This window comes from Streptomyces humicola (assembly GCF_024436035.1).
Taxonomy (GTDB): Bacteria; Actinomycetota; Actinomycetes; order Streptomycetales; family Streptomycetaceae; genus Streptantibioticus_B; species Streptantibioticus_B humicola.
The window spans coordinates 1-55,808 of record NZ_JANFNG010000015.1 but is presented as its reverse complement, the minus strand read 5'-3'; the positions used below and the strand labels follow the sequence as shown (position 1 = coordinate 55,808).

54 protein-coding genes are annotated in these 55,808 nt (G+C 70.6%); 15 read left to right on the top strand and 39 right to left on the bottom strand.

The window, feature by feature from the left end; all coding sequences use genetic code 11:
* Positions 1 to 276 precede the first annotated feature (276 nt).
* Positions 277 to 1,137, top strand: coding sequence for a 3-hydroxybutyryl-CoA dehydrogenase (locus tag NGB36_RS19410; protein ID WP_255921605.1), 861 nt, complete (start codon positions 277 to 279; stop codon positions 1,135 to 1,137).
* A gap of 95 nt (positions 1,138 to 1,232) precedes the next feature.
* On the opposite strand, the gene NGB36_RS19405 is transcribed toward NGB36_RS19410, so the two are convergent.
* Complete coding sequence (locus NGB36_RS19405; protein ID WP_372509478.1) at positions 1,233 to 1,796, bottom strand: hypothetical protein; 564 nt, start codon at positions 1,794 to 1,796, stop codon at positions 1,233 to 1,235.
* A gap of 334 nt (positions 1,797 to 2,130) precedes the next feature.
* Between NGB36_RS19405 and NGB36_RS19400 the strand changes: the two genes are divergently transcribed.
* A complete protein-coding gene (locus tag NGB36_RS19400; protein WP_255921603.1) occupies positions 2,131 to 3,324 on the top strand; it encodes an IS110 family RNA-guided transposase in 1,194 nt (397 codons plus the stop codon).
* 95 nt (positions 3,325 to 3,419) lie between these two features.
* Positions 3,420 to 3,881, top strand: a complete 462-nt coding sequence (locus NGB36_RS19395) for a GNAT family N-acetyltransferase (protein ID WP_255921602.1) — start codon at positions 3,420 to 3,422, stop codon at positions 3,879 to 3,881.
* A gap of 97 nt (positions 3,882 to 3,978) precedes the next feature.
* Here NGB36_RS19395 and NGB36_RS19390 read toward each other — a convergent pair whose 3' ends face one another.
* The 9 genes from NGB36_RS19390 to infC form a co-directional block, all read right to left on the bottom strand.
* Positions 3,979 to 4,452, bottom strand: a complete 474-nt coding sequence (locus NGB36_RS19390; RefSeq protein WP_255921601.1) for a hypothetical protein — start codon at positions 4,450 to 4,452, stop codon at positions 3,979 to 3,981.
* A 158-nt stretch (positions 4,453 to 4,610) separates the two neighbouring features.
* Entirely contained in the window at positions 4,611 to 4,919 is a 309-nt protein-coding gene (locus NGB36_RS19385; protein ID WP_255921600.1) for an ATP-binding cassette domain-containing protein, read from the bottom strand.
* A 154-nt stretch (positions 4,920 to 5,073) separates the two neighbouring features.
* Positions 5,074 to 7,629, bottom strand: a complete 2,556-nt coding sequence (gene pheT, locus NGB36_RS19380) for a phenylalanine--tRNA ligase subunit beta (protein WP_255921599.1) — start codon at positions 7,627 to 7,629, stop codon at positions 5,074 to 5,076.
* Positions 7,629 to 8,783, bottom strand: a complete 1,155-nt coding sequence (pheS, locus tag NGB36_RS19375) for a phenylalanine--tRNA ligase subunit alpha (protein ID WP_255921598.1) — start codon at positions 8,781 to 8,783, stop codon at positions 7,629 to 7,631. The genes pheT and pheS overlap by 1 nt, the downstream gene beginning before the upstream one ends.
* A 159-nt stretch (positions 8,784 to 8,942) precedes the next feature.
* The gene (locus NGB36_RS19370; protein ID WP_255921597.1) at positions 8,943 to 10,091 is read right to left on the bottom strand and encodes a sensor histidine kinase; all 1,149 of its coding nucleotides are present in this window, start codon (positions 10,089 to 10,091) and stop codon (positions 8,943 to 8,945) included.
* Positions 10,092 to 10,127: 36 nt separating this feature from the next.
* Positions 10,128 to 10,982, bottom strand: a complete 855-nt coding sequence (locus tag NGB36_RS19365; RefSeq protein WP_255921596.1) for a TrmH family RNA methyltransferase — start codon at positions 10,980 to 10,982, stop codon at positions 10,128 to 10,130.
* Between the two features lie 104 nt (positions 10,983 to 11,086).
* On the bottom strand, positions 11,087 to 11,470 hold the full coding sequence (rplT, locus tag NGB36_RS19360) for a 50S ribosomal protein L20 (protein ID WP_255921595.1): 384 nt from the start codon (positions 11,468 to 11,470) through the stop codon (positions 11,087 to 11,089).
* Between the two features lie 95 nt (positions 11,471 to 11,565).
* Entirely contained in the window at positions 11,566 to 11,760 is a 195-nt protein-coding gene (gene rpmI, locus NGB36_RS19355) for a 50S ribosomal protein L35 (RefSeq protein ID WP_125499424.1), read from the bottom strand.
* A gap of 142 nt (positions 11,761 to 11,902) precedes the next feature.
* Complete coding sequence (gene infC / locus NGB36_RS19350; protein ID WP_255921690.1) at positions 11,903 to 12,526, bottom strand: translation initiation factor IF-3; 624 nt, start codon at positions 12,524 to 12,526, stop codon at positions 11,903 to 11,905.
* Positions 12,527 to 12,875: 349 nt separating this feature from the next.
* On the opposite strand from infC, the gene NGB36_RS19345 reads away from it, so the two are divergent.
* Entirely contained in the window at positions 12,876 to 13,244 is a 369-nt protein-coding gene (locus tag NGB36_RS19345) for a DUF1844 domain-containing protein (RefSeq protein WP_255921594.1), read from the top strand.
* Between the two features lie 5 nt (positions 13,245 to 13,249).
* Here the strand turns inward: NGB36_RS19345 and NGB36_RS19340 are convergent, their stop codons facing one another.
* The gene (locus tag NGB36_RS19340; protein ID WP_255921593.1) at positions 13,250 to 14,014 is read right to left on the bottom strand and encodes an SseB family protein; all 765 of its coding nucleotides are present in this window, start codon (positions 14,012 to 14,014) and stop codon (positions 13,250 to 13,252) included.
* 142 nt (positions 14,015 to 14,156) lie between these two features.
* Between NGB36_RS19340 and NGB36_RS19335 the strand changes: the two genes are divergently transcribed.
* Positions 14,157 to 15,041 carry a serine hydrolase gene (locus NGB36_RS19335; RefSeq protein WP_255921592.1) on the top strand — a complete coding sequence of 295 codons (885 nt, stop codon included), beginning with the start codon at positions 14,157 to 14,159 and terminating at the stop codon, positions 15,039 to 15,041.
* On the opposite strand, the gene mycP is transcribed toward NGB36_RS19335, so the two are convergent.
* Positions 15,031 to 16,314: a type VII secretion-associated serine protease mycosin gene (gene mycP / locus NGB36_RS19330; RefSeq protein ID WP_255921591.1), complete on the bottom strand. Its 1,284-nt coding sequence runs from the start codon at positions 16,312 to 16,314 to the stop codon at positions 15,031 to 15,033. The genes NGB36_RS19335 and mycP overlap by 11 nt on opposite strands.
* Positions 16,311 to 17,213, bottom strand: a complete 903-nt coding sequence (locus tag NGB36_RS19325) for a hypothetical protein (RefSeq protein ID WP_255921590.1) — start codon at positions 17,211 to 17,213, stop codon at positions 16,311 to 16,313. Before NGB36_RS19325 ends, mycP begins: the two co-directional genes overlap by 4 nt.
* 295 nt (positions 17,214 to 17,508) lie before the next feature.
* On the opposite strand from NGB36_RS19325, the gene NGB36_RS19320 reads away from it, so the two are divergent.
* Positions 17,509 to 18,711 carry an amino acid deaminase/aldolase gene (locus NGB36_RS19320; protein ID WP_255921589.1) on the top strand — a complete coding sequence of 401 codons (1,203 nt, stop codon included), beginning with the start codon at positions 17,509 to 17,511 and terminating at the stop codon, positions 18,709 to 18,711.
* Positions 18,712 to 18,724: 13 nt separating this feature from the next.
* Here NGB36_RS19320 and NGB36_RS19315 read toward each other — a convergent pair whose 3' ends face one another.
* Genes NGB36_RS19315 through NGB36_RS19305 form a run of 3 tightly spaced genes read right to left on the bottom strand, consistent with a single transcriptional unit; the run spans position 18,725 to position 22,284 of the window.
* Positions 18,725 to 19,516 carry a 3-oxoacyl-ACP reductase gene (locus tag NGB36_RS19315; RefSeq protein WP_255921588.1) on the bottom strand — a complete coding sequence of 264 codons (792 nt, stop codon included), beginning with the start codon at positions 19,514 to 19,516 and terminating at the stop codon, positions 18,725 to 18,727.
* 3 nt (positions 19,517 to 19,519) lie between these two features.
* On the bottom strand, positions 19,520 to 20,908 hold the full coding sequence (locus NGB36_RS19310; protein WP_255921587.1) for an aldehyde dehydrogenase family protein: 1,389 nt from the start codon (positions 20,906 to 20,908) through the stop codon (positions 19,520 to 19,522).
* 8 nt (positions 20,909 to 20,916) lie between these two features.
* Positions 20,917 to 22,284 (bottom strand): glutamine synthetase family protein, encoded by a 1,368-nt coding sequence (locus NGB36_RS19305; protein ID WP_255921586.1) that lies wholly within the window; start codon positions 22,282 to 22,284, stop codon positions 20,917 to 20,919.
* A 123-nt stretch (positions 22,285 to 22,407) separates the two neighbouring features.
* On the opposite strand from NGB36_RS19305, the gene NGB36_RS33185 reads away from it, so the two are divergent.
* A complete protein-coding gene (locus NGB36_RS33185) occupies positions 22,408 to 23,175 on the top strand; it encodes a FadR/GntR family transcriptional regulator (RefSeq protein WP_269470349.1) in 768 nt (255 codons plus the stop codon).
* Between the two features lie 121 nt (positions 23,176 to 23,296).
* The gene (locus NGB36_RS19285; protein WP_255921585.1) at positions 23,297 to 24,031 is read left to right on the top strand and encodes a gamma-glutamyl-gamma-aminobutyrate hydrolase family protein; all 735 of its coding nucleotides are present in this window, start codon (positions 23,297 to 23,299) and stop codon (positions 24,029 to 24,031) included.
* On the opposite strand, the gene NGB36_RS19280 is transcribed toward NGB36_RS19285, so the two are convergent.
* Complete coding sequence (locus NGB36_RS19280; protein WP_255921584.1) at positions 24,012 to 24,953, bottom strand: LysR family transcriptional regulator; 942 nt, start codon at positions 24,951 to 24,953, stop codon at positions 24,012 to 24,014. The two genes, NGB36_RS19285 and NGB36_RS19280, sit on opposite strands and share 20 nt — an antisense overlap.
* Positions 24,954 to 25,023: 70 nt before the next feature.
* Between NGB36_RS19280 and NGB36_RS19275 the strand changes: the two genes are divergently transcribed.
* Positions 25,024 to 26,148 carry a TDT family transporter gene (locus NGB36_RS19275; RefSeq protein ID WP_255921583.1) on the top strand — a complete coding sequence of 375 codons (1,125 nt, stop codon included), beginning with the start codon at positions 25,024 to 25,026 and terminating at the stop codon, positions 26,146 to 26,148.
* Here the strand turns inward: NGB36_RS19275 and NGB36_RS19270 are convergent.
* Both NGB36_RS19270 and NGB36_RS19265 read right to left on the bottom strand, forming a co-directional pair.
* On the bottom strand, positions 26,114 to 26,833 hold the full coding sequence (locus NGB36_RS19270) for a helical backbone metal receptor (RefSeq protein WP_255921582.1): 720 nt from the start codon (positions 26,831 to 26,833) through the stop codon (positions 26,114 to 26,116). The two genes, NGB36_RS19275 and NGB36_RS19270, sit on opposite strands and share 35 nt — an antisense overlap.
* Before the next feature lie 39 nt (positions 26,834 to 26,872).
* Complete coding sequence (locus NGB36_RS19265; protein ID WP_255921581.1) at positions 26,873 to 27,445, bottom strand: helix-turn-helix domain-containing protein; 573 nt, start codon at positions 27,443 to 27,445, stop codon at positions 26,873 to 26,875.
* A 165-nt stretch (positions 27,446 to 27,610) separates the two neighbouring features.
* On the opposite strand from NGB36_RS19265, the gene NGB36_RS19260 reads away from it, so the two are divergent.
* From NGB36_RS19260 to NGB36_RS19250, 3 genes are read left to right on the top strand one after another with little or no spacing between them, the layout of a single operon-like run.
* Complete coding sequence (locus NGB36_RS19260) at positions 27,611 to 28,738, top strand: arylsulfotransferase family protein (RefSeq protein WP_255921580.1); 1,128 nt, start codon at positions 27,611 to 27,613, stop codon at positions 28,736 to 28,738.
* A 49-nt stretch (positions 28,739 to 28,787) separates the two neighbouring features.
* Complete coding sequence (locus NGB36_RS19255) at positions 28,788 to 30,125, top strand: uracil-xanthine permease family protein (protein ID WP_255921579.1); 1,338 nt, start codon at positions 28,788 to 28,790, stop codon at positions 30,123 to 30,125.
* Positions 30,122 to 31,042 carry a 5'-3' exonuclease gene (locus tag NGB36_RS19250; RefSeq protein WP_255921578.1) on the top strand — a complete coding sequence of 307 codons (921 nt, stop codon included), beginning with the start codon at positions 30,122 to 30,124 and terminating at the stop codon, positions 31,040 to 31,042. Before NGB36_RS19255 ends, NGB36_RS19250 begins: the two co-directional genes overlap by 4 nt.
* Before the next feature lie 6 nt (positions 31,043 to 31,048).
* Here the strand turns inward: NGB36_RS19250 and NGB36_RS19245 are convergent, their stop codons facing one another.
* The 15 genes from NGB36_RS19245 to arc all read right to left on the bottom strand — a co-directional run bounded on the left by NGB36_RS19245 (position 31,049) and on the right by arc (position 47,554).
* Positions 31,049 to 33,892: a DEAD/DEAH box helicase gene (locus NGB36_RS19245; protein ID WP_255921577.1), complete on the bottom strand. Its 2,844-nt coding sequence runs from the start codon at positions 33,890 to 33,892 to the stop codon at positions 31,049 to 31,051.
* A gap of 92 nt (positions 33,893 to 33,984) precedes the next feature.
* A complete protein-coding gene (tatC, locus tag NGB36_RS19240) occupies positions 33,985 to 34,920 on the bottom strand; it encodes a twin-arginine translocase subunit TatC (protein ID WP_255921576.1) in 936 nt (311 codons plus the stop codon).
* 134 nt (positions 34,921 to 35,054) lie between these two features.
* Entirely contained in the window at positions 35,055 to 35,258 is a 204-nt protein-coding gene (locus NGB36_RS19235) for a hypothetical protein (RefSeq protein ID WP_255921575.1), read from the bottom strand.
* A gap of 60 nt (positions 35,259 to 35,318) precedes the next feature.
* The gene (locus NGB36_RS19230) at positions 35,319 to 35,540 is read right to left on the bottom strand and encodes a hypothetical protein (RefSeq protein ID WP_255921688.1); all 222 of its coding nucleotides are present in this window, start codon (positions 35,538 to 35,540) and stop codon (positions 35,319 to 35,321) included.
* Positions 35,541 to 35,551: 11 nt separating this feature from the next.
* Entirely contained in the window at positions 35,552 to 36,553 is a 1,002-nt protein-coding gene (locus NGB36_RS19225) for a helix-turn-helix transcriptional regulator (RefSeq protein WP_255921574.1), read from the bottom strand.
* A 15-nt stretch (positions 36,554 to 36,568) separates the two neighbouring features.
* On the bottom strand, positions 36,569 to 37,555 hold the full coding sequence (locus tag NGB36_RS19220) for a helix-turn-helix transcriptional regulator (RefSeq protein WP_255921573.1): 987 nt from the start codon (positions 37,553 to 37,555) through the stop codon (positions 36,569 to 36,571).
* A gap of 162 nt (positions 37,556 to 37,717) precedes the next feature.
* Entirely contained in the window at positions 37,718 to 38,089 is a 372-nt protein-coding gene (locus tag NGB36_RS19215) for an FKBP-type peptidyl-prolyl cis-trans isomerase (protein WP_255921572.1), read from the bottom strand.
* 40 nt (positions 38,090 to 38,129) lie between these two features.
* Entirely contained in the window at positions 38,130 to 39,059 is a 930-nt protein-coding gene (locus NGB36_RS19210) for an FKBP-type peptidyl-prolyl cis-trans isomerase (RefSeq protein WP_255921571.1), read from the bottom strand.
* 149 nt (positions 39,060 to 39,208) lie between these two features.
* Positions 39,209 to 40,570, bottom strand: coding sequence for a Pup--protein ligase (gene pafA / locus NGB36_RS19205; protein ID WP_255921570.1), 1,362 nt, complete (start codon positions 40,568 to 40,570; stop codon positions 39,209 to 39,211).
* A 9-nt stretch (positions 40,571 to 40,579) separates the two neighbouring features.
* Entirely contained in the window at positions 40,580 to 41,842 is a 1,263-nt protein-coding gene (locus NGB36_RS19200; protein ID WP_255921569.1) for an MFS transporter, read from the bottom strand.
* Between the two features lie 29 nt (positions 41,843 to 41,871).
* Positions 41,872 to 42,630, bottom strand: coding sequence for a proteasome subunit alpha (gene prcA, locus NGB36_RS19195; protein WP_255921568.1), 759 nt, complete (start codon positions 42,628 to 42,630; stop codon positions 41,872 to 41,874).
* 45 nt (positions 42,631 to 42,675) lie between these two features.
* Entirely contained in the window at positions 42,676 to 43,521 is an 846-nt protein-coding gene (gene prcB, locus NGB36_RS19190) for a proteasome subunit beta (RefSeq protein WP_255921567.1), read from the bottom strand.
* A gap of 153 nt (positions 43,522 to 43,674) precedes the next feature.
* Complete coding sequence (locus NGB36_RS19185) at positions 43,675 to 43,890, bottom strand: ubiquitin-like protein Pup (protein WP_255921566.1); 216 nt, start codon at positions 43,888 to 43,890, stop codon at positions 43,675 to 43,677.
* A gap of 141 nt (positions 43,891 to 44,031) precedes the next feature.
* Positions 44,032 to 45,543 carry a depupylase/deamidase Dop gene (gene dop / locus NGB36_RS19180; protein WP_372509477.1) on the bottom strand — a complete coding sequence of 504 codons (1,512 nt, stop codon included), beginning with the start codon at positions 45,541 to 45,543 and terminating at the stop codon, positions 44,032 to 44,034.
* 244 nt (positions 45,544 to 45,787) lie between these two features.
* Positions 45,788 to 47,554, bottom strand: a complete 1,767-nt coding sequence (arc, locus tag NGB36_RS19175) for a proteasome ATPase (RefSeq protein WP_255921565.1) — start codon at positions 47,552 to 47,554, stop codon at positions 45,788 to 45,790.
* A gap of 249 nt (positions 47,555 to 47,803) precedes the next feature.
* Between arc and NGB36_RS19170 the strand changes: the two genes are divergently transcribed.
* The gene (locus tag NGB36_RS19170) at positions 47,804 to 48,094 is read left to right on the top strand and encodes a ferredoxin (RefSeq protein WP_372509476.1); all 291 of its coding nucleotides are present in this window, start codon (positions 47,804 to 47,806) and stop codon (positions 48,092 to 48,094) included.
* Positions 48,095 to 48,107: 13 nt separating this feature from the next.
* Here the strand turns inward: NGB36_RS19170 and NGB36_RS19165 are convergent, their stop codons facing one another.
* From NGB36_RS19165 to NGB36_RS19155, 3 genes are all read right to left on the bottom strand, one after another.
* The gene (locus tag NGB36_RS19165) at positions 48,108 to 48,683 is read right to left on the bottom strand and encodes a hypothetical protein (protein WP_255921563.1); all 576 of its coding nucleotides are present in this window, start codon (positions 48,681 to 48,683) and stop codon (positions 48,108 to 48,110) included.
* 195 nt (positions 48,684 to 48,878) lie between these two features.
* Positions 48,879 to 49,814 carry a tRNA (adenine-N1)-methyltransferase gene (locus tag NGB36_RS19160; RefSeq protein ID WP_255921562.1) on the bottom strand — a complete coding sequence of 312 codons (936 nt, stop codon included), beginning with the start codon at positions 49,812 to 49,814 and terminating at the stop codon, positions 48,879 to 48,881.
* A 20-nt stretch (positions 49,815 to 49,834) separates the two neighbouring features.
* Positions 49,835 to 51,073 carry a site-2 protease family protein gene (locus NGB36_RS19155; protein WP_255921561.1) on the bottom strand — a complete coding sequence of 413 codons (1,239 nt, stop codon included), beginning with the start codon at positions 51,071 to 51,073 and terminating at the stop codon, positions 49,835 to 49,837.
* 76 nt (positions 51,074 to 51,149) lie between these two features.
* Here NGB36_RS19155 and NGB36_RS19150 point away from each other — a divergent pair, with 76 nt between their 5' ends.
* Together NGB36_RS19150 and NGB36_RS19145 are read left to right on the top strand one after the other, a co-directional pair.
* The gene (locus tag NGB36_RS19150; RefSeq protein ID WP_255921560.1) at positions 51,150 to 52,085 is read left to right on the top strand and encodes a RecB family exonuclease; all 936 of its coding nucleotides are present in this window, start codon (positions 51,150 to 51,152) and stop codon (positions 52,083 to 52,085) included.
* 51 nt (positions 52,086 to 52,136) lie between these two features.
* Complete coding sequence (locus tag NGB36_RS19145) at positions 52,137 to 52,808, top strand: response regulator (RefSeq protein WP_255921559.1); 672 nt, start codon at positions 52,137 to 52,139, stop codon at positions 52,806 to 52,808.
* Positions 52,809 to 52,838: 30 nt separating this feature from the next.
* On the opposite strand, the gene NGB36_RS19140 is transcribed toward NGB36_RS19145, so the two are convergent.
* Together NGB36_RS19140 and NGB36_RS19135 are read right to left on the bottom strand one after the other, a co-directional pair.
* The gene (locus NGB36_RS19140; protein ID WP_255921558.1) at positions 52,839 to 54,449 is read right to left on the bottom strand and encodes an ABC transporter substrate-binding protein; all 1,611 of its coding nucleotides are present in this window, start codon (positions 54,447 to 54,449) and stop codon (positions 52,839 to 52,841) included.
* A gap of 447 nt (positions 54,450 to 54,896) precedes the next feature.
* Positions 54,897 to 55,592 (bottom strand): HAD family hydrolase, encoded by a 696-nt coding sequence (locus NGB36_RS19135; RefSeq protein ID WP_255921557.1) that lies wholly within the window; start codon positions 55,590 to 55,592, stop codon positions 54,897 to 54,899.
* Positions 55,593 to 55,808: the final 216 nt, after the last annotated feature.

The following is a 55,808-nucleotide window of genomic DNA, read 5'->3' as shown; positions in this document are numbered from 1 at the left end:
TGCCCGTCATGTCCCGCCGATGATGCGGGAGATGACGGGCCGCGGGCAATGGGGCGCCGATCCTCGGCGCGCCGCGGTGCGCCGCGGTGCGCCGCGGACGCATGGAGCGGCAGGGGCATGCCAATGCCCGGGATCCACCCTCCGGGATCGCCCACCCCGGCCTCCTGGTGTGCAGTGTAGGGTCGCGAATGGCGCCGGGCGTCGCCGACGGGGTGGTCCGCCGCCTGCCGCCCTGTGATCCGGGGCAGCGACTGTGCAGAGGGAGAGGGAAGCGCGTTGAGCGACATCCGTTTCGTCGGGGTAGTGGGCTGCGGCCAGATGGGCTCGGGCATCGCCGAGGTCTGCGCCCGTTCCGGTCTTGACGTCAAGGTCGCCGAGACCACCGGTGAGGCGCTGGAGCTGGGCCGTACGCGGCTGACGAACTCCCTCGACCGCGCCGCAGAGCGCGGCAAGATCACCGAGCTGGAGCGGGACGAGACGCTGGCCCGCCTCACCTTCACCACCGACCTCGGGGAGTTCGCCGACCGCGATCTGGTGATCGAGGCGGTCGTCGAGAACGAGCAGGTCAAGACCGAGATTTTCCAGGTGCTCGACCAGGTGGTGACGCGGCCGGACGCGATCCTCGCCTCGAACACCTCCTCGATCCCGCTGGTGAAGCTCGCGGTCGCCACCTCGCGCCCGGACCATGTGCTCGGCATCCACTTCTTCAACCCCGCCCCGGTCCAGAAGCTGGTCGAGCTGATCCCTGCGCTCACGACTGGCGAGGAGACGCTGGTACGCGCCGAGCGGCTGGTGGCCGACGTCCTCGGCAAGCACGCGATCCGCGCCCAGGACCGCTCCGGCTTCGTGGTCAACGCGCTGCTGGTCCCGTACCTGCTCTCGGCGATCCGGATGTTCGAGTCCGGCATCGCCACGCGTGAGGACATCGACAACGGCATGGAGCTCGGCTGCGCCCACCCGATGGGCCCGCTGAAGCTGTCGGACCTGATCGGCCTGGACACCGTCGCATCGGTGGCCGACTCGATGTACGCGGAGTTCAAGGAGCCGCTGTACGCCGCTCCCCCGCTGCTGCAGCGCATGGTCGACGCCGGCCGTCTCGGCCGGAAGACGGGCCACGGGTTCTACGACTACGCCTGACCGGGCGCACGCACCCATACACCGGTGCCCGCGCTCCACGCGGGAGCGCGGGCACCGACGGCGTGGTCAGCGCGGTCAGCGGGATCGGTCGGCCGTCAGCGGGCGCCGATCTGGCTCGGGGACGGGACATTGTTGGTCACCGTGGCTCCCTGGCCGGCCCCGGCCGACTTGACGGAGTTCAAGGTGTTGTTGAACTGGTTGAAGTCGGCGTCGCTCGCCTTGCCGCTCTTCATCTTGGCGGCGAGCGCCTTGAGCCCGTCCACGCTGCCGGTCAGCGGCGCGACGGCCTTGGAGAGCAGCGGGTCGCCCTTGGCGTCGTTGATGGCCGCCTTCAGCCGGTTGTAGGCGAACGTTCCGGCGAGACCTGCCTTGATGAACGCCGCGGTGCGCCCCTTGGCGCCCTTCTTGAACGTGCCTGCCTTGAACGGCTTGTAGATCCACTGGTAGGTGGCGCCCGCGGCGAGGCTGGCATTGGCGATGAACTTCGTCTTCGCCAGCTTGACCGGGTTCGGGCTGGACGTGGCCGCCACCGGCTGGGCCGCGCTGCCTCCGGCAGCGTTGTGAGATGGCGTGCTGGAGCAGGCCGGCAGGACGAACATCATGGCGCCCAGCAGCGTGCCGGCCAGCGCCTGCTGTCGCAGCTTCGGGGATGTCAACACGGTCCACCTCCGGTGGTCCGACGGATGAGTTTCCGTTCCCAACCCTCGGCCGATCATCGTCGGCGGGCGACCTGCCATAGGCCGAGCGGGTGATTGCGCCTCATGCGGCTCTACCTTCTTCCTGGGTCCGCCCCAGCCATTCGTAGGGTTGTGGCACCCAGGGGAGCTGGGTGTGGCTTTCATGCGGCTGCCGACCATGGCTCGCAAGGCTTGGCCGCCCGGCTCCCCACGACGACTCGGCCGCCGATTGGGAAATGCGAACTGGTCGCTGTGTAGAGCAATGCCGGCGAGGTCGTCCGTGGTACGCACTGCAAGTACGACGAGTTGGAGCACGATGAGCCGGATATGGGCCGGGACCGACTGCGGCAAGACCCACCACCACTGCCTTGTCCTGGATGCTGAGGGCGCCACTCTGCTGTCGCGGCGGGTGGCCAACGACGAACCTGAGCTGCTGCAGCTGATCGGTGATGTCCTTGACCTCGCCGACGGAGATCAGGTCACCTGGGCTATGGACATGACCGGTGGGGAGCCCGGTCTGCTGATCGCCTTGCTGGTCAACCACGGGCAGGAGCTCGTCTACATTCCTGGCATCGCGGTCAACCGGGCCTCCGACAGCTACCGCGGTGCGGGCAAGACCGACGCCCGGGACGCCCACGTGATCGCCGACCAAGCCCGCATGCGCCGTGACCTGCAGCCAATCCGCGCTGGCGACGACGACGCCATCGAGCTGCGGCTGCTGACCGACCGTCGCGTTGACCTGGTCGCCGACCGCACCCGCACCATCAATCGGCTCAAGGCCCTCCTGACCAGCATGTTCCCGGCGCTGGAACGCGCTGTCGACCTCGGCACCACCGGAGCGCTGACGCTGCTGACCGGCTACCAGACCCCGGCGGCGATCCGCCGCACCGGCATCCGTCGGCTGACCACCTGGCTGCGCAACCGCAAGGTCAGAGGCTCCGAGACCCTGGCGACGAAGGCCGTCGAGGCCGCCGAGCGCCAGCACACCGCCGTCGCGGGCGAGAGCGCTATCGAGAAGATGGTGCACACCCTCGCGAAGGAGGTGATGGCCCTCAACGAGAAGATCGCCGAGGCAGACAAGCTCATCGAGGGCCGGTTTCACGAGCACGAACTCGCCGAAGTGATCGAGTCCATGCCCGGCATCGGCACGATCCTCGGCGCCGAGTTCCTCGTCGCGACCGGCGGCAGCCTGGACGCTTTCCCCACCGCCGACCGCCTCGCCGCCTTCGCCGGAGTGACCCCCGCTCCGCGCGACTCCGGCCAGGTCAGCGGCAATCACCACCGGCCACAGCGATACCACCGACGCCTGCAACGGGTCTTCTACACCTCCGCGCTCATCAGCATCCAGCGCGACCCCAACTCGCGCCGGTTCTACGACAGGAAGCGCGCCGAAGGGAAACGTCACGTCCAGGCCGTGCTGGCCCTTGCCCGCCGACGCGTCAACGTTTTGTGGGCCCTGATCCCCGACCGACGGTGCTACCAAGTCGCACCTCCGGCAACGGCATGCTGAGCGTCCGTCCCTGTCTTGCCGCAGGTCATCGCATCCTTCTCCGCGCGGCTGCGGGGTGCGAAGATCGACAGACCCATATCTGACGGGGGGCGTGGATGAACGTGCTGATCAGGCCGGCGCGGGTGACGGAAGCCGAGATCCTCAGCGACTTGGCGCTTCGATCCAAGGCACATTGGGGCTATGACGCCGAGTTCCTTGACGCCTGCCGAGACGAGCTCACCGTTGTCGCGGGCGAGGTCGCACGTCGGCGAGCCACGGTGGCTGACCGGGACAGCCGCATCCTGGGCTTCACGACTCTCGAGGGACAGCCACCCACAGGCGTTTTGGGCATGATGTTCGTCGAGCCGCAGGTCATCGGCCAGGGGATCGGCCGCCTGCTGTTCGAACACACCATCGCTGCCGGGCGAGAACTGGGGTTCGCCCAGCTCATGATCGACGCGGACCCGAATGCCGAGCCTTTCTACCGTGCGATGGGCGCAGTACGCATAGGAAACGTCCCCTCTGGCTCCATAGCAGGCAGGACGCTGCCGCAGATGGTCGTCACCATCCAGCGCTGAACCAGCTCCGCTTGACAACGTCATTGGGAAGCCTGCAGCGCACGGCCCGGCAGCCGCCCCGCCGACCAAACGCTCGGCGGGGCGGCTGCGGAGTGCGTCAGTGCACGACCACCGTGGTCGAGGGGGACGCCGTCATGGCGCCCACGACGCGCAGCTGCTGCGTGCCCTTGGCCTTGAGCGTGGCGTTGAGCTTGTAGCTGCTGCCCTTGGTGACGGTGGTGGTCGCCCGCAGCGGTACCCACTTGCCCTTGACCATTTCCTGAAGGGTGAGCTTGGTGCCGATCTTCAGGCCCTGGGTGCGGCCGGTGAACACCACCGGCTTGCCGGATGCCACCGTGGCGGGGGTGGCCCTGATGGTGATGTAGCCCATCGCGCTGCTGGGCGTGGACGAGCTGCTGGGCATGGACGACGGGAGCATGTGGCTCGGGTAGGGCGACGGCTTCTTGGCCGCGCCCGCGCTCGGTGCGGCGGAAGCGCCGAGGGCACCGGCGGCCAACAGGGCGGCGGTGACGGCACCGATGGCGGCTGCACGGACGGAACGGATCGAACCGCTGGACTTTGTGGCGTTCACGGCGCTCCTCCTGATCTCGGCTGAGTGTCCGGAGTGTCCTTGGAGCCTTCAAGTCGTCGTGGTGACAGTCGTCGTGGGGAAGGGGACCTGTTTCAGGCTATTCCGGGAAATACGGATTCGCACGTTTTGGGCAGAGATCTATGGCCAAAGCTCCGGCGCTACCTGGGTAGCAGCACGGTGCGGTGCGGTGCCGCTCCAGCACTCTCCGCCGACGTGCACGCGGCGATGACGGTGGCGCCGGCCTCGGCCGTACGACGCAGCGCCGACCACATGCGCACCCGCGCGGCCGCGTCGAGTCCGGCGTCGGGATCGTCGAGGCGCAACGCATCACCGGCAGGGCGCAACCGCTCGGCGAGGTCACGCAGCAGCGAAGTGCGACGAGCTCCCGGTGGGCCGATGACAACGAGGAGTTCACCGGTGAAGGCTGACGAACGGGCGCCTTCTGAGGCGGCAGTTGCGGTGGCCATAACCACAGATCTACCAACATTCAGGGCAATTGACGCCTCGGCGCACCGGAACGCATGACATCGATCGGGCCGGCCGTTCCAGATGTCCAGATGTGTGGGTGCGGCCGGCTCCCTCGCCGGCCGCACCCACAACGTCAGGCTCTCGCGAGGGCACTCACGCGCCGCGCAGCACCGCTCCGGTGCGCTCGGCGGCCGCAGCGACCGCCGCGTCGCGGGCGGCCGACGTCTCCTCTGCCGTCAACGTGCGGTCGGGGGCGCGGAAACGCAGCGCGTAGGCGAGCGACTTCTTGCCCTCACCGATCTGTTCGCCGGTGAAGATGTCGAACAGCCGCAATGATTCGAGGAGTTCGCCCGCGCCGTCGCGCAGCGCGGACTCGACCGCGGCGGCCGGCACCGAAGCATCCACCACCAGTGCCACGTCCTGCGTCGCCACCGGGAACGTCGAGACGCGCGGCGCCACCAGCGCCCCCGTGCGGGCGCGCTCCAGCAGCTCCAGGTCGAGCTCCATCGCCGCCGTGCGCTCCGGCAGGCCGAGCGCCTTGACGACCCGCGGGTGCAGCTCGCCGGCGTGGCCGACGAGGGTCTCCTCGCCGTCGACTCGCACATGAAGCGCAGCGCAGCGGCCCGGATGCCACGGGGCGTACTGGGCGCTGGAGACGGTCAGTTCGACGCCCGCCTCACGGGCGACCGTGCGGGCCGCCTCCACGGCGTCGGCCCAGCCCGCGGGGCGTCCCTGACCCCACCAGCCCGCCTGCTCGCGCGCTCCGGCGAGCACCACCGCGACGTGGCGCGGCTGGTGCGGCAGTGCGGCGTCGAGGGCGGCGATCTCCTCGTCCAGCGGCCGGCGGTCGACCGGGAGCCGCGGCGGGGCGGGCTCCTCTCCGCTGGGCAGGAAGACCAGGCCGGTCTCGAACAGCGCGAGATCGCGGTTGCCCCGCCCCTCGTTGCGCCGCAGCGCACCGAGCAGCCCCGGCAGCAGCGTGGTGCGCAGCGCGGGCTCCTCGTCGGAGAGGGGGTTGAGGAGGGTGACGGTACGGCGGCGCGGGTCACCGGCGTCGATGCCGAGCTGGTCGAAGACCGCCTCGCCGAGGAACGGGTACGTGGGTGCCTCGACATAACCGGCTCCCGCGAGCGCGCGGCCGATGCGGCGCAGCAGCCGCTGCGACTCGGTGAGGCCGCGGCCCGGCGGGACGTTCGGCAGGGTGGACGGCAGCGCCTCATAGCCTTCGAGCCGGATGACCTCCTCGGCGAGGTCGTTGGGCTCGCTGAGGTCGGGGCGCCAGCTGGGCACCGTGACCACGAGCTCGTCGGAGCCGTACACGTCGCAGCCGATCTGCTGCAGGCGGCGTACCACGGTCTCCCGGCCGTACTCCATGCCCGCCACCTTGTCCGGGTGGTCGGCCGCCATGGAGACGGTGCGCGGCGCGGACGGCGAAATGATCTCGGTGACCCCGGCCTCAGCCGTGCCGCCGGCGAGCAGCACCAGCAGGTCGACGGTGCGCTGGGCCGCGGCCGAGGCGGCCTCCGGGTCGACGCCGCGCTCGAACCGCTTGGACGCCTCGGAGATCAGCTTGTGGCGGCGCCCGGTGCGCGCGACGGCGACCGGGTCGAAGTGCGCCGCCTCGATGACGACTTCGGTGGTGCCCCGCACCTCGCCGGTCTCCTCGTCGCGCACGGCGTCGGCGATCTCGGTGTGGGCACCGCCCATCACGCCGGCCAGGCCGATCGGTCCGGAGTTGTCGGTGATCACCAGGTCCTCGGGGTCGAGGACGCGCTGCACACCGTCGAGGGTGGTCAGCTTCTCGCCCGGCTGGGCACGGCGCACGCCGATAGGGCCGTCGAGACGGTTCTTGTCGTACGCGTGCAGCGGCTGGCCGAGTTCGAGCATGACGTAGTTGGTGACGTCGACGGCGAGGGAGATCGGCCGCATCCCGGCCTTCTGCAGGCGCCGCTGCAGCCAGATCGGAGAGTGCGCCTCCAGGTCGAGTCCGGTGACCGTGCGCGCGGTGAAGCGGTCGCAGCCGACGGGGTCGGAGACCTTGACCACGTAGCCGTACGGGTTCGGCGGGGGAACATCGAGCAGCGCCGGGTCGCGCAGCGGCAGCCCGTAGGCGATCGCCGTCTCGCGGGCGACGCCGCGCATCGACAGGCAGTAGCCGCGGTCGGGGGTGACGGCGATGTCGAGGACCTCGTCGACGAGTTCGAGCAGCTCGATCGCGTCGGTGCCGGCCTCGTGCTCGGGCGGCAGCACGATGATGCCGTCATGGTCGTCGCCCAGGCCCAGTTCGCGGGCCGAGCAGATCATGCCCTCGGAGACGCGGCCGTAGGTCTTGCGCGCCGAGATCTCGAAGTTGCCCGGCAGCACACCGCCGGGCAGGATCACGACGACCTTGTCGCCGACACGGAAGTTGGTCGCACCGCAGACGATGTTCTGCGGCTCGCCGGTGCCTCCCCCAGAGCCTCCGGCCTGGGAGGTACCCCCCGCGGTGCCGACGTCCACCTGGCAGTACCGGATCGGCTTCTTGAAGCCCGTCAGCTCCTCGATGGCCAGCACCTTGCCGACGACGAGCGGGCCCTTGAGCCCGGCGCCGAGTTGCTCGACCCTTTCGACTTCGAGGCCTGCGTCGATGAGCTTGGCCTGCACGTCGCGGCCGGTCTCGGCGGCCGGCAGGTCGACGTACTCCCGCAGCCAAGAAAGCGGGACCCGCATCAGATCTCCATCCCGAACGGCCGGGTGAAGCGCACGTCACCCTCGACCATGTCTCGCATGTCTTCGACGTTGTGGCGGAACATCAGCAGTCGTTCGATGCCGAAGCCGAACGCGAAGCCGCTGTACTTGTCGGCGTCGACGCCGCAGGCGGTCAGCACCCGGGGGTTGACCATCCCGCAGCCGCCGAGCTCGATCCAGCCCTCTGAGGAGCATGTGCGGCACGGGTTGTCGGGGTCGCCCACCGACGCGCCGTGGCACACATAGCACTCCATGTCCATTTCGGCGGAGGGCTCGGTGAAGGGGAAGTAGTTGGGGCGCAGCCGGGTCTTCAGGCCCTCTCCGAACAGGGAGCGCACCATGTGGTCGAGGGTGCCCTTGAGGTCGGCCATGGTCAGGCCCTCGTCGACGGCGAGCAGCTCGACCTGGTTGAAGACGGGGGTGTGGGTGGCGTCCAGTTCGTCGGTGCGGTAGACGCGGCCCGGGCAGATCACGTAGACGGGCGGCTCGCGGTCGAGCATCGAGCGGATCTGGACCGGGGAGGTGTGGGTGCGCAGCACGACGTCGCCGGAGTCGCCGGGGCCGAGGCCGTCACCGAGCCGGGTGCCGTCCCCGCCGCCGGTGTTGACGAAGAAGGTGTCCTGCATCGTGCGGGCGGGATGGTCCTTCGCGATATTGAGGGCGTCGAAGTTGTACCACTCCGCCTCGACCTCCGGGCCCTCGGCGACCTCGTAGCCCATGGCCACGAAGACGTCGGCGATGCGGTCGGCCAGGGTGGTGAGCGGGTGCCGCGCGCCGGCCGGGACGCGGTCGTAGGGAAGCGTGACGTCGACTGCCTCCTCGACGAGCACACGGGCGTCGCGCTCGGCCTCCAGTTCCTCCTGGCGGGCGGCCAGCGCCTTGTTCACCGCGCCGCGGGCCTGGCCGACGCGCTTGCCCGCGTCCGCCTTGGCGTGCGGCGGCAGGGCGCCGATCTCGCGGTTGGCGAGCGCCAGCGGGGAGCGGTCGCCGACGTGGGCAGCCTTCACCTCGCGCAGCGCCTCCAGGTCGGGCGCGGCGGCAATGGCGGCGACCGCCTCGTCGCGCATGCGCTCGATCTCTTCAGGTTTCAGTGCCTCGACCTCGACAGGGTCGTACGACTTATTGGGTGCCGACATCTCTTCCCGTACTTCCGGTGGTGTGAGCGCGGTCGGGCCTGCGCCAAGGCCTGCGCCAAACGCCGAGTCTAATGGGCGGGCGACCGCGCCCGGCCCGATGATCACGAGCTGGTCACCGAGCGGGGACGGTGGACGACTGAAGAAGCCCGTCGGGAGGGGTCAGGCCAGGAAGGCCGGAGTCCCGACGGGCAGGATAAATCGGAACTGGGCGCCGCCGCCCGGGGCGCGGCCCACCGTGATCGTCCCGCCGTGCGCCTCGACGATGCCCTTGACGATGTACAGGCCCAGCCCTGTGCCTCCGCGCTTGTTGCCCCGCCAGAAGCGGGTGAAGACGCGACTCATCGACTCCTCGGGGATGCCGGGGCCTTCGTCGCTCACGGTGACGGCCGTTCCTTCCGTGCCGGGCTTGCCGGACGCGCCAGGCAGCACATCCGGGGTCACCTCAATGGTGACCCTTCCTTCGCCGTGGCGCACCGCGTTTTCCAGCAGGTTGCCGAGCACCTGGTCGACCTTGTCGGGATCGGCCCACAGGGCGGGCAGCCCGCGGCCCACGGCGACGTCGAAGCGCTCGCGGGGGATGCCGGCCGCGATCCGGGCGTCGACGTGGCGGCGGACGGCGACGGCGATGTCGACGGGCTGGCGGCGCACTTCGAGGCGCCCGGAGTCGATGCGGGAGATGTCGAGGAGCTCGGCGATGAGCCGGGTGACACGGTTGGCGTCGGCGTCGACGGTCTCCAGCATGACCTTCTTCTGATCGTCCGTGAACCGCTCCCACTTGGCGAGGAGGGTCGCGGTGAACCCCTTGACGGAGGTGAGCGGCGAGCGCAGCTCATGCGCAACGGTGGCGATCAGCTCGGCGTGGCTGCGTTCGGTACGCCGGCGGGCCTCGGTGCCGCGCAGGGCGATGACGAGACGCCGCACCGGGCCCGCGGGCTCGTCGCGCAAGTACCGGGCGGTGACCAGCACCTCGCGGCCGCCGGGCAGCAGCAGATTGCGCTCGGGCTGGCCGACGCGGGTGGCGAGCCCGTGATACGGGTCGGTCAGCGCCCACCAGCGCCGGCCTTCGAGGTCCTCCAGGGGCAGCGCTCGCTCGATGGGCAGGCCGATCGCCTCGGCCGGGCGCAGGGTGGTCAGACGGGCGGCGGCGGCGTTGAAGCAGATGACACGGCCGTGCTCGTCGGCGATCACCAGGCCGTCGGGGAAGTCGTCGGGGGTCACACCCAACCCGGAAAGGCCGGGTGCGGGCAGGCCGCAGGGATCAGTGGTGTCGGCGGTGGTGGTCGTGGTGCCGGACGTCGTGGTCTTCATCCCCGTACCCCCTCTCGGGCCCGGCCCGCCACATTACTAGCTGGAGGTCACGCTGCGGCACCCTCCGGGAGCACGCTGCGCACGGGCGGATGCGTAGAGACAGACGGCGGCGGCGGTCGCGAGGTTGAGGCTCTCTGCCTGCCCGTGGATCGGCACGCGCACCACCGCGTCGGCGAGCGCGCGCGTCTGCTCGGGCAGGCCCCACGCCTCGTTGCCGAAAATCCAGGCGGTGGGCCCGCCCATCGTCCCCTCGTCGAGCTCGGCGTCGAGGTCCCGCTCCCCGGCGCCGTCGGCGGCGAGCACCCGCGCGCCCGCGGCGCGCAGCCCCGCCGCGGCCGCCTCGACGGGCACACCGACGGCGACCGGCAGGTGGAAGAGGCTGCCCACGGAGGCACGGACGGCCTTGGGGTTGTACAGATCGACAGAGGCGTCGGTGAGGACGACGGCGTCGGCCCCGGCGGCATCGGCGCAGCGCAGGACCGTGCCGGCGTTCCCGGGGTCGCGCACGTGCGCGAGGACGGCGACGAGCCTGGGTGCAGACCGCAGGATCTCCTCGAACGGCGAGTCCAGGAAGCGGCAGATGCCGACGATGCCCTGCGGGGTGACGGTGTCGCAGATGTCGGCGACGACCGCCTCGGTCGCGATGAACACCTGGGCGCCCGCGGCGCGGGCCGCGGCGAGCAGCTCGGCGTGGCGCTCTGCGGCTTCGGGCGTCGCGTAGAGCTCGATCAGCGTCCGGCCGGTGCCGCCCCGGTGGGTGACGGCCTCGCGGACCGCCTGCGGGCCCTCGGCGATGAACCGGCGCTCCTTGCCGCGGAAGCTCCGCTTCGCCAGCCGCCGGGCGGCGGTGACGCGCGGGGATCGCAGGGAGGTCAGCTCGGGGCTCGCCATGGCGTGATGCTCGCTTCGGGATTCGGATCGGTGCGATCGGCGCGGTGTCGGACAGCACACGGACCCGCAGGCTTGGGCCTGCGGGTCCGGAACGCTGACGAGCTTCAGGCGGCCTTCGGCGCGTTGACGTCGCTCGGGAGCGCCTTCTGGGCCACCTCGACGAGCGCGGCGAAGGCGTTCGCGTCGTTGACAGCGAGCTCGGCGAGGATCTTGCGGTCCACCTCGATGTTGGCCGCCTTCAGACCCTGGATGAAGCGGTTGTAGGTGATGCCGTTGGAGCGGGCAGCGGCGTTGATGCGCTGGATCCACAGCTGACGGAAGTCGCCCTTGCGCTTCTTACGGTCGTTGTAGTTGTAGACGAGGGAGTGGGTGACCTGCTCCTTCGCCTTGCGGTACAGGCGGGAACGCTGACCGCGGTAGCCGCTGGCCTGCTCGAGGATTGCCCGGCGCTTCTTGTGGGCGTTCAACGCCCGCTTGACGCGTGCCACTTCGTAACTCCTTGTAGGGGACCGTGGTGGTACTCACACGGTCCAAAGCGAATGGGTCCCGGTTCGGATGGCGCGCCCCGGTCGGGGCGCGGCCGTCACTTGCCGAGAAGCTTCTTGATCTTCTTGGCGTCGGCCGGGGCCATCTCGGCGTTGCCGGTCAGGCGGCGGGTGAGCCTCGACGACTTGTGCTCGAGCAGGTGGCGCTTGCCGGCCCGCTCACGCAGCACCTTGCCGGAGCCGGTGACCTTGAACCGCTTGCTCGCACCGCTGTGCGTCTTGTTCTTCGGCATGGCGCCGTTCGTCTCCTCGTCGCTGGCCCTCCCGTACGCGCCGGTTGAGCGCGCACGGAGAGCGTCAGTACTGCATTACTGCACTGCATTGCTGCACTGCGTCACCCGGAGCGGTGCCCCGGGCCTCTTGATGGGCGGTGCCTCAGTTGGCCTCGGCGGGAGCGCTGTTCTGCTCCTGCTTCGGCTCCTCCTGCGGCTGGCGACCGGCCTTGCGGGCGGCCTGCGCCTCGCGGGCTTCGGCCATCGCCTCGGTCTTCTTCTTGTGCGGACCGAGAACCATGATCATGTTGCGGCCGTCCTGCTTGGGGTTGGACTCGACGAAGCCGAGCTCCTGGACGTCCTCCGCGAGGCGCTGCAGCAGCCGGAAGCCCAGCTCGGGGCGGGACTGCTCGCGGCCTCGGAACATGATCGTGATCTTGACCTTGTCGCCCTGCTTGAGGAACCGGACGACGTGACCCTTCTTGGTGTCATAGTCGTGCGGGTCGATCTTCGGCCGGAGCTTCATTTCCTTGATGACCGTGTGCGCCTGGTTCTTGCGCGCCTCACGGGCCTTCATGGCCGACTCGTATTTGAACTTTCCGTAGTCCATGAGCTTGCACACCGGCGGGCGGGCAGTGGCTGCCACCTCGACCAGGTCCAGGTCGTACTCCTGGGCAAGCTCCAGGGCCTTGGCAAGCGGCACGATGCCGACCTGCTCGCCACTGGGACCGACGAGTCGCACCTCAGGGACGCGAATCCGGTCGTTGATGCGGGGCTCGGCGCTGATGGGGCCTCCTCGGTTGCACCACGCGGCCGCCTGGCGGACAGCCGCGCATGGTCTTCACTGGTGACCCCGCACATCGGGACGTGAAAAACGCCCCCGTGCGGGACACAGGCGGGGCTCCTCTCAACCGGGAGCACCGCCGCGCATATTCCGCGGGGGCGCATCGGGCAGCCACCACATCGTGTGACAGGGTTACTGCCTGACCGGACCCGCCGACCCGTAGGCCGGTCAGGTGGGAGTCGGGAGCTCCACTTGCGGGCCGGGCACACTGGTGTCCGGCCGGTCGATCTCCAAGCATAGCAGTGTCCGGGCGAAGGGAGTAATCGTCCGAATGGGGCCTATCGTGTGCGTCATGAGCGACGACACCTCCTCCACCGGCAGCACCCCGGACTTCGACACCATGACCCGAGACATCGCCGACGTCCCCGCGGTCGAGGTGATCACCACCGTGGCGGTCCACCTGATGAGCGCGGCGGCGGTGAACCTGGGGCTCGCCGAGGAGGGGGCGGACCACAAGGACCTCGACGAGGCGCGCAAGCTGATCACCGCGCTGGCGGGCCTGGTCACGGCCGGCGCCCCGGAGATCGGTTCCTACCACGCCGGTCCGCTGCGCGACGGGCTCAAGTCGCTCCAGCTGGCGTTCCGTGAGGCATCGGTCGTGCCGGACGAGCCGGGCCAGGGTCCGGGCGAGAAGTTCACCGGCCCGGTACTCGGGCGCTAAGGCCGCTAAGGCCGGGGCTCGGTACGGCTGAAGAGCGGCTCGCCCGGCATTCGTACGCCGTCGGGGAGCAGCGCCAGGTCGAGGCCGCGCACGAGTCGCGCACGCAGCGCCTCGTCAGCGGCGAGCGCCGTCGCCACGCGCCGTGCGACGGCACCCACCTCCTCGGTGGAATCGATGACCAGTCCGACCGTGCCGTCCGTCGTCCTGTCGCTGCTCGCAACCAGGTGGGCGCGGAGCACCCTCGGCTCGGCGGCGACCACGTCGCGTACGGCGCCGGCGACGGCAGGGTCGGTGAGCGGGTCGAGGCGGTCGCGTCCCGAGGCGAGTGCGTGCAGCGCCGGCCCGGCGAGCGCGTAGGTGACCGGCCCGGCCATGTCGATCAGCAGCGTGTCGGCCTGCTCGTGCGCGAGGGCCTGCAGCGCCTGGTGCAGCGGTACGGCGACGGGCCGGGCGTCGGCGCGCCAGCGCGCCAAGGAGTCGGTACAGGTGAATGCGGGCAGCGCCCGCCGGCCGTCGGGCGCCTGGATGGTCGGCACCGCCATCTCGCTCGTCTTCTCCCGGCGCAGCCCGTCCGGCCCCTTCTCGGACTCGCCGAGCACGGCGACCACCGGCACCAGGAGCCGCGCGCCCGGCAGCGCCGCGAGCACTCCGGCTTCCGCTGCGTCCCCGGCGGGATCGGCGGCGTAAGCGGAGAGCGCAGCCGCAAGGCGGGGGTCGGCGGTTCCGTCGTCATCGGAGAAGCCCGGGTCCGGGATGTTCTTTCCTGCCACCGCACGAGCGTAGCGGCCGGCCGATCCGCCGTTTTCTCACGGGGTCTTCATCTTCGGCTCAGCACTCACGCAGATGCGCTGCGTAACGTTGCACCCCATGGGGAAGGACAGACCTGGCGGTTCGCGGCGTCGCGCAAGGGGCATGCGCCGCACCGCCAGGTCGACGGCGAGCGCCTGCGCGGTCACGGTGATGCTCGCGGTGAGCGCCCTCGCGGGCGCGGAGTTCGTCAAGGCGCAGTCGCGTGCGCAGGGTCTGGTGATAAGCGGCCCCGCCGAGTACACGACCAGCAAGAGCGCGGAGGCCGGCGAGATGGACGCCGCGCTGGCCCGGGCGGTGGGCTCCATGGATACGCACGGCGCCGTCGTGTCGGTCGCCGTCCTGGACACGGTGACGGGTGACGGCGGGGTGTACGGGCGCGGCGCGTACGACACCGCGAGCATCGTCAAGGTCGACATCCTCGCCGCGCTGCTGCTGCAGGCGCAGGAAGCGGGACGTTCCCCCACCGACGAGGAGCGGGGCTACGCGGCCGCCATGATCGGGCGCGGCGACGACGGCGCGACGACCGCACTGTGGAACGGCATCGGCGGCGCCCCCGGCCTCGACGCGGCGAACCAGCGGCTCGGCCTGACCGGCACCCGCGGCGGGCCCGGCGGGATGTGGGGATTGACGCGGACGACCGCGGCCGACCAGGTCACGCTGTTGCGTGCGGTGTTCGGCGACGACTCCGAACTGAACGTGGCGTCGCAGAAGTACGCCCAGGGGCTGTTGGACCGGGCGGCGCCTCCGAATCAGGGCTGGGGCGTCTCGGAGGCGGCGGACGACGCCTCGCGCAGCGCCGCGAAGAACGGCCTGATGCAGCGGACCTCCACGCAGTTGTGGGACATCAACAGCATCGGGCGGGTCGAGGCCGACGGGCGCGGCGTGCTGATCGCCGTGCTGTCGAGCGGCAATGCCTCACGCGCCACCGGCACGTCGCTGGTGGGGAGCGTTGCGCAGACCGCCGTGCAGGCGATCCTCAGCTCGTAGACCACGGCTGACCGCTGACGCGGCTCACGCGCAGCCGGATCGCCGCGGTGGCCGAGATCAGCACCGCTCCGGCGATCGCACAGCCCAGATCGATCCACGGTCCCGCACCGATGCCGGACGAGGCCTGGGCGTGTACCGGCTGCGGCCCCGGGCCGAAGTACTGCTTGGCGTACGCGGCGGGTGCGGGCGCCTCCGGCTGAGGTGTCAGCCTTGCGGCCGCCTGCAGCGCGGCGACGGGGTCGATCATGCCGTAGCCGACGTCGTCGTTGCGCCCGCCCGGCGGGTTGTCGGTGGCGGTCTGTTCGAGCACCTGCTTGATCTGGGCGGGGCTGAGGCGGGGATCCGCCGAGCGGATGAGCGCGACCACTCCGGAGGCGTAGGCTGCGGCGGCGCTGGTGCCCCACCCTTCGTAGTACTGGCGGTCGGGGTCGGCGATCACCACGTCGACGCCGGGCGCGCCGACCGCCGCGTACCAGCGGGAGGTCGAGAACGCGGCCCTCCTGCCGTAGCGGTCGAGCGCGGCGACGGCGATGACACCCGGGTAGGCGGCCGGGTACGAGGCCGGGTCGCCCTGCTGGCCGCTGTTGCCGGCGGAGGCGACGACCACGATGCCCTTGGAGAGCGCGTACTGGATGGCGTTGTCCTCGTCCGCGTCGGGATGAGCGGACTTGCTGTCGTCGCCGAGCGAGAGGTTGATGACGTTCGCGCCGTGGTCGGCAGCCCAGCGGATGCCCTGCGCGAGCGCGCCGCCACGGGTGTCGCGGGCACGCTGCCGCTGCGGGTCGGTGTCCTCCAGGATCACCCGCACGGGCAGGATCCTCGCCTCGGGCGCGATGCCCATCACGCCGTCGCTGCCGCCGGGACCGTGGCCATGGCCTGCGATGATGCCCGCCATGGCGGTGCCGTGCCGGGCCCAGTCGCCGTCGCCCGGCTTGGCGCCGAAGCCGATCAGATCGGTGCCGGGCAGCACCTGCCCGGTCAGGTCCGGGTGGCTGCCGTCGACCCCGGTGTCCAGGACGGCGACCGTGACGCCGCGCCCCCTGGAGGTCTGCCAAGCCTGCTGTGCGTCGAGCACCTGCAGCGGCCACTGCTGGTCGCGGATCGAGTCGGCGAACGCCGCCGGGGCGCCCGGGAGCAGCACGGTGACGACGGCGGCGAGAGCGCAGAGCAGGGCGGTGGCGGCGGTACGCGCCGGACGCGGGACACGGACGGGCGCCACCGTCGCCCGAAGGGCGTCCGTTGAGGGTGGTGGTGGGAGACGGGTGGGCGTCATCGGGCGGCTCCGGCGCTGGACTCGTGGAGCGCGGCCCGGGTGGCGGCCACGAGGCGCTGTTCGATCGCGATGGTCAGGCCGCGGGCGTCGTACCCGAGTCCTGCCTGGGCGGGCGCGCTGGTGGCGCCCTGGATGGTGGCCGCGGCGGCGGGTTGGGGGTCGGTGACGGTACGGCTGTCGGCGAAGCCGCTCACCGCGTAGACGACCGCGGGCAGCTCGTTCAGGATGTCCACCTGCCAGCTCGCGCGCTGTGCGAGGCCGAATCCCGTCGAATCCGTACCGGGGAAGGCGACCGGACGGGGCATCAACTCGGCGTCCTGGCCGAGGTGCTGGGCCCTCCATGCGGCGCTGAGGCGGGCCATCCCAGCCGGGTCGGCGCGGGTGATGAGCAGACCGACGGTGGTGACGTCGCTCGATGTGGAGTCGGTGTACGTGGCGCGCACCAGCCGCCGGCAGCCGACCGGCGCGAGCGTCTTCGCCAGTGCGGGGTCGAACGCGCCGTCGCAGTCGCTGTCCGGTGCGACACCGACGCGGGTCCAGGTGCGGTCGGCGCCGCCCGGCCCGGCGCCCGGGCCGTTCACGGTGGGCGGGAAGAGCGTGTCGACGGGGACGTTGTGCCACAGGTCGTGGGTCACGGCGTAGGCGGCCGTGGTGGATTGGGCGGCCGGTTGTGCGGAGGCGGGGTAGCCGCCTATCGAGTACCCCGCGGCCGCACCGATCAGAAGGCCCATTCCTACCACCAGGCACACTCCGGCCACGGCCCTGCCACGGGCCACGCGCCGCTGCACCTCGGGGGGCAGGGTCGCGTGCGGGGACGGCGGGGTGTAGCGCGGCCGCGGTCCCGGCGGGACGGCATACGGCGCGGCCGTCGGCCGGTAGGCCGGCGGCATCGGTGGCATCGGTGGAAACGGGGGCGGCGCAGGGGGTGTCAGGGGCGGGTGAGGCCGGCCGGTCGGTCCCTGGCGGCCGGGGAATCGCCGTCCGCCGCCGTCGACTCCGGTGCCCACCCGGTGCCCCCTCCTGCCCAGCGCGTACACGCCTCACGACGTGGCCATCATGCCCGGTCCCGACCGCGGGGACCCGGTTCGACGGCCACTCTACGGTGTGTGACTGTGCGCGCGTCCGGCAGTCCGTATGTTGTCCGCTCCTGTTCGTGCCGTTGCCCCCGGGACGCGAACAGTGCAAGCTGCCCGCATGGCTGATCGCGTTGCCGACCGGGCCCGCTACGACCGGGCCACCGCTGCTCTCGACGCGCCGCTGGCGATCGTGGACTTGGCGGCGTTCGACGCCAACGCCGCCGATCTGGTGCGCCGCGCGGGCGGCAAGCCGGTCCGGGTGGCGAGCAAGTCCGTACGGTGCCGTGCGCTGCTTGAACGGGCGCTCGGTATGGATGGTTTCGCCGGGATCATGGCGTTCACGCTCGCCGAATCGCTGTGGCTGGCCCGTGCCGGGTTCGAGGACGTGCTGCTCGCCTATCCGTCCGCGGACCGCGGCGGCTATGCGGAACTCGCCGCCGATCCCAAGCTGGCGGGCGCCGTCACGGTGATGGTCGACGACACCGCCCAGCTCGACCTGATCGACGCGGCGCGCGCGGGTGGCAGCGAGGAGGTACGGGTCTGCCTGGAGCTGGACACGAGCCTGCGGCTACTCGGCCGCCGGGTGCGGATCGGCGCGCGCCGCTCGCCACTGAGCCGTCCCGCCCAACTCGCCGATCTGGCCCGGGCGGTGGTGCGGCGCCCGGGCTTCCGGCTGGTGGGGCTGATGGCCTACGAGGGGCATGTGGCCGGTGTCGGGGACGCGATCGCGGGCCGTCCGCTGCGTTCGCGCGCCGTCCGACTGGTGCAGTCCGCCGCGCGGCGCGAGCTCGCCGAGCGCCGCGCGGAGGTGGTGCGTGCGGTCCGCGCGGTGGCACCGGAGCTGGAGTTCGTCAACGGCGGCGGCACGGGCAGCGTCCAGCACACGGCGGCCGAGCGAGCGGTGACGGAGATCGCCGCGGGGTCGGGGCTGTTCGCACCGCGGTTGTTCGACAACTACACCTCGTTCCGGGGGCGTCCGGCCGCGCTCTTCGCCCAGCCCGTGGTGCGGCGTCCGGGGGTCGGTGTGGTGACGGTGCTGGGCGGCGGCTACCCGGCGTCGGGGGCGGCAGGACGCGACCGGCTGCCCGAGCCGTATCTGCCCGCGGGTCTCTCGTACGACCGGCAGGAGGGCGCCGGCGAGGTGCAGACGCCGCTCCTGGGCTCGGCCGCCGACGACCTGCTCATCGGCGACAAGGTGTGGTTCCGGCACGCCAAGGCCGGGGAGCTGTGCGAGCGCTTCGCCGAGCTCCATCTCGTCGAGGGCGACCGGGTGGTGGGCACGGTGCCCACCTACCGCGGCGAGGGCAAGACCTTCCTGTGATGGCTGCAGAGGACTACAGCGGCGTGACGTAGGCCCCGGCGATGCCGCCGTCGACGAGGAACTCCGAGCCGGTGATGAACGAGGAGTCGTCGCTGGCGAGGAAGGCGACGGCGGCGGCGATCTCGGTGGCCTCGGCGAACCGTCCGAGCGGGATGTGGACGAGCCGGCGCGCCGCCCGCTCGGGGTCCTTGGCGAACAGCTCCTGCAGAAGTGGTGTGTTGACCGGCCCCGGGCACAGCGCGTTGACGCGGATGCCCTCGCGGGCGAACTGCACGCCCAGCTCGCGTGACATGGCCAGTACGCCGCCCTTGGAGGCGGTGTACGAGATCTGCGAGGTGGCGGCGCCCATCACGGCGACGAAGCTGGCGGTGTTGATGATGGAGCCCCGGCCCTGCCGCTGCATGTAGGGCAGCGCCGCCTTGCAGCACAGATAGACGGAGGTGAGGTTGACCTCCTGGACGCGCCGCCAGGCGTCGATGCCGGTGGTGAGGATCGAGTCGTCGTCCGGGGGCGAGATGCCGGCGTTGTTGAAGGCGATGTCGACGCAGCCGTAAGCGTCGTGGGCTACCGCGAAGAGCGCCTCGACCTGCTCGGCGTCGGTGACGTCGACACGCACGAACAGGCCTCCCACGTCGCCGGCGGCCGCCTTGCCCGCCTCCTCGTCGATGTCGGCGCACACCACGTTGGCGCCTTCGGAGGCGAGCCGGCGGGCGGTGGCCAGGCCGATGCCGCTTCCGGCTCCGGTGACGACGGCCGTACGGCCGGGCAGTCGGCGGCAGACGACCTCGCGTGCCTGGTCTGTCATTGCTCACTCCTCCGTGCTGATGAAGACGTTCTTGGTCTCGGTGAAGGCGCTCAGGGCGCCGGGCCCCAGCTCGCGGCCCAGGCCGGATTCGCCGAAGCCGCCGAAGGGGGTCCAGTAGCGGACGGCGCTGTGGGAGTTGACGGACAGGTTGCCCGCGGTGACGGCCCGGGAGACCCGGATCGCGCGGCCGACGTCGCGGGTCCACAGCGATCCGGCGAGGCCGTAGCGGGTGGCGTTGGCGAGCCGTACGGCGTCGGCCTCGTCGTCGAAGGGCAGGACGACGGCCACGGGACCGAAGATCTCCTCGGTCGCGGCGGGCGCGTCCTCGGCCACGTGGGTCAGCACGGTGGCCGGGTACCAGAAGCCCTTCCCGCCGGGTGCGCTGCCGCGGATCGCGGCGGGCGCGTCCTCGGGGACGTAGGACCGTACGCGCTCGCGCTGCGCCGCCGAGATCAGGGGGCCCATCTGTGTCGCGGGATCCGTGGGATCGCCCACGGTGACGGCCTTGATGTGGGGTTCGAGCAGTTCCAGGAACCTGTCGTGGACGCTGCGCTGGACCAGGATGCGGCTGCGGGCGCAGCAGTCCTGCCCGGTGTTGTCGAGGAACGACATGGGGGCTGCCGCGGCCGCCGTTTCGAGGTCGGCGTCGGCGAAGACGATGTTGGGGCTCTTGCCGCCGAGTTCCAGGGTGATCCGTTTGACCTGGCCCGCGCAGCGGGCCATCACCTGCTTGCCGACGGCTGTGGAACCGGTGAAGACGATCTTGGCGACGTGCGGATGGTCGACGAGTGCAGTGCCGGTGACCGGCCCTGCGCCCGGAAGGACCTGCAGCAGCCCTGTGGGAAGGCCCGCCTCCAGGGCGAGTTCGGCCAGGCGCAGCGCGGTGAGCGGGGTGGTCTCGGCGGGTTTGACCACGACCGCGTTTCCCGCGGCGAGCGCCGGCGCCGCGGACCAGGCCGCGATCGGCATCGGGAAGTTCCACGGGACGATGACGCCGACGACGCCGAGCGGTTCGTGGAAGGTGACGTCGAGGCCGCCGGGGACGGGGATCTGGGCGCCGCCCAGCCGCTCCGCTCCCCCGGCGCAGTAGTCGAGCAGATCGCGTACGTTGCCCGCCTCCCAACGGGCGTTCCCGATCGGGTGGCCGGCCTCCCGCACCTCCAACGCGGACAGTTCTTCAAGGTGTTCATCGACGACGGCGGCGAAGCGGCGAAGCTGCCGGGCGCGGTCGGCGGCCGGCAGGCGGGCCCACTGGCCCTGGGCGAGCAGCGCGCGGGCCACGGCGGCGTCGACCTGGTCCGGCGGCGTGGCCGGAACGGTGGCGATCACCTCCTCGGTGGCGGGGTTCAGCACCTGGTGCTCGGTCGGGTCCTGCGTGCGGTGCTCCGGCAAGGGTGTCCTCACATCCGTTCGAAGGAGCGGTAGCGCTCCCAGTCGGTGACGGCGCTGTCGTAGGCGTCCTGTTCGACGCGCGCCATGTGGGCGTAGTGGTCGACGACCTCGTCGCCGAAGGCGCCACGCGCCAGGTCGCTCGCCTGCCACAGCTCAGCCGCCTCGCGCAGCGTCGCCGGTACGTGGACCGCGTTCCCGACGTAGGCGTTTGCGGTGCACGGGTCGGGCAGTTCCAGCTCGTGCTCGATGCCGTACAGGCCGGCCGCGACCATCGCGGCGACGGCGAGGTAGGGGTTGACGTCGCCGCCCGGCACGCGGTTCTCGAAGCGCAGGGAGTGGCCGTGGCCGATGACGCGCAGGGCGCAGGTGCGGTTGTCGGGGCCCCAGGCGACGGCGGTCGGGGCGAAGGAGCCGGGGCGGTAGCGCTTGTAGGAGTTGATGTTGGGCGCGTACAGGAGGGTGAAGTCGCGCAGGGCGGCGAGCTGCCCGGCGAGGAAGTGGCGCATCGTGGGCGACATGCCGTGTTCGCCGCTGTCGTCGGCGAGTACTGGGTCGCCCGCCTGGTTGCGCAACGAGAGGTGGATGTGGCAGGAATTGCCCTCGCGCTCGTCGTACTTGGCCATGAAGGTGAGCGCCGACCCCTGCTGGGCGGCGATCTCCTTGGCACCCGTCTTGTAGATGACGTGCTGGTCGCAGGTGACCAGCGCCTCGTCGTACCGGAAGGCGATCTCGTGCTGGCCGAGGTTGCACTCGCCTTTGGCGGACTCCACGGTCATCCCTGCGGCGCCCATCTCGTTGCGGATGCGGCGCAGCAGCGGCTCGACGCGTCCGGTGCCCAGCACCGAGTAGTCGACGTTGTACTGGTTGGCGGGGTTCAGTCCGCGGTAGCCGCACTTCCAGGCGTCCTCGTAGGTGTCGTTGAAGACCATGAACTCCAGCTCGGTGCCGACCAGTGCCGTCCAGCCGCGTTCGGCGACGCGGTCGAGCTGGCGGCGCAGTATCTGGCGCGGGGAGGCGGCGACGGGCGTGCCGTCGTGCCAGGCGAGGTCGGCGAGGAGCAGTGCGGTGCCCTCGTTCCAGGGGGTGCGCCGCAAGGTGGCCTGGTCGGCGTGGATGGCGAAGTCGCCGTAGCCGCGCTCCCAGGAGGACATCGCATAGCCGTCGACGGTGTTCATGTCGGCGTCGACGGCTAGCAGGTAGTTGCACCCTTCGGTGCCTCCTTCGAGCACCTCGTCGAGGAAGAAGCGGGCGGCGAATCGCTTCCCCTGCAGGCGGCCCTGCATGTCGGTGAAGGCGAGGACGACGGTGTCGACGGCGCCCGAATCGACGAGCCGCCGTAGCTCGTCCACGGAGAGCGGCGGTGTGCGGTCAGCCACGGGGTAAGCCTCCTGTCGGGAACCTGGATGTCTTAAGGTATGCGGTAGAACCTTTACTTGGGAAGAGGTCCCGGACGGTCGCCGACGGTCCGGGAGGGTCCAGGACGGTCCGGGAGGCGGTCGATGAGTGGGAGTCAGGTGACGGACGGTACGCACGAGGCGGACCGGCTCTCACCCGTGCTGCGCCCGGTACGCGCGGGTAGCGGCTTCGAGGAGGCGCTCGAACAGATACTGCAGGTGCTGCGGCTCGGCCTGGTGCCGTACGGCGAACGGCTGCCCGCGGAGCGGGAGTTGGCCGACCGGATGGGCATCAGCCGGGTGACCCTGCGCGAGGTGCTGAAGGTGCTGCAGGAGCAGGGCCTGGTGGAGAGCAGGCGCGGCCGGTACGGGGGCACCTTCGTACGCTACCGGGCGGGTGCGCTGACGACGGCGTCCTCCGGCCAGGACACCCAGGAGGAGTTGCGGCGCAAGGTCGCGGGCATCGACCTGGAGGACGCACTGCGCTTCCGCGAGGTGCTGGAGGTCGGTGCCGCCGAACTGTGCGCCGGCCGGCGGCTCGGCCCGGCGGAGCAGGAGCGGCTGCGTGAGTGCCTGGCCGCAACCAATGACGCACCGCTGGGCGACTACCGCCGGCTCGACACGCGGCTGCACCTGACGCTCGCCGAGCTTTCCGGGTCACCGTCGCTGGCCGCCGCCTACGCGGGCGTGCGCGCCTCTGTCAACGACCTGCTCGACTGCATCCCGCTGCTGGTGCGCAACTTGGAGCATTCGCAGGTGCAGCACGCGGCGCTGCTCGACGCGGTACTGGAAGGCGACGCGGACGGCGCCCGCGAGGTGATGCGGGAGCACTGCGCCGGCACGGCGGCGCTGCTGCGCGGCTTCCTGCTGTAGGAAGCCGCGCGCGTAAGAGCCACGTGAATAAGGTCTTCACGGGAACCATTGGGGCGTACGTATGCTCGACGGGGCGATCGTCGAGAAGCCGCCGGAAACCGCCGCGAGAGGAGAGCGCACGTTGGACAGGCCGCCGCTGATCGGTGTAACCACCTATCTGACCGAAGCCCGCTGGGGAGCGGCGTGGACGCTGCCGGCGGCGCTTCTTCCGGCCGCCTACCCCCGGCACGTGCAGTCCGCCGGTGGTCTCGCCGTGATGCTGCCGCCGGACGACCCCGCCACGGCGGCCGCTGTCGTCGAACGGCTCGACGGCCTCGTCCTCGCGGGCGGGGAGGACCTCGATCCCGCGCTCTACGGTCAGCAGCCGCACCCCCGTGCCGGCGACCCCGTGCCCGAGCGCGACCGCTGGGAGCTCGCCCTTCTCGCCGCCGCGCTCGACCGTGACCTGCCCGTGCTCGGCATCTGCCGCGGCATGCAGCTGATGAACGTCCACGCCGGCGGCACCCTCGTCCAGCACCTGCCGGACCGGGTGGGCCACGACGGGCACAACCCGCAGGTGGGCGTCTTCACCGGCCATGCGGTCACGCCGTCCGCCGGTGTGCTCGCCGGCGACGTGCTGGACGGGGCCACCCCGGTGGCCACCCACCACCACCAGGGCGTGGACCGTCTCGGCGACGGCCTGATCGCGACCGCTGCGGCGGAGGACGGCACGATCGAGGCGGTTGAGTTCACCTGCCACCGCTTCGCCCTCGGCGTGCAGTGGCACCCGGAGATGGGCGACGACCTGCGTGTCATCAAGGCGCTGGTGGCGGCCGCCCGATCCGGCGCCGCCCGCTCTACGGTCGCCGCAGGCTGAGCGCGAGCAGATCACGGGAGGGGCCGGCCGGGCGCTGCCCCGCGGGCCACACCGCGCGCAGCTCACGCTCCAGCCCGGCCATCTCGACGGGGACTTCTACCAGACGGCGGGCCGCGAGCTCGTCGGTGACGGCCAGTTCGCTGAGCACCGTGGGTCCTGCCCCGCTCACCGCCGCCGCCTTCAACGCCGTCGTGGAGGCCAGTTCGAGCAGCGGCGGGGCAATCCCGCCGTGTGGCGCGAACGCCGTGTCGAGCACCTGCCGGGTCCCCGATCCCTGTTCCCGCAGGACGAGCGGGGCGGCGGTGATCTCCTGGGCGCCGAGAGGCGTGCGCCGGCGGGCCCAGGGATGGCCGGGGGCGACCACAAGCACCAGCCGGTCGCGGGCGACGACCGTCCCGTCGAGGCCGCTGGGCACATCGAGCCCCTCGACGTAGCCCAGGTCGGCCTGGCCGTCGAGCACGTGCGAGGCCACCGCGGCGGAGTTCCCGGCCACCAGCGAGACGGCCAGCTCAGGCCGCCGGTCCCGCAGGGCGATCAGCCAGCCGGGCAGCAGGTACTCGGCGATCGTCATGCTCGCGGCCACCCGCAGCCGCGAGTCACGGCGGGTGCGCAGCGCCTCCGCGCCCGCTGCGAACCCCTCCGCGGCCTCGATCACCCGACGCGCCCAGTCGGTGACGAGCGTTCCGGCCTCGGTGAGCCGCGATCCGGTGGGCGAGCGTTGGACGAGGCCGACGCCAAGCTGTCGCTCCATGGCCCGGATGCGGGAGCTGGCAGCGGGCTGGGTGATGCCCAGCTCGCGCGCGGCGCGGCCCAGGCTGCCGAGGCGCGCGACGGCGAGCAGCAGCTCCAGGGCGCCGAGGTCCGGTACGCGATGGGCCAGCGGCCCTGCGTCCCGCCGGCCGTCATGACGCTCGCTGCTCATAAAGCCAGCTTATGCCCTGAGAGCGGATTGATCTCTAGTGGGCGGACCGCCCAGCGGCGAGCCTGAGGCCATGGCCACACTCGCACCGCCGCAGTCCCGGTCCCTCGCTCCGGCTTGTACGCCCGGGCGTTCCTTCGTCCGGGACCTCGGCCCCAATTGGTACGCCGCGGTGATGGGCACCGCCATTCTCGCCACCGCCGGTGCAGCGGTGCCGGCGGACGTCCCCGGTGTGCACGCCGGGCGCGTCACCGCATGGGCCCTGGCGCTGCTGATGCTGGCCGCGCTCCTCGCCGCCCGTGCCGTGCACTGGGTACGCCACACCGACCAGGCACGCCGTCACCTCCTCGACCCGGCGGTCGCCCCGTTCTACGGGTGTCTGTCGATGGCCCTGCTCGCGGTCGGCGGCGGCACGCTCACGGTCGGCTCGGACATCGTCGGGGCGCGCGCCGCCACCGTGGTGGACGCGGTGCTGTGGAGCGCGGGGACGGTGACCGGCCTCGCCGCGGCCGCCGGCATCCCGTACCTGATGGTGACCCGTCACCGGATCGAGCGGGGGAGCGCCTCGCCGGTGTGGCTGCTGCCGGTCGTGGCGCCGATGGTCTCGGCGGCGCTGGGTCCGGCGCTGGTCGGCCGCCTTCCGGCCGGGCAGTGGCGGGAGGCGATGCTGCTCGGCTGCTACGCCATGTTCGGGCTGAGCCTGCTGGCGACGCTCACGATCCTGCCGCTGATCCTCTCCCGTCTCGTGCATGAAGGTCCGCTGCCGACGGCGCTCACGCCTGCGCTCTTCCTGGTGCTCGGGCCGCTCGGCCAGTCCGTCACCGCGACGGGCAATCTCGCCGATGCCGCCGACGGTGTGGTGCCCGAGCCGTACGCCGCTGCGATGGGCGCCTTCGCCGTGCTCTACGGGGTGCCGGTGATGGGATTCGCGCTGCTGTGGCTGGCGTTCGCGGGGGCGATGGTGGTGCGGGCGGCGCGGCGCGGCATGCCGTTCGCGATGACGTGGTGGGCGTTCACCTTTCCCGTCGGCACCTGCGTGACGGGTGCGGCGGGGCTCGCCCGGCACACCGGACTGCACGCATTCGGCTGGCTGGCGATGGCGTTGTACCTGTGCCTGCTGATGGCATGGGCGGTGGCCGCCGTCCGTACCACCCGCGGGGTGGTCAGCGGCACGTTGCTCGCAGCGCCTCGGCGATGACGGCGGGCGCCTGGCTCAACGAGGGCCCGTACCAGGTGAGATGGCGGCCGCTGACGAGAGCGGTGCGCAGCCCGGGGAAGGCCTCGGGGCCGTCGTCCGCACTGAACCGGTACGGTTCGTCGGGCAGGACGGCCAACTCCGCGCCACAGGAGGCGAGTTCGCCGATGGGTACACGGGGGTAGCGCTCGGCGTGGTCCGCGTAGGCGTTGTCGATCCCGAGCCGCGCCAGCAGATCGCCTGCGAAGGTGTCCCGTCCCAGCACCATCCACGGCCGCCGCCACACCGGGATCACCGCACGCACGCGGCCGTCCGGCGCCGGCAGCGCGCGCCATGCGGCCTCCGCCTCGTCCAGCCATGCCGGCCGGCGCACTCCGCAGCCCCACACCAGCACCCGGTCGAGCTCGGCGAACGCCTGCTCCAGACTGCGTACTTCGGTGACCAGCACCCGCAGCCCTGCCGCGCGCAGCGCGTCGAGGTCGGGTGCCCGGTTCTCCTCCTCGTTGGCGACGACGAGGTCGGGGGCGAGGGCGAGGATGCGCCCGGTGTCGGGATTCTTGGTGCCGCCGATGCGGACGACGTCGAGCCCTGCGGGGTGCGTGCACCAATCGGTCGCGCCGACGAGCAGGCCGGGCGCCGTGACGGCGATGGCCTCGGTGAGCGACGGTACGAGTGAGACGACGCGCATGGTCGGGCCTTTCGGGGCGGTCCTGGACGTGGGGGGCGGTCAGCGGTGCGGGTCGGCAGCCACGTCGATGTGGTCGGCGACGCCGACGAGGACGACGCGGGTGCCGGGGACCAGGGCACGCCAACGGTGCTTGACGCCGCCGGAGAGGTAAAGGGTGTCGCCGTGCGAGAGCCGGTAGCTGTGGCCGTCCGCCTCCACCTCGGCCTCTCCGTCGGCGACGTACAGGATCTCGTCGTTGCGGTGCTCGAAGACGCGCTCGGCGCCGTGCTCACCGGTGAACTCCAGGGCGTGCAGCTGGTGGTGGCCGCGCACCAGCGGGCGGGCCCGCCCCTCCCCCGCGCCTGTCAGGCCCGCGTGGGTCCCGGCGCGGACGACATCCACCCGCCGTGGCGCCTCCGACGCGGCGAGCAGCTGCACGGCGGTGGTGTCCAGGGCGTCGGAGATCAACTGCAGAGAGCGCATGCTCGGCCGGGCACGGTTGTTCTCGATCTGGCTGAGGAACGGGACGGAAAGACCGGTGCGGCGGGCCACCTCGGCAAGGGTGAGGTCCATGGCCCGCCGCTGCCGCCTGATGGCGGCACCGACCCGCGGCCCCGCTGCTTCGTCCCTCACGTCGCTTCCCGTCCCGTCGCGCTTGTGTCGGGGCGATGTCGTCCCCATGACGCACCGATCGGTAACCGCCCCTTACCCCTGTTGCAGAGGCAGCCTAACCCCTAACGTGTTTGCCGGTATCAAAAAAAGTTTGATACATCCCGTCTGACCAGGAGGAGAGCAGTCATGGCAACCGTCGACCAGAACTCCCGCCGACGCCGCGGCACCGGCCTGATCGCACTCGACGCAGACGCCGCCTTCGACGGCTGCACCCTCTTCGCCCCGCTCACCGGCAGCGGCGAGGTGTACCTGATCGACGCGCGCGGCGCGGTGGTGCACCAGTGGAACCTCCCGTACCGGCCCGGACGGCACGCCCGGCTGCTGCCGGACGGCACGCTCGCGTACAACGGCGTGCTGCCGGACGAACCTTCCCTGTTCCCGATGTGGCACAAGTACCGCGGCGGAGTGATGCTCACCGCCGCGCCCGACGGGACGATCCTCAGCGAGCACCAGGACCCCCTCCAGCACCACGACGCCAACCACCTCGGCGACGGCCGCATCCTCTACACCGCCGTCGAACCCCTCACCGGCGCCGCCGCCACATCCGTCGGCGGCGGCATACCCGGCTCCGAGCCGGACGGCACAGTGTGGGCCGACACCATCCAGGAGGTCGACGCGGACGGGACGGTCACCTGGTCCTGGCGCGCGGCCGACCATCTCGACCGGCAGGAGTTCCCGCTCCACCCGCACCACTCGCGCGAACACTGGCCGCTGGTCAACAGCGTCACTCCGCTCGCCGACGGGAACATTCTCTCCAGCCTGCGCAGCGTCTCCGCGGTGGTGGTCATCAGCCGCTCCACCGGCGAGGTCGTCTGGCGCTCCGAGCCCGGCGTCGTCTCCCAGCAGCACCACCCCACCGAGTTGGAGAACGGCAACTTCCTCGTCTTCGACAACGGGGTCTTCCGGCCCGGATGGGACGTGCCGTTCTCACGCGTCATCGAGATCGAGCGATCGAGCGGCAAGGTGGTCTGGGAATACCACGACCCGGCGCGCGAGTCGTTCTTCGCGCCCTTCATGGGCAGCGCGCAGCGGCTGCCGAACGGGAACACGTTCGTCACGGACTCGCCGTCCGGGCGGCTCTTCGAGGTGACGGCGGACGGCTACCTGTGCTGGGAGTACGTGATCCCGTACTTCGGTGCCTACCAGGAGTCCGAGGTGCGCAGGCTCTTCCCGGCCGAGCCCAACGCCGTCTTCCGGGCCTACCGCTACGGCGCGCAGGACGTGCCCTGGCTCGACGACGGGACCCGGTCATGACCGCGGCCGCCGGCGTGCGCCCGGTGGTGCACCCCGACGGGACCCGGTCATGACCGCGGCCGCCGGCGTGCCCCCGGTGGTGCACCCGGTCGACGAGCGGCTGCCGTGGCGGCGCCTCGTGCCGCTCTCCGTGCAGCACGTGCTCGCGATGATCGCCACGCCGGTCTCCACCACCTTCCTCACCGGTCAGGCGATCGGGCTGTCCGCGGGCCGCACGGCCGCGCTGCTCAGCGCGACGCTGATCCTGTGCGGGGCGGGAGCGCTGCTGCAGTCGTTCGGGGTGCGCGGGGTCGGGGCGCGGCTGCCGTTCGTCATGCTCCCCGGCGGGGCGGCGGCCGCGCTCTTCCTGCAGATCGCCAGGGCGCACGGTGCCGCGACGGCGAGTGGTTCGGTGCTGCTCGCGGCGGCGCTGCTGATTGCTGTGGTGCCGCTCTACCGAAGGATCGTGCCGCTGTTCCCGCCACTGGTGCTGGGGACGACGGTGCTGCTGATCGGGGTGAGCATGATCCGGGTGGCGGCGCAGCTGATCACCGGGACCGGGGCGCAGGCGGTGCGCCCTGCACCGTCGGCGGTGGTGCTCGCCGGGGTGACGGTCGCCTCCACGGTGCTGTGCTTCCTGCTGCTGCGCGGGGCGTGGCGGCAGTCGGCGGTGCTGATCGGGATGGCGGCCGGTGCGGTGATCGCGGTGACCACGGGGCTCGGGTCGTTCGCCTCGTCCGGCGGCCACGGTTCCGCGCTGCCCAGCCCGCTCCCGTTCGGCGCGCCGCGCTTCGATCTGCTCGCCGCGCTGCCGCTGCTGGTCTTCGCCCTCTCCTCGCTCGCCGAGGCGACCGGCCAGACCGTGCTCAACAGCGAGGCGGTGGGCCGCGTGCCCGACGCGGCGCGCGACGTCCCCCGGGTCGTGCGTGCGGACGCGCTGGTGTCGCTCGTCGGTGCTCTGTTCGGCACCTCGCTGCTGGTGACGAGCTCGGAGAACATCGGGATCGTCCACCTCACCGGCGTACGCAGCCGCTTCGTGACGGCGGGCGCGGGCGTGCTGCTGATCGTGACCGGACTGGTGGCGCCGCTTTCACGGCTGCTCGCCGGGATTCCGCAGCCGGTGGTCGGTGGCAGCGCACTGGTGATCTACTCGGCCATCACGGTGATGGGCATCCGGATGCTCCAGCGGGCTGATCTGGCCGGGCGCGGCGAGTCCGCCGTGGCGGCGCTCGCCCTCGTGGCAGGGCTGCTCCCGGTCGTCGTCCCCACGCTCTATCTGGGGTTCCCGGGCTGGGTGCAGACCGTACTGGGCAGCGGTGTGGTGGCCGGGACGCTCACCGGCGTCGTCCTGCACGCGCTGTTCCAGTCATTCCCGTCGGCCCGCGGTAGGGCATCATCATCTGCGTGAGCCGACGTCTGATGCTTCTCGACACCGCCAGCCTCTACTTCCGCGCGTACTTCGGCGTGCCGGACTCGGTGAGGGCCCCGGACGGCACACCGGTCAACGCGGTGCGCGGGCTGCTCGACTTCATCGCCCGGCTGGTCGGCGACCACGCGCCCGACGACCTCGTGGCGTGCATGGACGCCGACTGGCGCCCCCAGTGGCGGGTGGACCTGATCCCGTCCTACAAGGCGCACCGCGTCGCGGAGGAGGTCGAGGGGGGCGCGGACATCGAGGAGGTACCGGACACGCTCTCCCCGCAGGTGCCCGTGATCGAGGAGGTGCTCGACGCCATCGGCATCGCCCGGGCCGGCGTACCGGGGTACGAGGCGGACGACGTGATCGGCACCTTCACCGCCCAGGCGTCCGGCCCGGTGGACATCATCACCGGCGACCGCGACCTGTACCAACTCGTCGACGACGCACGCGGAGTGCGGGTGCTCTACCCGCTCAAGGGCGTTGGCACGCTCCAGGTCACCGATGAGGCGCTGCTGCGCGAGAAGTACGGGGTGGACGGCAGCGGTTACGCGGATCTCGCGCTGCTGCGCGGCGATCCCAGCGACGGGCTGCCGGGCGTGCCCGGGATCGGCGAGAAGACCGCGGCCAAGCTGCTGGCCACGTACGGCAGCCTCGCCGGGATCATGGCGGCGGTGGACGATCCGGCCTCCAGGCTCCCCCCGGCTCAGCGCAGGCGTCTCGACGAGGCACGGCTGTACGTCTCGGTGGCGCCCGAGGTCGTACGCGTCTCCCGCCAGGTACCGCTGCCGGACGTCGAGGTGGCGCTGCCCAGAGGACCGCGCCGGCCGGAGGCGCTGGAGGCGCTCTCCCGCCGCTGGGGTCTCGGCGGTTCGCTGCAGCGGCTGCTCGACGCCATCGCGCGCTGATCCGCCTCAGCCGACGGAGGAGTAGGCCACCACACCGCGCAGCAGACCGTCGACCGCCTTGCGGGCGGTACGGCGTACCGTGCTCCCCTCCGAGGCGGCCTCCGCTATCTGGCCGAGTACGTCGATCAACTGCTTGGTCCAGCGGACGAAGTCGCCTGCGGGCATGTCCGACTCGCGCAGCACGGAATCGAGGCTGTGGCCCGAGGCCCACTGGTACGCGCACCAGGCGAAGCCGAGGTCGGGCTCGCGCTGGCCCACCCCCTCGGTCTGGTTGATCTTGTGCGCTTCCTCCAGGGCGTCCAACCGGCCCCATATGCGCACCATCTCGCCGAGCGCGTGCTTGGCGTTGCCGCCCGGCAGCTTCGGCGGGAGAGCGTCGTCGGCGGCCCGCGCCTCGTACACCAAGGCCGAGGCGCAGGCGGCGAGTTCGGCCGCTCCCAGACCCTCCCAGACCCCGTCACGCAGGCATTCGCTCGCCAGCAGGTCGAGTTCGCCGTAGAGCCGGGACAGCCGCCGCCCGTCCGCCGTGACCTTGTCGCCCTCCAGGTAGCCGAGCTCGGTGAGCAGGGCATAGATCCGGTCGAAGGTGCGGGCGATGGTGTTGGTGCGGCCTTCTATGCGCCGCTCCAGCTGCTGGGTGTCGCGGCGCAGCCGGTAGTAGCGCTCGGCCCAGCGGGCATGGTCCTCGCGCTCGTCGCACCCGTGGCAGGGATGGGCGCGGATTGCCGTGCGCAGCCGGGCGATCTCGGCGTCGTCGGCGGCGGTCGAGCGCTGCCTGCGGTGCCGCCCGGGCTCCAGATGCCCGGCCTTGGAGCGCATCGCGGAGGCCAGGTCGCGGCACGACTGCGGGCTGCGGGCGTTGAAGGACTTGGGGATCCGCATCCGGTCCAACGCCTCGACAGGCACCGGGAAGTCGGCCTGCGCCAGCCGCTTGACCTGCCGTTCGGCGGTCAGGACAAGCGGGCGCGGCCCGTCGTTGTACTCGGCGGCCGGATGGCGGTGGTGCTGGCGCCCGGGGCTGCGTCCTGCGGGCATCCCCGGGTCGAGGACGAGAGCGAGCCCTGCGTACTTGCCGGCAGGCACATGAATGATGTCCCCCGGCTTGAGCTTCTCCAGCGCCTCGGCGGCCGCGGCGCGCCGCAACGCCGCGCCCTGCCGGGCGAGTTCGGTCTCCCGGTCCTTCAACTCCCTGCGCAACCGCCCGTACTCGGCGAAATCACCGAGATGGCAGGTCATGCCCTCCTCGTAGCCTGCGAGGCCCTCCTCGTTGCGCTGCACCTGGCGGGAGATGCCGACGACCGACTTGTCGGCCTGGAACTGGGCGAAGGAGGTCTCCAGCAGTTCGCGCGAGCGATGCCGCCCGAACTGGCCGACCAGGTTGACCGCCATGTTGTAGGACGGTTTGAAGGACGAGCGCAGCGGATAGGTGCGGGTGCCCGCGAGACCGGCGAGCGCGGCGGGGTCGAGGGCGCGCTGCCACAGCACCACGGCGTGGCCCTCGACGTCGATGCCACGGCGGCCCGCGCGCCCGGTCAGCTGGGTGTACTCACCCGGCGTGATGTCGGCGTGCGTCTCGCCGTTCCACTTGACGAGCTTCTCCAGGACGACGGAGCGGGCCGGCATGTTGATGCCCAGCGCCAGCGTCTCGGTGGCGAAGACCGCCTTCACCAAACCCCGGACGAACAGCTCCTCGACGACTTCCTTGAAGGTGGGCAGCATGCCGGCGTGGTGCGCGGCGATGCCCCGCTCCAGCCCCTCCAGCCACTCGTAGTAGCCGAGGACGTTGAGGTCCTCCCTGGGGATGGGAGCGGTGCGCTCCTCGACGACCGCCCGGACGCGGGCGCGCGCCTCGTCGTCGTTGAGCCGCAATCCGGCGTACAGGCACTGCTGGACGGCGGCCTCGCACCCGGCGCGGCTGAAGATGAAGGTGATGGCCGGCAGGAGGCCTTCGGAGTCGAGCCGCTCGATGACCTCGGGGCGGCTCGGGGTGAAGATCCTGGCACGCCGGCGGCGTTCGCGTTCGCGGTCCGCCTCGTAGCCGCGGCGACGCCGGTCGCGCGGGTTGACCGGGCGGCTGTTCTCCATCCGGGCGAGGCGCATCAGGTCGGGGTTGACCTCGATGCGGCCGTCGTCGTTCGGCCGGCCCGGCCGGCTGCCGTCCTTCTCCTCGAACAGGTCGTACATCCGGCGGCCGGCCAGCACGTGCTGCCACAGCGGGACCGGCCGGTGCTCGGTGACGATCACGGCGGTGTCGCCGCGGACGGTGTCGAGCCAGTCGCCGAACTCCTCGGCGTTGGAGACTGTGGCGGAGAGCGAGACGAGGGTGACGGAGTCGGGGAGGTGGATGATGACCTCCTCCCACACGGCTCCGCGGAAGCGGTCGGACAGGTAGTGCACCTCGTCCATCACGACGTACCCGAGGCCGGCCAGCGCCTGGGAGCCCGCGTACAGCATGTTGCGGAGCACCTCGGTGGTCATGACCACGATCGGCGCATCGCCGTTGACGCTGTTGTCACCCGTGAGCAGACCGACCCTCTCGGGCCCGTAGCGCTTGACGAGATCGGCGTACTTCTGGTTCGACAGCGCCTTGATCGGCGTGGTGTAGAAGCACTTGCGCCCCTCGGCCAGGCCGAGGTGGACGGCGAACTCCCCGACGACGGTCTTGCCCGAGCCGGTCGGGGCGGCGACGAGGACGCCCTTGCCCGCGGCCAGGGCCTCACACGCCTCGACCTGGAACGGGTCGAGCGGGAAGTCGTACAGCTCACGGAAGGAGCCGAGAGGCGTGGCCTGCTCGGTCGCGCGACGCCGGGCGGCCGCGTAGCGCTCGGCTGGTGAGATCTGGTCGGTCATTGTGCCTACGAGCCTACCGGCCGCCTCTGACAGCCCGCTTGATCATTTCGGTTACGGCAAGCACAGCGTCACACGCCCCACGGGCGGGTGGCTCAGGTGGCGTCGTCGTAACCGCCGTCGTCGAGGTTGCTCGGCCGCTCGGGCAGGGCGGGCGCGGAGACCCGCTCGACGTCGGGGAGCGCCTCGGGCGTCAGGTCGAGGTCGGAGGCCTCGTCGGGGCTGAGGCCGTCGTCGGCGCGCCGTGCCTTGCGCTTGTCGTGCACCAGGGAGATGCCGACGGCGATGAAGTACAGCCCGCAGATCGGCGCGGCCAGCGTGAGCATCGACAGCGGATCGGGGCTGGGCACGGCGATGGCGGAGAAGACGACGATGCCCATGACGCTCCAGCGCCACCAGCCGAGCATCCGCTTGCCGCTCACCACGCCGCCGTAGTTGAGCAGCACCAGCAGCAGGGGCAGCTCGAAGGAGAAGCCGAAGACGAGCACCATGCGCACCAGCAGATCGAGGTACCCGGAGAGGTCCACCAGGTTGCTGACGTGCGAGGGGGTGAGGCTGAGCAGGGCTTGCGCAGCCGTCGGGATGATCGAGTACGCGAACCAGGCGCCGATGACGAAGAGGGGGACGCCGGCGCCGACGAAGCTCAGCGCGTACTTCTTCTCATGCTTGTGCAGGCCCGGGGCGAGGAAGGCCCACAGCTGGTAGAGCCAGATCGGGGAGGCCACCACGATGCCCGCCATCAGGCCGACCTTCAGAGCAATCGAGAACGGTCCGATCAGCCCTGAGATGGTGAGGTTCGCGCAGTGCTCACCATGCTTGGCGACCTGGCCGAAGCCGTTGACGCAGCCCACCGACTTCAGCAGCGGGTGGGTGAGGAAGTCCGCGAGCTCGTTGTGGTAGATGACCGCGAAGGTGCACACCACGCCGATCGCGAGCAGCGACTTGATCAGGCGGTTGCGCAGTTCACGGAGGTGGTCCGCGAGCGGCATCCGCCCCTCGGGGTCTTTCTGCTTGCGGGCGGACTTGAGCAACCCACGTCCCTATCTCGTGCGGCAGCCGTCGTCGGCTTGAGCCCGCCGACGGAGTCGGCTGATGTCAGGCTACACAGGGGGTGATGTACGGCGGTAAGCCTACCCCTGGGCGGCGCCTGGATTCGAGGCCGCGATCAGCTGCGAGTGATCTCCCCGGCGCGTGCGGCGAGCGGCTCCGCGCTGCGCTGGAACTCGTCGGCGGCCGAGGCGATCCGCCGCGAGCTGTCGCCCACCTGGCGCGCCAGGCGTTCCGCCTCCACGTAGACGCGGATGCCGAGGACCCCGAGCACGGCGATGCCGCAGAACGCCAGGGCGGTGCACACGTAGAGCCAGAGCATGGCGTGAGCCTAGTGGGTCGCCGACGCCGGGTGGGATCTCGCCCCACGCTCGCCCTGGGCTCACCCCACGTGCAGCCGCATGGTCCGCACGCCCCCGCCGGTGAGCAGCTGGACGATGCGTTCACCGGCCGGTTTGCGGACGCAGGAGCCGCAGTCGGGGCAGGTGAAGTAGTAGAACGTGGTCCTGGCGGTGCGGCCGATGGCCAGCCGCAGGGCGGCGGCCGCCAGCTCGAACCGTCCCCGGCAGTCGGGGCACGCGGCCTTGAAGACCACGCTCTGCATCGCCTTCACCCTCAGTCCTCCCCTTCGTGCCCGTCATGGGCGTCGTGCGCGTCGTGGGCCTCGTCGTAGGCCGTGAGCGCCTGTACCGCGGCCTGCCGGGCGCTGTCGGCCAGGGCGCGCGGCGAGACGATCCGGCCGTCGCGCCCGAGCCGGAGCGCGAGGCGGCGCAGCGAGCCCGGGTCGGGGGTGCGCAAGGTGATGCGCAGGCCACCGTCGGGCTGCTCCTCCGCGCTGTCATACGGGTAGTACTCGGCCACCCACCGGCCGCCGGGACCCACCTCGACGACGACCTCGGGGTCGTCCCCCGCCGGCTGGACGAGGCCGGCCGACAGGTCGCGGGGCTCGATCGGCGGCGGGTCGGAAGCCTCGTCGAGCAGTTTGATCTCGGCTACCCGGTCGAGGCGGAACATCCTCCGGTCCTCGGAGAGGCGGCACCACGCCTCGAAGTAGGTGTGGCCCACCGCGAACAGCCGGATGGGGTCCACCTCGCGCTCGGTGAGCTCGTCGCGCGACGGGGAGTAGTAGCGGATCCACAGCCGGCGCCGTTCGGCGATGGCCCGGTCGACGTCGGCGAAGACGCTGCCCTCGGACTCGAAGGTGACGGAGAGGCGTGCACTGGCCCCGGCCGCCTCGCCCGCCGCGGCCTCCAGCTTGGCGCAGGCGCGCAGCAGCGCCTGCCGGTCGCTCTCCCGCAGACCGGGGAGGGTGGCGACGGCCCGTGCCGCCACCAGCAGTGCGGTCGCCTCGTCCGCGGCGAGCCGCAGCGGCTGGGCGACGTCGGCGTTCCCGCCCGCGTTGTGCCACCAGATGCGCTCGCCGTCGGTGTCGATGTCGAGCAGGTCGCCGCCGCGGAAGCTGGTGCCGCACATCGGCAGCACATTGAGGTCGCCGATCAGCTCGGCCTCGCTCACCCCGAAGGCGCGGGCGACGTCGCTGACGCGGGCGCCCGGGCGCTCGCGAAGATACGTCACCAGGGACAGCATCCGGCGGGTCTGGTCGATGGCGTTCGACATGCCCGGTTCTCCCCCTCAGCCCTTGGCCACGGCGCGCAGGCGGTCGACAACCTCGGCGCGCAGCTCGGCGGGCTCCATCACGATCACGTCTGGGCCGAACTCCACCAGCCAGGCATCGAGTCCGTGCCCGTACGGGATCTCCAGATCGTCCCACTCGGCGTCGACCGGGACGGTCTCGACGGCCCTGGCGCGCAGCGGGTAGCCGGCGCCGCGCCGCAGCCGGATCCGGGCGGTGGCGGTGGCGCCCTCACCGGCCCAGCGCTCCACCGTCTGCCGTACGTCCACGTGGTCGGGCACCTCGACGGTGTAGGAGCCGCCGCGGGAGCGGATCCGGCTGGTGATACGGCTCAGCCGGAAGACGCGGCCGGCCTGCCGGTCCCGATCCCATCCGGCGAGGTACCAGTGGCCGCGCCAGCACTCGAGCGCCCACGGCTCCACGTGGCGGGGCTCGGGGCGTATCGCGTTGGCCTTGCGGTAGTCGAAAGAGACGGGCCTGCGGTCGCGGGCGGCGAGCATCAGCGGCTCGAAGGCCGGCTCGTGCGCAGGGATGCGCGGCTCGATCACTCCACCTACTCCCTGGGGCGACCCTCCATGGCCTTCGGCCGGGTCGGCGGTGCTGTCGTCGAACGGCACGCCCGCGGCCCGGAGCTTCTGCAACGCTCCGCTGGCGGCGCCGGCGAGCCGCGCCTGCTGCCAGACCTTGGCCGCGAGCGCCAGCGCCGCGGCCTCCTCGGCGTCGAGGGCGATCTCGGGCAGCCGGTTGCGGTCACGGCGCGCGACGTAGCCGGTCTCGCCGTCCAGAGCGTCGACCGTCTCGATGACGAGCCCGAGCTCGCGCAGGTCGTCCTTGTCGCGCTCGAACATCCGGTTGAAGGCGTCCTCGGAGGTCACCTCCCGGTACGCCTCGATGGAGGCGCGCAGCTCGCGCTTGGTGAGCGGGCGGTGGGTGTTCATCAGGCACAGCGCCAGGTTCATCAGGCGTTCGGCCTTGGCGATCGCCATCGACGCACCCTCGTCCTTCCCGTCTATGAAGCTCTCGATCGAGACCGTACCGCTGACGGGACGGAGCGCAAAAGCCGGTGGCCCTTGCCAACGGGCAAGGGCCACCGGCCGAAGCGGATCGGCCACGAATGGCCAGAATCCGACGCGGAACGATCGGGTCGATCAGACGGAGACCAGGTCGCAGACAAAGATCAAGGTCTCGCCCGGCTTGATCACGTTGCCCGCACCGCGGTCGCCGTAGGCGAGGTGCGGCGGAATGGTCAGCTGACGGCGCCCGCCGACCTTCATCCCCTGGACGCCCTTGTCCCAGCCGGAGATGACCTGGCCGACGCCCAGCTGGAACTGGAGCGGCTTGCCCCGGTTCCAGCTCGCGTCGAACTCCTCACCCGTGCTGAAGGAGACACCCACGTAGTGGACGGAGACGGTGTCCCCCGCCTTCGCCTCGGGCCCGTCGCCCTCCCAGATGTCCTTGATCTCCAGGTCGGCCGGCGGTTCGCCGCCCGGGAAGTCGATCTCGGGCTTGTCGATGTTCACGAAAAAGCTCCCTCGTGCGTCATGTGCAACGTGAACAGTCTTACAGAGTCCCGATGATGTCGACCGAGAAGACCAGCGTGGCGTTGGCCGGGATGGTCGGCGGGTTGCCCTGGGAGCCGTAGCCCAGGTCCGGCGGGATCACGATCAGCACCCGGCTGCCCACCTTCTTGCCGGTCAGGCCCTCGGCCCAGCCCTTGACCACCTGGTTGAGCGCGAAGGAGGCGGGCTGGCCCCGGTCGTAGCTGCTGTCGAACTGCTTGCCGCCGTCCCACAGCACGCCCTTGTACTGGACGATCACCGTGTCCGAGCTCTTGACCGCCGGGCCGTTGCCCTCGATGACGTAGTTCGCCACCAGGCTCTTGGGCGCCGAGGTCTTGGGCACGTCGATGCTCGGAGCCTTGCCGTCGGTGTTGGTGCCGACCTTGGGCAGGCTCGCGTCGTTCTGCGGCTGCACGGCACCCTTGGCGGTGCCCGAGCCCGAGGTGCTCTTGAGGATGTCCACGACGAAGACCAGCGTGGAGTTGGCCGGGATGGTCGGCGGCTGTCCCTGGGCACCGTAGCCCAGGTCCGGCGGGATCGACATCTCGATCCGGCTTCCCACCTTCTGTCCCACGAGCGCCTGGTCCCAGCCCTTGATCACCTGCCCCGCGCCGACCTGGATGCCGAGCGGCTGGCCACGGTCATAGCTGTTGTCGAACGGCTGGTCGGAGTTCCACAGCTGCCCCAGGTAGTTCACCGAGACGAAGTCGTCCTTGTGCACCGTGGGGCCGTTGCCCCGGCTCAGGGTGTTGACGACGAGATTGCCCGGGGGATTGCCCGAGCCCTTCGCCACGGTCGGTTTCTCTCCGAATTTGGCCCCGGCGGTGACAGCGGGAAGCGGGGTGGAGGATGCGGAAGAGCCCTTGCCGTCGCCGCACGCTGCAGTGAGCAGCAACAGCGGGACGACGAGGGCAGCGGCGACACGACGCAACTTTGCCTCAGCTCATCGGTGGTCTTGCGGAGTGAACGCGGGCCACTCTACGGCGTACGCAAGGCCCCGTACGAGGAACGCACGAGGCCCGCGTCACGCCGTTGACGCCGTTGCCGCCGTTGACGCTCTCGGTGAGCGCCTGCGGGCGGTCACATTCCGGCGATGAGCTTCTCCACCCGGTCGTCGACGGACCGGAAGGGGTCTTTGCACAGCACGGTGCGCTGCGCCTGGTCGTTGAGCTTCAGGTGCACCCAGTCGACGGTGAAGTCGCGGCGCTGCTCCTGCGCCCGGCGGATGAAATCGCCGCGCAGCCGCGCCCGGGTGGTCTGCGGCGGCACCGACTTCGCCTCGAAGATGCGCAGGTCGTTGCAGACCCGCTTGGCCTGCCCGCGCCGCTCCAGCAGGTAGTACAGCCCACGACGGCGATGGATGTCGTGGTAGGCGAGGTCTATCTGCGCGATCCTCGGGTGCGACATGGTGATGTTGTTCCGGTTGCGGTACTGCTCGATGAGCTGGTACTTCATCACCCAGTCGATCTCCTTGTCGATCAGGCCGAGGTCGCCGGACCCGATCGCCTCCAAGGACCGTCCCCACAGGTCGAGCACCTGGTCGACGACGCCGGTGCGGATGCCGCGGCGCTCGCAGAAGTCGACTGCCTTGGAGTAGTACTCCTCCTGGATGTCCAGGGCGGATGCCTCCCGGCCGCTGGCGAGCCGGACCTTCCTGCGGCCGGTGATGTCGTGGCTGACCTCGCGGATCGCCCGGATCGGGTTCTCCAGGGTCAGGTCGCGCATCACCGTGCCGGCCTCGATCATGCGCAGCACGAGGTCGGTGGCACCGACCTTGAGCAGCATGGTCGTCTCGGACATGTTGGAGTCGCCGACGATGACGTGCAGCCTGCGGTAGCGCTCGGCGTCCGCGTGCGGCTCGTCGCGGGTGTTGATGATGGGCCGGGAGCGGGTCGTCGCGGAACTGACACCCTCCCAGATGTGCTCGGCCCGCTGGCTGACGCAGTACACCGCACCGCGCGGGGTCTGCAGCACCTTGCCCGCTCCGCAGAGCAGTTGGCGGGTGACGAGGAACGGAATGAGGATGTCCGCAAGACGCGAGAACTCGCCGTGCCGGGCCACCAGGTAATTCTCGTGGCACCCGTAGGAGTTCCCCGCCGAATCGGTGTTGTTCTTGAACAGATAGACGTCGCCCGCGATCCCCTCCTCGTGCAGCCTGCGTTCGGCGTCGACGAGCAGGCCTTCCAGGATGCGTTCACCGGCCTTGTCATGGGTGACCAGTTCGGTCACATTGTCGCACTCCGGGGTGGCGTACTCCGGGTGCGAACCCACGTCGAGGTAGAGGCGGGCGCCGTTCTTGAGGAAGACATTGCTGCTGCGACCCCATGACACGACACGGCGGAAGAGGTACCGCGCCACCTCGTCCGGCGACAGGCGTCGCTGTCCCCGGAACGTGCAGGTGACGCCGTACTCGTTCTCCAATCCGAAAATGCGGCGGTCCATGACTGAACATTACGCCTGATGACTGCTGCTGAAACCGGGTTCGACGGTGCCGATTCGATCAGTTTTCTTCACATCGTGACGATGCAACTCGCGGGTGTTTGAAACCCGGAGGAACCTGCCGCTGCCCAGCAATACCAGCAGGGCGACGACACCCCCCGCGGCTGCCACCCCGAATCCGGCCGGTGCGCCGCCGTATTGGGCCGCCGGGCCCGCAATCGCGGTGCCCGCCGACGCGCCGACGCCGAACGCGGTCACGATCCACGAGAACGCCTCGGTGACCGTCCCCGACGGCGCATGACGGTCCACGACAACGAAGGCGCACGCCAGGACCGGCGCAAGGAAGAGCCCGGAGAGCCCCGCCAGCGCCGTCATCAGCGCCACGCCGGGCACGGTCACCAGCGGCACGTAGGCGGCCGCGAGCAGCACCACCAGGACCCGCAGCCGCCGCTCCGGCGGGCCCGCCCAGTGCCGTACGCCGTAGGCCACCCCGCCGACCAGCGCCCCCGCGCCGAGCGCGGAGAGCAGATAGCTGGAGACCATGCCACCGCCATGGGCGTCCGCGTACGCCACCGCTGCCACCGCGATCGAGCCCAGAGCGACACCGACGAAGAAGAAGGTGCCCAGCAGAGCGAGGAGTCCGGGTGAGCGCAGCGGCCCGAGCCAGTGCGCCTCACGCGGCTCGGCCCGCCAGCGCCGCGAAGGACCGGCGGTGACGACGAGCAGCGTGCCGGCCACGCCGATGAGCGAGAGAACGAGCACGGCGGCACCGGTCGAGGCGGCCGCGATGAGGAGCGTGACGAGCAGCGGTCCGGCCGCGAACATCACCTCCTGCGCGGCGGCGTCCAGCGCGTACGCGGCGTGGACCTGCTCCTCGCGGCCGACCACGCTGGGCCACAGGGCACGCAAACCGCCTTCGAGCGGCGGGGTGGCGAGACCGGCGACGGCCATCTCGGCGCAGGCGAGTACGAGCGGACGCGGTCCGGTGGCGGCGAAGGCCGCCATCGCCGCGCACGAGACCAGGGCGCCGGGGAGCATCACGCGCGGCTGGCCGCGCCTGTCGACCAGGCGGCCGAGCAGCGGCTGCCCCACGGCCGTGCCCAGGCCGTAGACGGCCGACAGCGCTCCCGCGAGGGTGTAGTCGCCGCCGTGCGCGCGCGTGAACAGCACGATGGCCAGAGCCGCCGTGGCGTTGGGCAGCCGTCCGATCAGGGTGCCGGTGAGCAGGCGCACGGCGTGCCGTGCGCGCAGCAGTTCCAGGTACCCCGCAGCCATCCCTGCCCTTTCTCCGCGTCAGTCCCGGGCTACTCCTCCTCGGCGTCCTCGGCGCTCGACGTCTCCCCCGCTTCACCCTCCGTTCCGGCCCCGGGCTCGAGGAGCCGGGTGAGCTGGCGGCCGAGGATGCGCCGGAACTTGCGCTGCTGCGGACGGGTGCGGTCGAGTACGGCGACCTCCAACTGCTCGGCGGTGAGCTGCCGTTCTCCGCCGTTGTTGTCACGGCCGAGCGACTCCACGGCGAGCTTGAGCGCTTCGCCGAGCGACATGCCGTCGCGGTGCCGCTGGTCGAGGTAGCTGCCGATCTGGTCGGAGTTCCCGCCGACCGCGACTGCGCCGTGCTCGTCGACGATCGAGCCGTCGTGCGGCAGGCGGTAGATCTGATCGTCCTCGGGCCTCTCGCCGACCTCGGCGACGATCAGTTCCACCTCGTAGGGCTTCTCCCCCACGCTGGAGAAGATCGTGCCGAGGGTCTGTGCGTAGACGTTGGCCAGGCCCCGGGCCGTGACGTCGTCGCGGTCGTAGGTGTAGCCGCGCAGGTCGGCGTAGCGGACCCCGCCGATCCGCAGGTTCTCGAACTCGTTGTACTTGCCGACCGCGGCGAAGGCGATGCGGTCGTAGATCTCGCTGACCTTGTGCAGGGCGCGGGACGGGTTCTCGGCGACGAACACGATGCCGTCGGTGTACTGCAGTACGACGACGCTGCGGCCGCGCGCGATGCCCTTGCGGGCGTACTCGGCGCGGTCCGCCATGGCCTGCTGGGGTGAGACGTAGAACGGCGTCGACACCGGCTATCCGTCCCTTTCTGTCGGTTTACGTGGCCCTGCTGGCTGCTAGAGGATCGCGGCCCGCGGGCCGTCCGGCTGTTCGAGGCGGCGCTCGTGGACGGCACGGGCGATCTCGGACGACTCGGCCTCGGTGAGCCTGCGGAAGCCCTCGTCCGTGATGACCGTGACGATCGGGTAGATGCGGCGGGCCATGTCCGGGCCGCCGGTCGCCGAGTCGTCGTCGGCGGCGTCGTACAGCGCCTGGACGACCAGCGTGGTGGTCTGCTGCTCCGTCAGATCGTCGCGGTAGAGCTTCTTGAGTGCGCCGCGGGCGAAGACCGAGCCCGATCCCGTCGCCGCGAATCCGTGCTCCTCGGAGCGGCCGCCGGTGACGTCGTAGCTGAAGATGCGGCCCTTTTCGCGGTCGAGGTCGTACCCGGCGAAGAGCGGGACGACGGCGAGGCCCTGCAGCGCCATGCCGAGATTGCTGCGGATCATCGTCGACAGCCGGTTGGCCTTGCCTTCGAGGGACAGCACGTCGCCCTCGATCTTCTCATAGTGTTCGAGCTCGAGTTGGAAGAGCTTGACCATCTCCACGGCGAGACCGGCCGTGCCCGCGATGCCGACCGCCGAGTACTCGTCGGCCGGGAAGACCTTCTCGATGTCGCGCTGCGCGATGATGTTGCCCATCGTCGCCCGGCGGTCACCGGCGAGCACGACGCCGCCGGGGAAGGCGGCGGCGACGATCGTCGTCCCGTGCGGGATCTCCACCGCCCCCTGGACCGGCGGGAGGGTCCTGTTGCCCGGGAGCAGTTCGGGAGAGTGCTCGCCGAGGAAGTCCATGAACGACGACGATCCCGGCGTCAGGAAGGCAGCCGGCAGACGCCCGGTGCTGCTGATGTTGGCTCCCACGCGTTTCCTCCCACGATGGCGGCGGACCGGCCCGGGCATCCCCCCGGACGGCTGCCGGTCCTCGATCACTGCACGGACCTTACCCCCGGCCGTGCCAGTCATCCGTCCCGTGTCCGAGACCTGTGCTCGGACACGGGACGGGGACGAAGCGGCCTACTCGCCGCCCTTTTGCACAAACGACCGAACGAAGTCCTCGGCGTTCTCTTCCAGGACGTCGTCGATCTCGTCCAGGACGGAGTCCACGTCGTCCGAGAGCTTCTCGTGGCGTTCCTTGAGGTCCTCGGAGGCCTGCGCCTCCGGGGCGGTCTCCTCGATCTCCTCGGTGGTGCGCGTCTGTCGTTGCTGCCCGCCGGTGTCCTTGGTAGCCATGTCCCTCACCCCGCTCGGTTGCCGTGTCGCCGTGTCCTGCAGACCCCTACAAGATCAGACCCTATACGCAGGGTCTGACATCCGGCCTGTTCTTCCCCAACGTCCGGGAGCTACCTCGATGGTTCCCGTTCCGCGGCCGTTTCAGCCCCCGGACAGGACCCTGACAAGATCCTCCGCGGTACGGCAGCGGTCGAGCAGCTCCTTGACATGGTTGCGGGTGCCGCGCAGCGGCTCCAGCGTGGGGACGCGTTGCAGAGAGTCACGGCCGGGCAGGTCGAAGATGACCGAGTCCCACGAGGCCGCGGCCACGTCGTCGGCGTACTGCTCGAGGCAGCGGCCCCGGAAGTAGGCCCTGGTGTCCTCAGGAGGCTTGATACGGGCCTGTGAGACGTCGTTCTCGTCCAGGAGCCGCTTCATGCGTCCACGGGCCGCCAGGCGGTTGTACAGGCCCTTGTCGGGGCGTACGTCGGCGTACTGCAGGTCGACGAGGTGGAGGCGGGCCGAGTCCCAGCCGATGCCGTCGCGCCTGCGGTAGCCCTCCATGAGCTCGAGCTTCGCCACCCAGTCCAGCTCGCCCGCGAGGCTCATCGGATCGGTCTCCAGGCGTCCCAGCACGTCCTCCCAGCGGGTGAGGACATCCTTGGTCTGCTCGTCGGCGTCCGTGCCGTAGCGGTCCTCGACGTACTTGCGGGCCAGCTCGAAGTACTCCATCTGCAGCTGCACCGCGGTCAGCGTGCGGCCATTACGCAGCGTGATCAGCCGTCGCAGTGTGGGGTCGTGTGAGACCTGGTGCAGCGTGCGGACCGGCTGGTCGACCGCGAGATCCACGGCGATGAAGCCGTCCTCGATCATGGACAGCACGAGCGAGGTGGTGCCCAGCTTGAGGTAGGTGGAGATCTCGGAGAGATTGGCATCGCCGATGATCACGTGCAGCCGGCGGTACTTCTCCGCGTCGGCGTGCGGCTCGTCCCGGGTGTTGATGATCGGCCGCTTCAGCGTCGTCTCCAGGCCGACCTCGACCTCGAAGTAGTCGGCGCGCTGGCTGATCTGGAAGCCGTGCTCGCCGCCGTCCTGGCCGATGCCGACCCGGCCTGCGCCGGTGACCACCTGCCGGGAGACGAAGAAGGGGGTGAGGTGTCGGACGATGTCCGAGAACGCCGTCTCCCGCTTCATCAGGTAGTTCTCGTGGGTGCCGTAGGAGGCGCCCTTGTTGTCGGTGTTGTTCTTGTACAGGTGGATGGGCTGTGCACCGGGCAGCTGGGCGGCGCGCTCGGCGGCCTCCGCCATGATCCGCTCCCCCGCCTTGTCCCACAGCACCGCGTCCCGCGGATTGGTCACCTCGGGGGCGCTGTACTCCGGATGGGCGTGGTCCACGTAGAGGCGGGCGCCGTTGGTGAGGATCACATTGGCCAGACCGATGTCCTCATCGGTGAGCTGGCTGGCGTCCGCCGTCTCGCGGGCGAGGTCGAAGCCGCGGGCGTCCCGCAGCGGGTTCTCCTCCTCGAAGTCCCAGCGGGCGCGGCGCGCCCGGTGCATCGCCGCCGCATAGGCGTTGACCACCTGGGACGAGGTGAGCATGGCATTGGCGTTCGGGTGGCCGGGGACGGAGATCCCGTACTCCGTCTCGACCCCCATCACGCGCCGTACGGTCATGCGGCCCTCCTTGCCCGGCTCCGCCCCGCGCTGGGGTCGGCGCTCCAGTGCCAGTGCACTTCCGGCCCGGGTGCGACGGTCCGAAGCGGGGTCGCCGCACTGCGTGGGGCGGTACCGAAGAGCCTAGAACGCGAGCGCGGCAGTGGGGAGATCATTACAGTCATTCCTCGGCTTCGGCCGGGACCCGGCGAAAAGCGTCCGGCTGCGGATACCGGTGGCCCGGTACCCGCAGCCGGATGGCGTCTTACAGGTACTGCCCCGTGTTGGCCACGGTGTCGATCGAACGGCCGGTGTCGGCGCCCTGCTTTCCGGTGACGAGCGTGCGGATGAAGACGATCCGCTCGCCCTTCTTTCCGGAGATCCGGGCCCAGTCGTCCGGGTTGGTTGTGTTGGGCAGGTCCTCGTTCTCCTTGAACTCGTCCACGCAGGCGGCGAGCAGGTGGGAGACACGAAGGCCCTTCTGATTGTGGTCGAGGAAGTCCTTGATGGCCATCTTCTTCGCCCGGTCCACAATGTTCTGGATCATGGCACCCGAATTGAAGTCCTTGAAGTACAGGACTTCCTTGTCCCCGTTGGCGTACGTGACCTCCAGGAAGCGGTTCTCCTCGGATTCCGCGTACATCCGCTCGACCACGGACTGGATCATCGCGCCGACCGCGGCCTCGGAGGATCCGCCGTGCTCCTGCAGGTCGTCGGCGTGCAGCGGCAGGGTGGGGATCAGGTACTTGGAGAAGATGTCCTTGGCGGCCTCCGCGTCCGGACGCTCGATCTTGATCTTCACATCGAGGCGGCCGGGGCGCAGGATCGCCGGGTCGATCATGTCCTCGCGGTTCGAGGCGCCGATGACGATGACGTTCTCCAGGCCCTCCACACCGTCGATCTCGGCGAGCAGCTGCGGGACGATGGTGTTCTCCACGTCCGAGCTGACGCCGGAGCCACGGGTGCGGAAGAGCGACTCCATCTCGTCGAAGAAGACGATGACGGGCGTGCCCTCGCTCGCCTTCTCCCGGGCCCGCTGGAAGACCAGGCGGATGTGGCGCTCGGTCTCGCCGACGTACTTGTTCAGCAGTTCGGGGCCCTTGATATTGAGGAAGTAGCTCTTGCCCGCGGGCTGGCCGGTGACCTCGGCGACCTTCTTGGCAAGGGAGTTGGCCACCGCCTTGGCGATGAGCGTCTTGCCGCAGCCGGGCGGGCCGTACAGCAGCACGCCCTTGGGCGGCCGCAGTTGGTGCTCGCGGAACAGGTCCGGGTAGAGGTAAGGGAGTTCGACCGCATCACGGATGAGCTCGATCTGGTTGCCGAGCCCGCCGATCTTGTCGTAGTCGATGTCGGGCACCTCTTCGAGGACGAGCTCCTCGACCTCGCTCTTGGGAACGACCTCGTAGACATAGCCGGACCTCGGTTCGAGCAGGAGGGCGTCGCCGGCGCGCAGGGTGATGTCCAGCAGCGGCTCGGCGAGCCGCACCACCCGCTCCTCGTCGGTGTGCCCTATCACCAGGGCGCGCTCGCCGTCCTCAAGGACTTCCTTAAGGGTGACGATGTCGCCGACGCTCTCGTATCTCATGGCCTGGACCACATTGAGCGCCTCGTTGAGCATCAGCTCCTGGCCGCGCCGGAGTTCATCCAGCTCCACGGTGGGGCTGACGTTCACCCGCAGCTTGCGGCCGCCGGTGAAGATGTCCGCCGTCCCGTCCTCGTTGGCCTGCAGGAAGACGCCGAACCCGGCGGGCGGCTGAGCCAGCCGGTCGACCTCCTCCTTGAGGGCCACGATCTGGTCGCGCGCCTCACGGAGCGTATTGGCGAGTCGTTCGTTCTGTGCGGACACGCCGGCCAGATTGGTCTGCAGCTCGACGATCCGCTCTTCGAGAATCCTCGTGTGACGCGGAGAGTCGGCGAGCTTGCGTCGCAGGACGGCGATCTCCTGCTCGAGAAAGGCCACCTGGCTCGCGGGGTCCTCCGAACCCCGTGCGGGCCGGTTGCCACGGTTCATGTCGTCGTCGTGGGCTGCCACGGTCCTCACCTCCTCCAAGGGGAGCTGGACGCTTTCAGACCCTACCTGGGCCGGTGCGGGTTGAAACCCCTAGATCACAAACCCGGTCGGGGTGTGTCCGATCTTCACCCTTGCGCACGTCCCCACGCCAGGGAGATACCCACCCAACAACATCGGAAAGCGACCGGTTGTATCGTCGGTTCGGTCAACACCCGTCAGGGACGGTCTCTTCCCGGGGTACGCGAACGACGAACGGCAGGCGAGGTGTCCGTGAGCGAGGCGGCCGGAGAAGCACTTGAAGTCTGGATCGACCAGGATCTGTGCACCGGTGACGGCATCTGCGCGCAGTACGCACCCGAGGTATTCGAGCTGGACATCGACGGGCTCGCCTACGTGAAGGGCGATGACGACCAGTTGCGGACCGAGGCCGGGGCAACCGTGCCGGTGCCGCTGCCGCTGATCAGCGAGGTGGCGGACTCGGCCAAGGAGTGCCCGGGCGAGTGCATCCATGTACGCCGCGTGTCCGACGGCACCGAGGTGTACGGCCCCGGTACCGAGTGATTCGGGTCACCTTTCACACACTTCCCGCGCCGGGATCCGGCAGCGTAAGAAATCGGCCATCGCGCCAGCTCCAGGTGAAGCCGCGCGACAGGTCCGGACAGCAGCGCGGCACGGAATCCGAGGAATAACCGAGCAGCGTCGCCGCGACGGTGCGGCCGTCTATCTCGAGCCCCTTCACACTGAGCCCCTTGCCAGGGTCGAGCAGGGTTCCAGTGATGCGCGGCCGCGACGCGGGGGTGGCTGGAGGTGACAGGACGTACATTCCGCTGGGCGGCGTCCCCGTCGGGGAGTCGCAGCGGACCACTGCCACGGTGTCGAGGCGGCCGTCTCCGTCGAGGTCTGCGGAGGCCTGGCTGACCACGTCCACCGGCACGCCCCCGCAGTGCAGCGGGAAGCGGGCGTCGGCCGGGTCGGGCGCACCCTGTGTCACGTCACCGGAGGATTCGGTGACGGTCGCGGTGGCGGAGGCATCGGAGTGCGGGACGAAGGTGCCCGCCCCGATGGCTGCGGCGAGCGCTGCGGCGGTCGCGAGCCAGTGTCCGGCTCGGCTTCGTGCGTGGGGGAGGTCCGGACCTGCCGAAAGCTGCACGCGGCTGTCTCCTGGGGCTCGAGCGGGTGCTGTGGAGCGTGATCGGTGGCCAGCATGGTGCCATACGTCACAGGGCTCCGGAACAGCCGGGGGCGCGGGTCGTGTGAGGCGCCGCGTCTGTGGGGACGACGAGGCGCCGCCGCCGGTTCCCGTGACGGAACCGGCGGCGGCGCCGATGAGTTGATGAGGCGATTCTCAGCCCGCTGGGGGCGTCCCGCCGCTGCCACTCCCAGGAGCGGTGTCCTTCTCGCCACCCCACCCTGCGTAGTCCTCCCCGTACGCGCCCTTAGACGGCCGACGCCGCCGCAGCGGCGGCTCGACGCCGTCCGCGAGGCGGCGGGCGGTGAGCAGGAAGCCGGTGTGCCCGATCATGCGGTGGTCGGGCCGCACCGCGAGGCCTTCGACGTGCCAGGTGCGCACCATCGTTTCCCAGGCGGACGGCTCGTTGAAGGTGCCGTGCTCCCGGATCGCCTCGACGGTGCGGGCGAGCTGGGTGGTGGTGGCGACGTACGCGCAGAGCATGCCGCCGGGGACGAGCGCCTTGGAGACCGCGTCGAGGCACTCCCAGGGCGCGAGCATGTCGAGGATGACACGGTCGACGTCGGTGTCGCAGAGGTGGTCCTGCAGGTCGCCGACGGTCAGCTGCCAGGCGGGGTGCTCCGCGCCGAAGTAGCGGCGCACGTTCTGCGCGGCGATCTCCGCGAAGTCCGCCCGTCGCTCGTACGAGTGGAGCATGCCCTGGTCGCCGATGGCGCGCAGCAGGAAGCAGCTGAGCGATCCGGAGCCGACGCCTGCCTCGACGACACGCGCGCCGGGGAAGATGTCAGCCATGGCCAGGATCTGCCCCGCGTCCTTGGGGTAGACCACGGCGGCGCCGCGCGGCATGGACAGGACGTAGTCGGGGAGCAGCGGGCGCAACGCGAGATAGGCGATGTTCCCGGTGGTACGCACAACAGTGCCCTCGGGAGCGCCGATCAGCTCGTCGTGCGGGAAGGAACCCTTGTGGGTGTGGAAACTCTTCCCGGCTTCGAGCGTGAAGGTGTGGTGGCGTCCCTTGGGGTCGGTGAGCTGGACCTGGTCCCCGACCTGGAAGGGCCCGCGACGGCGGGCTGCACCGGTCGGTTCGGACATGTGCTCCAGGGTATCGGAGGTCAGCGGCCCGTCGGCGCCGTCCCCATGGCCTGGAGGAAGGCCCGCTCGACGTCGGAGGTCGCGAGCACTCCGTAGATCTCGCCGGTGGGCTCCACGACGAGATACTCGGTCGCCGGGCTGGATCGCAGGCTCTCCAGTAGCTCCTCGCCCGCCAGCTCCGCCGAGACGCGCATGCCGGGCCGCAGGTCCTGGGTGAGCCCGCTGACGGCGACCCACGGGCGGCGGTGCTCGGGGACGGTGACGATCGCGGCCTCCCGGACCAGGCCGGTGGCGTTGCCGCGGGAGTCGACGACCACCAGCGCCCGTGCGCCCGCCTCGTTCGCACGTCGCAGCGCCTCGGCGAGCGGGGTGTCCGGGGTGACGGGCACGGCCCGGCGGGTCAGGGTGCGGGCCCGCAGCTCGGGGAGGCGTTCGCGGAGGCGGGCCATGCGCAGGCTGCTTCCCGCGCCGGTCCAGATGATGGCGGCGAGAATCGCCGCGAGCAGGGCGTCGGTGAGCGAGTCGGCTCCGCTGCTCGCCGCGGTGTCGCTGATCGCCCCGGTGTAGGAGAGCATCGGCAGGCCGATCAGGACGGCGACGGCGAGCGCCCGGCCGGTCCAGGCCGCCGCGATGGTGCCCGTCATGGGCTTGCCGCTGATCTTCCACACCACGGCGCGCAGCATCCGGCCGCCGTCGAGCGGCAGGCCGGGCAGGAGGTTGAAGACGGCGACGATCAGATTGCTGATCATCAGCCCGGCGAGCAGGACGCCCGGCACGGTGCCGGGCGAGACACCTCGCATGCCGAGGTAGAAGACGCCGGAGAGGAAGAGGGAGAGCAGCGGGCCGACGAAGGCGAGGACGAATTCCCGCCCGGGGCTTTCCGTTTCCCGCTCGATCTCGGAGACCCCACCGAAGAACTGCAGCTGGATGCGGCGCACGGGCAGCTTGAAGCGGAGCGCCGCGACGGTGTGGGCGAGTTCGTGGACGAGCACGGAGGCGTAGAAGGCCACTGCGAAGAAGAGCGAGACCAGGTAGCGTGCGGCACCGAGACCGGGCAGCACATGGTCGAGCTGGCCCCCGAACACCCAGGTGATCAGGGCGGCGACGAGGAACCAGCTGGGGGCCACGTAGACCGGGACGCCGAACGGCCGGCCCATCAGGATGCCGCCGCCCGCCTCACGCTCGGGTTTGCCGGACTGCGGCTGCCCGCCTCTGTTCACGCTGTCCCCATCGTTCGATGAACCCACCGGACCGATCATGCAGTGCGTGGGCGTCCGACGTCGATGGTAACGACGGTTCGTAGGGTGTCAGTGGCAGGCCGTAGGGTCTGCTGCCATGGGCACCACGACCGAACCCGCCGAACCCTCAGAACCCGCCGCGTCCCGGCCCCCCGCCGCCAGGCCTCCGTCCTCGCTGTCGCCCTCCCGTGCGAGCGACTTCATGCAGTGCCCCCTGCTCTACCGGTTCCGGGTCATCGACAAGCTGCCGGAGAAGCCGAGCCCCGCCGCCACCCGCGGCACGGTCGTGCACTCGGTGCTCGAAAGACTCTTCGACGTACCGGCGGGCGAGCGCACGGCAGCCCTGGCGCGCTCGCTGGTCACCCCGGAGTGGGAGAGGCTGCTTGCGGCCCGGCCCGAGCTCGCCGAGCTGTTCCCGGACCACGGGGACAGCGCAAGCGGCGGTGACGGCGGGGAGCAGACGGCGGGCGAGCGGCTCGCGCAGTGGCTGCAGGGCGCCGAGGCGCTGGTGGAGCGGTGGTTCTCGCTGGAGGACCCGACACGTCTCGAACCCGCGGAGCGCGAGCTGTACGTGGAGACGACGCTGGATTCCGGGCTGGTGCTGCGCGGCTACGTGGACCGGCTGGATGTGGCTCCGACGGGCGAGCTGCGCGTGGTGGACTACAAGACGGGCAAGGCGCCGAGGCCCGAGTTCGCTGCGGAGGCGCTGTTCCAGATGAAGTTCTACGCGCTCGTGCTGTGGCGGCTGCGCGGCACCGTGCCACGGCGGCTGCAACTGGTCTACCTCGGCAGCGGCGACGTGGTGACCTACGACCCCGGTGAGCACGATCTGCGCTCCACGGAGCGCAAGCTGCTCGCTCTGTGGGACGCGATCCGCCGCGCCACCGAGACCGGCGACTGGCGGCCGCGGCCGGGCAGGCTCTGTGACTGGTGCGACCATCAGCAGTTCTGTCCCGAGTTCGGCGGCACTCCCCCGGTGTACCCGCTGCCCGTTCCCGCCCCGCGGGCGGTGCCGGTGGACCAGGCGCGCTAGGGAAGAATGGGGGATCGGCCGATCCGACCTGGCCGAGGTGGAGGAGATCACGTGGCTATCCGCGTCCTGCTGGTAGACGACCAGCCGCTGCTGCGCACCGGGTTCCGGATGATCCTGGAGGCGGAGCACGACCTGGCCGTCGTCGGCGAGGCCGGAGACGGTGTGCAGGCGCTCGAACAGGTGCGGGCGCTCCAGCCCGACGTGGTGCTCATGGACATCCGCATGCCGCGGATGGACGGGGTGGAGGCCACCCGCCAGATCACCGGACCGGGCCGCGACGGCCCGGCGAAGGTGCTGGTGCTGACCACCTTCGACCTGGACGAGTACGTGGTGGAGGCGCTGCGCGCGGGCGCCAGCGGTTTTCTGCTCAAGGACGCCCCAGCCGCCGAGCTCGTGCAGGCGATCCGGGTCGTCGCGGCGGGAGAAGCCATGCTGGCGCCGAGCATCACCCGGCGGCTCCTCGACAAGTACGCGGGCAAGCTGCCGTCGGGTGACGAGCCAGTGCCGCAGGCGTTGCACACGCTGACGGAGCGTGAGGTCGAGGTGCTCAAACTGGTGGCGCGCGGCCTGTCGAACGCGGAGATCGCGGCCGAGCTATTCGTCAGCGAGACCACGGTCAAGACGCACGTGGGGCACGTCCTGACCAAGCTCGGCCTGCGCGACCGGGTGCAGGCCGCGGTGTACGCATACGAGAGCGGCCTGGTCCGCCCCGGGACGGCCTGAGCCGTCCCAGGGCTCCCCGGATGAGCGGGGTCAGCTCGTCACGCCGCGCCCGAGCTCCCAGTACTGCAGCTCGGAGGAGGCGTTGAGCGCCCACTCGGTGCCGGTGATGTCGGACCTGGCCGCCAGGTACTGCTGTCCCTGCCACAGCGGCAGGAACGGCACGTCCTGCGCGATCTCGTCCTGGGCCTGCTGGAAGCTGCCCACCGTCGAGCTGCGCTCCGCCTGCTGGCGGGTGCGCGGGATCAGGTTGTTCTCGATGTCGCTGTTGTTGTACGGGCTGCCGAGGAAGTTGTTCTTGCCGAAGAACGGGGCGATGTAGTTGTCCGGGTCAGGGAAGTCGGGGAACCAGCCCATCCCGTAGACGGCGTACTTGCCCTTCTGCTCATCGGGCCGGAACTGCTGCCACGGCACGCCCTGCAGCGTCACGGTGAACAGGCCGCTCGCTTCGAGCTGCTGCTTCAGCTCGGCGAACTCCTGCGCGGTCACGCTTCCGTAGTGATCGGTGGTGTAGCTGAGCGTGAGCGGCACCGGCGTGGAGATGCCGGCCTTCTGGAGCGTGGAGCGGGCCGCGGCGGGGTTCGGGTCGCCGTAGAGGTTGAAGAACGAGTTGGTGTGCCCGGTGATGCCCTGCGGGACCATCGAGTACAGCGGCTGCGCGGTGCGCGCGTACACGTCCCGGACCAGCGCCTCGCGGTCGACGAGCTGGGCCACGGCCTTGCGCACGGCCACGTTCTTCACCGACGGGTCGTTGGTGTTGAACACCAGGTAGCGGATCTCGGTGCCAGGCGCCTGGGTCAGCTGGATGTTCTGGCTCTGCGACTTGGCGGTGCTGGTCTGGAGAGCCGCGATCTGGGCCGGGGTCATCGTCCGGTTCATCACGTCGATGGTCCCGGCCTGCAGCGCCGACTGCATCGCCTCGGAGCTCTTGAAGAACCGCAGCTCGATCTTGCTGTTGTTGAGCGTGTACGCGCCCTTGTAGTGCGGGTTCTTGGAGAAGACCGCCTTGTCGCCGGGGGTGAGCGAGTCCAGCGTGTACGGGCCGGAGCCGGTGATCTGGTAGCCGTCACGGACCTTGTCCGCCGAGTAGACCTTGCTGTCGACGATGGCCGCGGCCGGCGTGGCGAGCTTCAAGGGGAAGGTGGCGTCCGGCGTCTTGAGATGGAAGACGACGGTCGAGTCGTCCGGCGTCTGCACGGAGGCGATGTTGTCGAGCAGCGAGGACGGACCGTTGGGGTCCTGGATGTGCAGCGACCGGTCGATGGAGAACTTCACGTCGGTCGCGGTGAGCGGATCGCCGTTGGAGAACTCCAGGCCGCTGCGCATGGTGCAGCGGTAGTTCTGGCCGGCCGCGTCGGTGAACGAGCAGGACGAAGCGGCGTCCGGAACCGGGTCGGTGCCGGTGGGCGGCATGCTCAGCAACGTCTGGAAGGTGTTGCGCAGCACGTCCCATTCGTCGATGGTGTACGCGGCAGCCGGGTCGAGCGGAGCGCCGTCACCCGGGCTCGTCTGTATCTGGTCGGTCGTGCCCACGACGATGGCATTGCCGCTGCCACCGCTGCCGCCGTTCGAACCACCGCATCCCGCCAGAGCGGGAGCAATGAGCCCCACCATGGCCGGCAGCACCAGTAGCTTGCGATTCATCCTCGTTGGTCTCCCTCATCGGCGTCGGCGGTTCCAGCTGCGGATGGCGCTACGCCGGCGCCGCCCGCCCCCCCGTACATCATCCCTACCGGCAACTGCAGTCCTGCCGCCGGTGGTTGGTGTGCCGCCTCGCGCCCCCGCGCACGCGGCTGCATTGACCAGCAAGGACATTAGTGGGAACGCTCGAACCCACGAGAACACGGGGAAGTTGAGGCGGCATCACGCCGCGATAACGGCATCGACTGTCTCGATATCCGGACGCCGGAACGTTCTCCGCCCGGTGTGACCAATCAGGACACAATGACGCCACTCACGTACCGTCACCGGAGTCAGGAGCAGACACATGTTCGACTGTCGACCGGGGGGCGAGTGATAAACATCACACCTAGCAAGTGATGGCGGTCGTGGTGACGATTGAGGACATCCGGTGCGCCTTCCACGCGCCCGTCACGTCGCGACCAGCGCCCGCAGATACGCGAGATCCACGTGCTCCAGGGACGGCACCACACTGCGTCCCGGGGCTCGCCCGATGGGTACGAGGGAAGGAACCGCGAGCACCCGGCAACCGGCCGCTTCGGCGGAGGTGACTCCGGTCAAGGTGTCCTCGACGACCACGCAGCGCGCCGGATCGGCGCCCAGACCCGCGGCGGCCAAGAGGTAGGGATCGGGATGCGGCTTGGTCCGCCGCACCTCGTCACCGGCGATTGAGAGCGCGAAGTACTCCGCCCCCAGCGAGCGCAGCACGGTGTCGATGATCTGCCGGTGCGAGGCCGAGACCAGCGCGGTGGGCACCTCGTGGGCGGCGAGCTCGGCGAGCAGCCTGCGTGCGCCCGGCATCAACGGGACTCCGCGCCCGATGAGGTCGACGAAGCGCGCGTTGATGAGCACCGACAGCTCGGTGAGGGTGAGGTCCACTCCGGTGACGGAGATCAGATGGGAGACGCTCCGGGACATCGGACCGCCGACCACCACGTGCCGGTGCTCTTCGTCGAGGACGTGTCCGAGCTCGGCGAAGACCTCCGATTCGGCCTTCCACCAGAATCCCTCGGTGTCCACCAGAGTGCCGTCCATGTCGAGGAGCACGGCCTGCAGGGCCGGGCCATCGGCCTGCCATGACTGGACGGCGGGAATGCTGCTGGTCATCCGGGTTGCACCTCCGTAGGGGGGCGGAGAGGCCGGTCGCACGCCATGCTTCACGGCGGGCGACCGGCCTCTACCGGATCGTCCAGTGTACGACTGTTACAGATCTGGCGCGCGTGACGCCCGCCGTACCGTGGTCAGCCTGTTACCTCATGTCATCGCGCGTTGAAGTATGTGGCTTCGGGGTGGTGGATGACGATGGCGTCGGTGGATTGTTCG

Excerpts from the sequence above, each read along its gene's own strand:
- mycP (WP_255921591.1), bottom strand. The coding sequence starts at position 16,314 with ATGACGCCCACCCGTCTCCCACCACCACCCTCAACGGACGCCCTTCGG.
- NGB36_RS19200 (WP_255921569.1), bottom strand. The coding sequence starts at position 41,842 with ATGGCTGCGGGGTACCTGGAACTGCTGCGCGCACGGCACGCCGTGCGC.
- NGB36_RS19235 (WP_255921575.1), bottom strand. The coding sequence starts at position 35,258 with ATGCTCTGGCTCTACGTGTGCACCGCCCTGGCGTTCTGCGGCATCGCC.
- NGB36_RS19140 (WP_255921558.1), bottom strand. The coding sequence starts at position 54,449 with ATGAATCGCAAGCTACTGGTGCTGCCGGCCATGGTGGGGCTCATTGCT.
- pheT (WP_255921599.1), bottom strand. The coding sequence starts at position 7,629 with ATGCGGGTCCCGCTTTCTTGGCTGCGGGAGTACGTCGACCTGCCGGCC.
- NGB36_RS19395 (WP_255921602.1), top strand. The coding sequence starts at position 3,420 with ATGAACGTGCTGATCAGGCCGGCGCGGGTGACGGAAGCCGAGATCCTC.
- pafA (WP_255921570.1), bottom strand. The coding sequence starts at position 40,570 with ATGGACCGCCGCATTTTCGGATTGGAGAACGAGTACGGCGTCACCTGC.
- NGB36_RS19160 (WP_255921562.1), bottom strand. The coding sequence starts at position 49,814 with ATGTCCGAACCGACCGGTGCAGCCCGCCGTCGCGGGCCCTTCCAGGTC.
- NGB36_RS19345 (WP_255921594.1), top strand. The coding sequence starts at position 12,876 with ATGAGCGACGACACCTCCTCCACCGGCAGCACCCCGGACTTCGACACC.
- NGB36_RS19325 (WP_255921590.1), bottom strand. The coding sequence starts at position 17,213 with ATGCCACCGATGCCGCCGGCCTACCGGCCGACGGCCGCGCCGTATGCC.
- pheS (WP_255921598.1), bottom strand. The coding sequence starts at position 8,783 with ATGTCGGCACCCAATAAGTCGTACGACCCTGTCGAGGTCGAGGCACTG.
- NGB36_RS33185 (WP_269470349.1), top strand. The coding sequence starts at position 22,408 with ATGAGTGGGAGTCAGGTGACGGACGGTACGCACGAGGCGGACCGGCTC.
- NGB36_RS19335 (WP_255921592.1), top strand. The coding sequence starts at position 14,157 with ATGCGCCGCACCGCCAGGTCGACGGCGAGCGCCTGCGCGGTCACGGTG.
- rpmI (WP_125499424.1), bottom strand. The coding sequence starts at position 11,760 with ATGCCGAAGAACAAGACGCACAGCGGTGCGAGCAAGCGGTTCAAGGTC.
- NGB36_RS19245 (WP_255921577.1), bottom strand. The coding sequence starts at position 33,892 with ATGACCGACCAGATCTCACCAGCCGAGCGCTACGCGGCCGCCCGGCGT.
- NGB36_RS19255 (WP_255921579.1), top strand. The coding sequence starts at position 28,788 with ATGACCGCGGCCGCCGGCGTGCCCCCGGTGGTGCACCCGGTCGACGAG.
- NGB36_RS19155 (WP_255921561.1), bottom strand. The coding sequence starts at position 51,073 with ATGATCGGTCCGGTGGGTTCATCGAACGATGGGGACAGCGTGAACAGA.
- NGB36_RS19230 (WP_255921688.1), bottom strand. The coding sequence starts at position 35,540 with ATGCAGAGCGTGGTCTTCAAGGCCGCGTGCCCCGACTGCCGGGGACGG.
- NGB36_RS19260 (WP_255921580.1), top strand. The coding sequence starts at position 27,611 with ATGGCAACCGTCGACCAGAACTCCCGCCGACGCCGCGGCACCGGCCTG.
- NGB36_RS19320 (WP_255921589.1), top strand. The coding sequence starts at position 17,509 with ATGGCTGATCGCGTTGCCGACCGGGCCCGCTACGACCGGGCCACCGCT.
- NGB36_RS19365 (WP_255921596.1), bottom strand. The coding sequence starts at position 10,982 with ATGGCGAGCCCCGAGCTGACCTCCCTGCGATCCCCGCGCGTCACCGCC.
- NGB36_RS19315 (WP_255921588.1), bottom strand. The coding sequence starts at position 19,516 with ATGACAGACCAGGCACGCGAGGTCGTCTGCCGCCGACTGCCCGGCCGT.
- dop (WP_372509477.1), bottom strand. The coding sequence starts at position 45,543 with ATGACCGTACGGCGCGTGATGGGGGTCGAGACGGAGTACGGGATCTCC.
- NGB36_RS19280 (WP_255921584.1), bottom strand. The coding sequence starts at position 24,953 with ATGAGCAGCGAGCGTCATGACGGCCGGCGGGACGCAGGGCCGCTGGCC.
- NGB36_RS19270 (WP_255921582.1), bottom strand. The coding sequence starts at position 26,833 with ATGCGCGTCGTCTCACTCGTACCGTCGCTCACCGAGGCCATCGCCGTC.
- NGB36_RS19275 (WP_255921583.1), top strand. The coding sequence starts at position 25,024 with ATGGCCACACTCGCACCGCCGCAGTCCCGGTCCCTCGCTCCGGCTTGT.
- NGB36_RS19225 (WP_255921574.1), bottom strand. The coding sequence starts at position 36,553 with ATGTCGAACGCCATCGACCAGACCCGCCGGATGCTGTCCCTGGTGACG.
- NGB36_RS19185 (WP_255921566.1), bottom strand. The coding sequence starts at position 43,890 with ATGGCTACCAAGGACACCGGCGGGCAGCAACGACAGACGCGCACCACC.
- NGB36_RS19220 (WP_255921573.1), bottom strand. The coding sequence starts at position 37,555 with ATGGCGATCGCCAAGGCCGAACGCCTGATGAACCTGGCGCTGTGCCTG.
- NGB36_RS19385 (WP_255921600.1), bottom strand. The coding sequence starts at position 4,919 with ATGGCCACCGCAACTGCCGCCTCAGAAGGCGCCCGTTCGTCAGCCTTC.
- NGB36_RS19135 (WP_255921557.1), bottom strand. The coding sequence starts at position 55,592 with ATGACCAGCAGCATTCCCGCCGTCCAGTCATGGCAGGCCGATGGCCCG.
- NGB36_RS19150 (WP_255921560.1), top strand. The coding sequence starts at position 51,150 with ATGGGCACCACGACCGAACCCGCCGAACCCTCAGAACCCGCCGCGTCC.
- NGB36_RS19370 (WP_255921597.1), bottom strand. The coding sequence starts at position 10,091 with ATGAAGACCACGACGTCCGGCACCACGACCACCACCGCCGACACCACT.
- NGB36_RS19400 (WP_255921603.1), top strand. The coding sequence starts at position 2,131 with ATGAGCCGGATATGGGCCGGGACCGACTGCGGCAAGACCCACCACCAC.